The 57,671-nt window shown below is 59.9% G+C and carries 51 protein-coding genes and 2 pseudogenes (1 of these 53 running past the window's edge); 36 read left to right on the top strand and 17 right to left on the bottom strand.

Features of this window, described 5'->3' with window-relative positions:
- Positions 1-120, top strand: partial view of a hypothetical protein gene (locus GZ093_RS05095; RefSeq protein ID WP_296482964.1) — the 3' portion only. It extends 87 nt beyond the left edge of the window; the window shows 120 of its 207 coding nt (coding positions 88-207); the start codon falls outside the window, past its left edge; it ends in the stop codon at positions 118-120.
- A gap of 68 nt (positions 121-188) precedes the next feature.
- Here the strand turns inward: GZ093_RS05095 and GZ093_RS05090 are convergent, their stop codons facing one another.
- Both GZ093_RS05090 and GZ093_RS05085 read right to left on the bottom strand, forming a co-directional pair.
- Positions 189-452: a DUF504 domain-containing protein gene (locus tag GZ093_RS05090; protein ID WP_296482962.1), complete on the bottom strand. Its 264-nt coding sequence runs from the start codon at positions 450-452 to the stop codon at positions 189-191.
- 126 nt (positions 453-578) lie between these two features.
- Positions 579-1,625 (bottom strand): homocysteine S-methyltransferase family protein, encoded by a 1,047-nt coding sequence (locus GZ093_RS05085; protein ID WP_296482961.1) that lies wholly within the window; start codon positions 1,623-1,625, stop codon positions 579-581.
- 159 nt (positions 1,626-1,784) lie between these two features.
- On the opposite strand from GZ093_RS05085, the gene recQ reads away from it, so the two are divergent.
- On the top strand, positions 1,785-3,638 hold the full coding sequence (gene recQ / locus GZ093_RS05080; RefSeq protein WP_296483010.1) for a DNA helicase RecQ: 1,854 nt from the start codon (positions 1,785-1,787) through the stop codon (positions 3,636-3,638).
- Positions 3,639-3,759: 121 nt separating this feature from the next.
- Positions 3,760-7,248 (top strand): EAL domain-containing protein, encoded by a 3,489-nt coding sequence (locus GZ093_RS20820; RefSeq protein WP_363260217.1) that lies wholly within the window; start codon positions 3,760-3,762, stop codon positions 7,246-7,248.
- A 106-nt stretch (positions 7,249-7,354) separates the two neighbouring features.
- Here GZ093_RS20820 and GZ093_RS05065 read toward each other — a convergent pair whose 3' ends face one another.
- Entirely contained in the window at positions 7,355-8,308 is a 954-nt protein-coding gene (locus GZ093_RS05065) for a LysR family transcriptional regulator (protein ID WP_296482959.1), read from the bottom strand.
- Between the two features lie 163 nt (positions 8,309-8,471).
- Here GZ093_RS05065 and GZ093_RS05060 point away from each other — a divergent pair, with 163 nt between their 5' ends.
- The 14 genes from GZ093_RS05060 (at position 8,472) to otnI (ending at position 23,299) form a co-directional block, all read left to right on the top strand.
- Complete coding sequence (locus GZ093_RS05060; RefSeq protein WP_296482957.1) at positions 8,472-10,211, top strand: IlvD/Edd family dehydratase; 1,740 nt, start codon at positions 8,472-8,474, stop codon at positions 10,209-10,211.
- An 83-nt stretch (positions 10,212-10,294) separates the two neighbouring features.
- Positions 10,295-11,224 (top strand): acetaldehyde dehydrogenase (acetylating), encoded by a 930-nt coding sequence (locus GZ093_RS05055; protein ID WP_296482953.1) that lies wholly within the window; start codon positions 10,295-10,297, stop codon positions 11,222-11,224.
- Positions 11,225-11,238: 14 nt separating this feature from the next.
- Positions 11,239-12,267, top strand: coding sequence for a 4-hydroxy-2-oxovalerate aldolase (dmpG, locus tag GZ093_RS05050; RefSeq protein ID WP_296482950.1), 1,029 nt, complete (start codon positions 11,239-11,241; stop codon positions 12,265-12,267).
- A gap of 16 nt (positions 12,268-12,283) precedes the next feature.
- Positions 12,284-13,213 carry a dihydrodipicolinate synthase family protein gene (locus tag GZ093_RS05045; RefSeq protein ID WP_296482948.1) on the top strand — a complete coding sequence of 310 codons (930 nt, stop codon included), beginning with the start codon at positions 12,284-12,286 and terminating at the stop codon, positions 13,211-13,213.
- A 26-nt stretch (positions 13,214-13,239) separates the two neighbouring features.
- On the top strand, positions 13,240-14,682 hold the full coding sequence (locus GZ093_RS05040; protein ID WP_296482946.1) for an aldehyde dehydrogenase family protein: 1,443 nt from the start codon (positions 13,240-13,242) through the stop codon (positions 14,680-14,682).
- A 25-nt stretch (positions 14,683-14,707) separates the two neighbouring features.
- Positions 14,708-15,763, top strand: coding sequence for a D-erythronate dehydrogenase (gene denD, locus GZ093_RS05035; RefSeq protein ID WP_296482943.1), 1,056 nt, complete (start codon positions 14,708-14,710; stop codon positions 15,761-15,763).
- 56 nt (positions 15,764-15,819) lie between these two features.
- A complete protein-coding gene (locus GZ093_RS05030; RefSeq protein ID WP_296482941.1) occupies positions 15,820-16,791 on the top strand; it encodes a TRAP transporter substrate-binding protein in 972 nt (323 codons plus the stop codon).
- Positions 16,792-16,880: 89 nt separating this feature from the next.
- The gene (locus GZ093_RS05025; protein ID WP_296482939.1) at positions 16,881-17,375 is read left to right on the top strand and encodes a TRAP transporter small permease; all 495 of its coding nucleotides are present in this window, start codon (positions 16,881-16,883) and stop codon (positions 17,373-17,375) included.
- Complete coding sequence (locus GZ093_RS05020; RefSeq protein WP_296482936.1) at positions 17,372-18,649, top strand: TRAP transporter large permease; 1,278 nt, start codon at positions 17,372-17,374, stop codon at positions 18,647-18,649. The genes GZ093_RS05025 and GZ093_RS05020 overlap by 4 nt, the downstream gene beginning before the upstream one ends.
- A gap of 50 nt (positions 18,650-18,699) precedes the next feature.
- The gene (locus GZ093_RS05015) at positions 18,700-19,494 is read left to right on the top strand and encodes a FadR/GntR family transcriptional regulator (protein WP_296482935.1); all 795 of its coding nucleotides are present in this window, start codon (positions 18,700-18,702) and stop codon (positions 19,492-19,494) included.
- Positions 19,495-19,645: 151 nt separating this feature from the next.
- Positions 19,646-20,536, top strand: a complete 891-nt coding sequence (ltnD, locus tag GZ093_RS05010; protein ID WP_296482933.1) for an L-threonate dehydrogenase — start codon at positions 19,646-19,648, stop codon at positions 20,534-20,536.
- Positions 20,533-21,816 (top strand): 3-oxo-tetronate kinase, encoded by a 1,284-nt coding sequence (otnK, locus tag GZ093_RS05005; RefSeq protein WP_296482931.1) that lies wholly within the window; start codon positions 20,533-20,535, stop codon positions 21,814-21,816. The genes ltnD and otnK overlap by 4 nt, the downstream gene beginning before the upstream one ends.
- On the top strand, positions 21,813-22,496 hold the full coding sequence (locus tag GZ093_RS05000; protein ID WP_296482929.1) for an aldolase: 684 nt from the start codon (positions 21,813-21,815) through the stop codon (positions 22,494-22,496). Before otnK ends, GZ093_RS05000 begins: the two co-directional genes overlap by 4 nt.
- Positions 22,497-22,501: 5 nt before the next feature.
- Positions 22,502-23,299, top strand: a complete 798-nt coding sequence (otnI, locus tag GZ093_RS04995) for a 2-oxo-tetronate isomerase (protein WP_296482927.1) — start codon at positions 22,502-22,504, stop codon at positions 23,297-23,299.
- A gap of 9 nt (positions 23,300-23,308) precedes the next feature.
- Here the strand turns inward: otnI and GZ093_RS04990 are convergent, their stop codons facing one another.
- From GZ093_RS04990 to leuC, 7 genes are all read right to left on the bottom strand, one after another.
- Positions 23,309-24,163, bottom strand: coding sequence for an SDR family NAD(P)-dependent oxidoreductase (locus GZ093_RS04990; RefSeq protein WP_296482925.1), 855 nt, complete (start codon positions 24,161-24,163; stop codon positions 23,309-23,311).
- Between the two features lie 137 nt (positions 24,164-24,300).
- A complete protein-coding gene (locus GZ093_RS04985) occupies positions 24,301-24,891 on the bottom strand; it encodes a DUF4147 domain-containing protein (RefSeq protein WP_296482923.1) in 591 nt (196 codons plus the stop codon).
- Between the two features lie 11 nt (positions 24,892-24,902).
- Positions 24,903-26,912, bottom strand: a complete 2,010-nt coding sequence (locus GZ093_RS04980; RefSeq protein WP_296482921.1) for a tripartite tricarboxylate transporter permease — start codon at positions 26,910-26,912, stop codon at positions 24,903-24,905.
- Between the two features lie 18 nt (positions 26,913-26,930).
- Complete coding sequence (locus GZ093_RS04975; protein WP_296482919.1) at positions 26,931-27,911, bottom strand: tripartite tricarboxylate transporter substrate binding protein; 981 nt, start codon at positions 27,909-27,911, stop codon at positions 26,931-26,933.
- Positions 27,912-28,011: 100 nt separating this feature from the next.
- On the bottom strand, positions 28,012-29,100 hold the full coding sequence (locus tag GZ093_RS04970; RefSeq protein WP_296482917.1) for a tartrate dehydrogenase: 1,089 nt from the start codon (positions 29,098-29,100) through the stop codon (positions 28,012-28,014).
- A 50-nt stretch (positions 29,101-29,150) separates the two neighbouring features.
- Positions 29,151-29,789 carry a 3-isopropylmalate dehydratase small subunit gene (gene leuD, locus GZ093_RS04965; protein ID WP_296482916.1) on the bottom strand — a complete coding sequence of 213 codons (639 nt, stop codon included), beginning with the start codon at positions 29,787-29,789 and terminating at the stop codon, positions 29,151-29,153.
- Positions 29,786-31,201 (bottom strand): 3-isopropylmalate dehydratase large subunit, encoded by a 1,416-nt coding sequence (gene leuC / locus GZ093_RS04960; protein WP_296482913.1) that lies wholly within the window; start codon positions 31,199-31,201, stop codon positions 29,786-29,788. The genes leuD and leuC overlap by 4 nt, the downstream gene beginning before the upstream one ends.
- Before the next feature lie 124 nt (positions 31,202-31,325).
- On the opposite strand from leuC, the gene GZ093_RS04955 reads away from it, so the two are divergent.
- Complete coding sequence (locus tag GZ093_RS04955) at positions 31,326-32,216, top strand: LysR family transcriptional regulator (RefSeq protein ID WP_296482909.1); 891 nt, start codon at positions 31,326-31,328, stop codon at positions 32,214-32,216.
- Between the two features lie 177 nt (positions 32,217-32,393).
- Here the strand turns inward: GZ093_RS04955 and GZ093_RS04950 are convergent, their stop codons facing one another.
- Positions 32,394-33,290, bottom strand: a complete 897-nt coding sequence (locus GZ093_RS04950) for a LysR family transcriptional regulator (protein ID WP_296482907.1) — start codon at positions 33,288-33,290, stop codon at positions 32,394-32,396.
- A 112-nt stretch (positions 33,291-33,402) separates the two neighbouring features.
- On the opposite strand from GZ093_RS04950, the gene GZ093_RS04945 reads away from it, so the two are divergent.
- Positions 33,403-34,569, top strand: coding sequence for a mandelate racemase/muconate lactonizing enzyme family protein (locus GZ093_RS04945; protein WP_296482906.1), 1,167 nt, complete (start codon positions 33,403-33,405; stop codon positions 34,567-34,569).
- A gap of 339 nt (positions 34,570-34,908) precedes the next feature.
- Here GZ093_RS04945 and GZ093_RS04940 read toward each other — a convergent pair.
- A pseudogene (locus GZ093_RS04940) lies at positions 34,909-35,049 on the bottom strand (IS630 family transposase); the annotation flags it as partial.
- A 214-nt stretch (positions 35,050-35,263) separates the two neighbouring features.
- Here GZ093_RS04940 and GZ093_RS04935 point away from each other — a divergent pair.
- The 6 genes from GZ093_RS04935 (at position 35,264) to GZ093_RS04910 (ending at position 41,697) form a co-directional block, all read left to right on the top strand.
- The gene (locus tag GZ093_RS04935) at positions 35,264-36,232 is read left to right on the top strand and encodes an ABC transporter permease (protein WP_296482903.1); all 969 of its coding nucleotides are present in this window, start codon (positions 35,264-35,266) and stop codon (positions 36,230-36,232) included.
- Between the two features lie 91 nt (positions 36,233-36,323).
- Positions 36,324-37,271 carry a sugar-binding protein gene (locus GZ093_RS04930; protein WP_296482900.1) on the top strand — a complete coding sequence of 316 codons (948 nt, stop codon included), beginning with the start codon at positions 36,324-36,326 and terminating at the stop codon, positions 37,269-37,271.
- Positions 37,272-37,321: 50 nt separating this feature from the next.
- Complete coding sequence (locus GZ093_RS04925; RefSeq protein ID WP_296482898.1) at positions 37,322-38,827, top strand: sugar ABC transporter ATP-binding protein; 1,506 nt, start codon at positions 37,322-37,324, stop codon at positions 38,825-38,827.
- Between the two features lie 31 nt (positions 38,828-38,858).
- Entirely contained in the window at positions 38,859-39,518 is a 660-nt protein-coding gene (locus GZ093_RS04920; RefSeq protein WP_296482896.1) for an aspartate/glutamate racemase family protein, read from the top strand.
- Between the two features lie 60 nt (positions 39,519-39,578).
- Entirely contained in the window at positions 39,579-40,469 is an 891-nt protein-coding gene (locus GZ093_RS04915; protein ID WP_296482894.1) for an NAD(P)-dependent oxidoreductase, read from the top strand.
- A complete protein-coding gene (locus GZ093_RS04910; protein WP_296482892.1) occupies positions 40,405-41,697 on the top strand; it encodes an MFS transporter in 1,293 nt (430 codons plus the stop codon). Before GZ093_RS04915 ends, GZ093_RS04910 begins: the two co-directional genes overlap by 65 nt.
- A gap of 45 nt (positions 41,698-41,742) precedes the next feature.
- Here the strand turns inward: GZ093_RS04910 and GZ093_RS04905 are convergent, their stop codons facing one another.
- The 5 genes from GZ093_RS04905 to GZ093_RS04885 form a co-directional block, all read right to left on the bottom strand.
- Positions 41,743-42,507, bottom strand: a complete 765-nt coding sequence (locus GZ093_RS04905; protein WP_296482891.1) for an SDR family oxidoreductase — start codon at positions 42,505-42,507, stop codon at positions 41,743-41,745.
- A gap of 416 nt (positions 42,508-42,923) precedes the next feature.
- Positions 42,924-43,259 carry a J domain-containing protein gene (locus tag GZ093_RS04900; RefSeq protein WP_296482888.1) on the bottom strand — a complete coding sequence of 112 codons (336 nt, stop codon included), beginning with the start codon at positions 43,257-43,259 and terminating at the stop codon, positions 42,924-42,926.
- Between the two features lie 331 nt (positions 43,260-43,590).
- Positions 43,591-43,965 (bottom strand): DUF4148 domain-containing protein, encoded by a 375-nt coding sequence (locus GZ093_RS04895; protein WP_296482885.1) that lies wholly within the window; start codon positions 43,963-43,965, stop codon positions 43,591-43,593.
- Positions 43,966-44,128: 163 nt separating this feature from the next.
- A complete protein-coding gene (locus GZ093_RS04890) occupies positions 44,129-45,517 on the bottom strand; it encodes a heavy metal sensor histidine kinase (RefSeq protein WP_296482883.1) in 1,389 nt (462 codons plus the stop codon).
- Positions 45,514-46,197, bottom strand: a complete 684-nt coding sequence (locus tag GZ093_RS04885; protein WP_296482882.1) for a heavy metal response regulator transcription factor — start codon at positions 46,195-46,197, stop codon at positions 45,514-45,516. Before GZ093_RS04885 ends, GZ093_RS04890 begins: the two co-directional genes overlap by 4 nt.
- A 222-nt stretch (positions 46,198-46,419) precedes the next feature.
- Here GZ093_RS04885 and GZ093_RS04880 point away from each other — a divergent pair, with 222 nt between their 5' ends.
- The 11 genes and pseudogenes from GZ093_RS04880 (at position 46,420) to GZ093_RS04830 (ending at position 57,522) form a co-directional block, all read left to right on the top strand.
- A complete protein-coding gene (locus tag GZ093_RS04880) occupies positions 46,420-46,620 on the top strand; it encodes a hypothetical protein (protein WP_296482879.1) in 201 nt (66 codons plus the stop codon).
- A gap of 62 nt (positions 46,621-46,682) precedes the next feature.
- A complete protein-coding gene (locus tag GZ093_RS04875; RefSeq protein WP_296482875.1) occupies positions 46,683-47,120 on the top strand; it encodes a hypothetical protein in 438 nt (145 codons plus the stop codon).
- A gap of 52 nt (positions 47,121-47,172) precedes the next feature.
- Positions 47,173-47,291, top strand: a pseudogene (locus GZ093_RS04870) (isoprenylcysteine carboxylmethyltransferase family protein); the annotation flags it as partial.
- 55 nt (positions 47,292-47,346) lie between these two features.
- Positions 47,347-49,773: a heavy metal translocating P-type ATPase gene (locus GZ093_RS04865; RefSeq protein ID WP_296482873.1), complete on the top strand. Its 2,427-nt coding sequence runs from the start codon at positions 47,347-47,349 to the stop codon at positions 49,771-49,773.
- A gap of 71 nt (positions 49,774-49,844) precedes the next feature.
- Complete coding sequence (locus GZ093_RS04860) at positions 49,845-50,195, top strand: copper-binding protein (RefSeq protein WP_296482870.1); 351 nt, start codon at positions 49,845-49,847, stop codon at positions 50,193-50,195.
- 27 nt (positions 50,196-50,222) lie between these two features.
- Positions 50,223-50,642, top strand: a complete 420-nt coding sequence (locus tag GZ093_RS04855) for a disulfide bond formation protein B (RefSeq protein WP_296482869.1) — start codon at positions 50,223-50,225, stop codon at positions 50,640-50,642.
- Positions 50,639-51,295 (top strand): thioredoxin domain-containing protein, encoded by a 657-nt coding sequence (locus GZ093_RS04850; RefSeq protein ID WP_296482868.1) that lies wholly within the window; start codon positions 50,639-50,641, stop codon positions 51,293-51,295. Before GZ093_RS04855 ends, GZ093_RS04850 begins: the two co-directional genes overlap by 4 nt.
- Before the next feature lie 8 nt (positions 51,296-51,303).
- Positions 51,304-52,575 carry a TolC family protein gene (locus GZ093_RS04845; RefSeq protein WP_296482867.1) on the top strand — a complete coding sequence of 424 codons (1,272 nt, stop codon included), beginning with the start codon at positions 51,304-51,306 and terminating at the stop codon, positions 52,573-52,575.
- On the top strand, positions 52,572-52,832 hold the full coding sequence (locus GZ093_RS04840; RefSeq protein ID WP_296482865.1) for a hypothetical protein: 261 nt from the start codon (positions 52,572-52,574) through the stop codon (positions 52,830-52,832). Before GZ093_RS04845 ends, GZ093_RS04840 begins: the two co-directional genes overlap by 4 nt.
- Positions 52,829-54,385: an efflux RND transporter periplasmic adaptor subunit gene (locus tag GZ093_RS04835; protein ID WP_296482863.1), complete on the top strand. Its 1,557-nt coding sequence runs from the start codon at positions 52,829-52,831 to the stop codon at positions 54,383-54,385. The genes GZ093_RS04840 and GZ093_RS04835 overlap by 4 nt, the downstream gene beginning before the upstream one ends.
- Positions 54,386-54,387: 2 nt before the next feature.
- On the top strand, positions 54,388-57,522 hold the full coding sequence (locus tag GZ093_RS04830; RefSeq protein ID WP_296482861.1) for an efflux RND transporter permease subunit: 3,135 nt from the start codon (positions 54,388-54,390) through the stop codon (positions 57,520-57,522).
- Positions 57,523-57,671: the final 149 nt, after the last annotated feature.

Here is a 57,671-nt window from a genome sequence, read left to right as displayed (position 1 = left end):
CCCACGCAATTGAATCAGGGTCAGCGTACCCCCGACAGTCGCAGCGACCGCGAGTCGCATGTGGGCGGCAGCAATCAGTCGCAGTCGCGACGTGGACCGGTGGGCACGCCCAAGCGCTGAGTGCAGCAAAGCGGTTCGCCGGCGCCGTGTGAATTGCTGGATGTCGGCAGTCAGTCTGCCAGCGGCGTTCATGCGGGCGGCGCGTCACGGTGCCAGATGAGCTCGCCGTTGCGCCACACGTTTCTCACGCGGTGATAGGGCACGCTGTGGCGCGTGCCGTCCTCTGCCGCCCTCTCGAATGCAAAGCCTGCGCCCGGCTCGAACCAGATGCGCTCCAGCGGCACCTTGACTTGCGCCCGGGCGACGCGGTCGTAGTAGCCGATCACGAACCGCGCCGTGCCGAATTCGGGGTCCCATCGGACGCGCGCAAGCAGCTCGTGGATGGGCGTCATCGCCTGACCCCTAGCCAGGGTCGGAGCCAACGGACCGCTGACGCCGCCATGCAGATGCCGTCCGCATGCCCAAGCTGCCTTGAATTTGCCAAGTCCGGTGCTGGCCTGGCTCGCGCCAGTCGCCCCTCAAGCCGCCTCTTTGTAAAACACATTCCTCTGCAGCACGCGCCCGGGCAGCGGCGCCACTTTGTCGTGAATCGCCCCAATGTGTTCCGGCGTGGTGCCGCAGCAGCCGCCCACGATGTTGACCAGGCCCTCGGCTGCAAATTCGCCAATCAGGCGACTGGTGTCGGCGGGGGTTTCGTCGAAGCCGGTGTCGCTCATCGGGTTGGGCAGGCCGGCGTTGGGGTAGCAACTGATGAAGGTGTCGGGCGCGGCGCGCGCCAGTTCCTGGATGTAGGGGCGCATCAGCGCGGCGCCCAGGGCGCAGTTCAGGCCCACGGCCAGGGGTTGCGCGTGGCGCACGCTGTGCCAGAAGGCCGTCACAGTCTGGCCGCTCAAAATGCGGCCGGACGCATCCGTCACCGTGCCGCTGATGATGATCGGCAGCTGCTGCCCACTGGCTTCAAAGAATTCATCGATGGCAAACAGCGCCGCCTTGGCGTTGAGGGTGTCAAAGATGGTTTCGACCAGCAGCGCATCGGCGCCGCCCTGCACCAGCGCTTCGACCTGTTCGTAATAGGCGGCGCGCAGTTGCTCGAAAGTCACGTTGCGCGCGCCGGGGTCGTTCACGTCCGGGCTGATGCTGGCGGTCTTGGGCGTGGGGCCTAGGGCACCGAGCACGAAACGCGGTTTGTCGGGGGTGGAAAATTTGTCGCAGGCGGCTCTGGCCAGCTTGGCCGAGGCCAGGTTCATCTCAAACGCCAGATCCGCCATGTCGTAGTCCGCCTGCGCCACGCGCGTGGCGCCAAAGGTGTTGGTCTCGATCATGTCGGCGCCAGCGGCCAGGTAGCGCTCATGGATGTCACTGATGACGTCCGGGCGGCTCAAGCTCAGCAACTCGTTGTTGCCCTTGACGTCTTTGTGGAAGTCCTTGAAGCGTTCGCCCCGGTACTGCGTTTCACCCAGCTTGAAGCGCTGAATCATGGTACCCATGGCGCCGTCCAGCACCAGGATGCGGTGCTGCAAAATCTCGGGCAGCTGTTGGCCGCGGGTGTAGTGGAGTGCTTTCATAGCCGCGTATTGTAGAAAGCCGCGGGCCGGGCGGTGCGGGGTGGGACAATGGCCGCAACAGCGCTCGGTGATTTTCTGGTTTTGCCGGAAAATATATGCCAAACGGGCCTCTAGCCCTCGTCCAATAAGCGTAAGCAGCTATATATTTAATAGCATTCTATTTTGTCTATTCACCAAATCCTGCAAGAAGTCTTCGGTTACGGCGCGTTCCGTGGGCCCCAGCAAGCCATCATCGAGCACGTGGTGGCGGGCGGCGACGCGCTGGTGCTGATGCCCACCGGCGGCGGCAAATCGCTGTGTTACCAGATTCCAGCGATTGCGCGCGAGCAAGCCGGCCAGGGCATCACGGTCGTGATCTCGCCGCTGATCGCGCTGATGCACGACCAAGTCGGCGCCCTGCATGAGGCCGGTGTGAGCGCCGAGTTTCTCAACTCCACCTTGTCGTTTGAGGCGGCGTCGCAGGTGGAGCGGCGGCTGTTGCGCGGCGACATCACCCTGCTCTACGCGGCGCCCGAGCGGGTGACCAATCCGCGCTTTCTGGCGCAGCTCGACTCCCTGCACGAGCGCGGCAAACTGAGCCTGTTTGCCATCGACGAAGCCCATTGCGTGAGCCAGTGGGGCCACGACTTCCGGCCCGAATACCGCGCTTTGACGGTTCTGCACGAGCGCTATGGCAGCGTGCCGCGCATCGCGCTCACCGCCACCGCCGACGCGCTGACCCGCGCCGACATTGTGGAGCGGCTGCAGCTGCAGGACGCACGGCTTTTTTTAAGCAGCTTTGACCGCCCCAACATCAGTTACACCATCGTCGAAAAAACGCAGGCCACGCAGCAGTTGCTGCGCTTCATCAGCCAGGAGCACATGGGCGACGCCGGCATTGTCTATTGCCAGTCGCGCAAGCGGGTGGAAGACATTGCCAGCCTGTTGTGCGACGAGGGCATTGCCGCCCTGCCCTACCACGCGGGACTGGATGCGAAAGTGCGGCAAGCGAACCAGGACCAGTTCTTGCGCAGCGAGGGCATTGTGATGGTGGCGACCATCGCTTTCGGCATGGGCATCGACAAGCCCGATGTGCGCTTTGTGGCGCACCTGGACATGCCCAAAAACATCGAGGGCTATTACCAGGAAACGGGGCGCGCCGGGCGCGACGGCCAGAGCGCACAAGCGTGGATGTGCTACGGCCTGCAAGACGTGGTGAACCAGCGCCGCATGATCGACGAGAGCCCGGCCGGGGAGGAATTCAAGGCGGGACTGCGCGGCAAGTTGGATGCGCTGCTGGGTCTGGCCGAGGCCACCGATTGCCGCCGTGTGCGTTTGCTGCATTACTTTGGCGAAGCCAGCCAGCCCTGCGGGAATTGCGACAACTGCCTGCACCCACCGGCGGTGTGGGACGGCACCGACGCGGCCCGCAAGCTGCTCAGCACCATCTACCGCGTGCAGCAAATGGGGGGCAGCTACGGCGCGGTTCACATCATGGACATTCTTCGCGGCAAGAGCACCGACAAGGTCACGCAGCGCGGGCATGAAACCCTGAGCACCTTTGGCATTGGCTCGGCCTTTAGCGAAGTGCAGTTGCGCGGCGTGCTGCGCCAGCTGATCGCGATCGGTGCCGTGGCGGTCGATGCCCAGGCCTTCAATACCTTGCAGCTCACCGATGCCTCGCGCGCCGTGCTCAAGGGCGAGGTGACGGTGCAATTGCGGGCTTCGGTATCGAGCCCGGCCGAGCGCAAGGCCAAACGCAGCGGCGCGACCCACGCCAGCAGCATCGGCAAGGCGCCGATCGCGCTGGATGTGCCGGCGCAGACGCGCTACACCGCCCTGAAAGCCTGGCGCGGCGAAGTCGCCAAAGAGCACAACCTGCCGGCCTACGTGATTTTTCACGATGCCACGCTGGTGGCCATTGCCGAGCGCGCGCCGCTGTCGCTGGACGATTTGCAAGGCATCAGCGGCATTGGCGCGAAGAAACTCGAAGCGTATGGTGAAGAGGTGTTGCGCGTGATGGTGAGCGTGTGAACAACACATGTGACCGAACCTGACTGCGATCACCTCTACAATTTGACCGCAAGCACGGCGCCAACGTGTGCGTTATTGGCGGGCATGTGCAATGCAACCATTTCAACAGGGAAGGTGTGTGATGCCGATTCTCGCTAAGCCCATGCGCCCGGCCCTGGTTGGCATCGTCGTCTTCCTGCTCTCGGGGCTGCTTGCGGCTGTTATCGTCTATCTCTCTGAGGAGCACCGCAGGCAGATGGCACAGTCCCACGCGCTGGCCATGGCCTCCGACCATGCGCAGGCCCTGCAACAAAATCTTCATCAGGCATTGTCCGCCACGCTGGCCCTGGCGACACTGGTTCAACAAGGCCACGGCGACATTGCCAACTTTGAGGCCTTGGCCAATGACATGCTGACGCGCTATCCCGGTGTAGCGGCCATGGCGCTGGAGCCCTCCGGTGTTGTTGAGCGCATCGTGCCTCTCGACGGCAACGCGCACGCCCTTGGCCTCGATCTGCTGCGCCACCCGGCGCGCGAAAAGGAGGCCAAATTGGCGCGGGACAGCGGCCAACTGACCTTGGCCGGACCCTTCGAGCTGGTGCAGGGCGGACTTGGCGCCTTGGGGTTTTATCCAGTCTTCATTGATGACAGCCAGGGCCAGCGCAGTTTTTGGGGCTTTACCAACGTGGTGCTGCGCCTGCCGCAAGCCCTCGGCCCGGCGCAATTGGAGCAGATCGTGGCGCGTGGCTATGACTATGCGCTGTGGCGCATCGATCCGGCCAGCCAGCAGCGCCAGATCATTGCCCAGTCAGCCCAGGCACCACTTGGCGCGGTGGATTTCGACTTGACGGTTCCCAATGCCAAGTGGACCCTCAGTGTGGCCCCCACGGCGGGCTGGGCCGACCCCCAGGGCTTGAGTCTGAATATTGCGCTGGCGGTGCTGTTCAGTGTGCTGCTGGCTTACGCTGCCAAACAGGCGCAGGCCACCCGACTGCGCGCGAACGACCTTCAGGTCGACGTCAATGTGCAAGCGAATGAACTGGTGGCGCTCAACCAGCGCCTGCAGAGCACCTTGGATGCACTGCCCGATCTGCTCTTTGAAATGGACCTGGACGGTCGCTACCTGGCCTACCATTCGCCGCGCACTGACTTGCTGCCCGCCCCGCCCGCTGAACTGCTGGGCAAGACACTGCATCAGGTGTTACCGACTGCGGCAGCAGACATTTGCCTGGCGGCGGTGCACGAAGCCCATGCCAGCGGTTTTTCGCACGGCCAACAGATGGAGCTGGCGCTTGCCCGTGGCACGCATTGGTTCGAGCTTTCTGTTTCGCGCAAGCCTGGCCCGCCGGGTGCTGCGCCCACTTTCATTGTGTTGTCGCGCGACATCACCGAGCGCAAGCAGGCACAGACCAAAGTTGAACGCCTGAGCAAACTTTATGCGGCGCTGAGCCAATGCAACCAGGCGATCGTGCGCTGCCGCGCTGCCGACGAGTTGTTTCCGGTCATTTGCCGCGACGCCGTCAATTTTGGCGGCATGAAGATGGCCTGGATTGGCCTGCTCGATGAGACTGACCAGTTGGTCAAGCCGGTGGCCTCTTTTGGCAGCGGCGTCGAGTACCTCGACGGAATTGAAATATCGGTCGACCCGGGCGACAACAAAGGTCGGGGCCCCACCGGCACATCCATTCGTGAAGACCGGCCGCTTTGGTGCCAGGACTTCCAGCACGACGAGGCCACCGCAGCCTGGCATGAGCGTGGCGCCAGCTTCGGCTGGGGCGCCTCGGCGTCGCTGCCGCTGCATCTGAAAGGCCGGGTGATTGGTGCCTTCACCCTGTATGCGGGTGAGGTGGGGGCCTTTGATGAAGCCGCGCAAAACCTGTTGCTTGAAATGGCGCTGGACATCAGCTTTGCGCTGGAACGCTTTGCCGATGAACGTGCGGGCAAGCAGATGCAGGACGATTTGCGCGACACCGAAGAGCGCTATCGCAAGGCCTTTCAGACCAGTCCGGATGCCGTCAACATCACCCGGCTGGTGGATGGCCGCTACGTCGATGTCAACGAGGGTTTTGAGCGCATCACCGGCTGGCAGCACGACGAGGTGGTGGGCAAGACCGCCACCGAACTCCATCTCTGGGGCGACACCGCGGACCGCCAGCGCATGGTTGAGGCCTTGCAGCGCGACGGGCGTTGCAGCAACCTGGAGGCGAACTTCGTCAAGAAAGACGGCGAGATCTTCCCCGGCCTGATGTCAGCGGAAAAAATACGCCTCAAAGACGTTGACTGCATCCTCTCGATCACACGCGACATCACTGAACTGAAGCGGGCACAGGCGCAGATTCAGCGGTTGGCGAATTTTGATCAGCTCACCGGCCTGCCCAACCGCAGTCAGCTCCAGGATCGCTTCAACTACGCTATCACCCTGGCGCAGCGTCATGGTGGCCAGATGGCCGTCATGTTTCTCGATCTGGACCACTTCAAGAACATCAACGACACCCTGGGCCACAGCATTGGGGATCAGCTGCTGGTGGCGGTCTCGTCCCGACTCAGGGCCACCCTGAGGGAAGGAGACAGCTTGTCGCGCCTGGGCGGCGATGAGTTCATCCTGTTGCTGCCGGACACGGATGAAGCAGGCGCCAGTCGGGTCGCCGCCAAGTTGATTGCGGCCGTGGCGCAGCCGTGCCAGATTGAACACAATGAATTGACGAGCACGGTGTCGATTGGCATTGCCCTGTATCCCAATGACGGGCACGATTTTGAGACCCTGTCAAAAAATGCCGACGCCGCCATGTACCGCGTCAAGCAAACCTCGCGCAACGATTTTCGATTTTTCACGCAGGAGATGCAGACCCATTCGGCGCGCACCCTGCAACTGGTCAACGCGCTGCGCCATGCGCTCTCCCGGAACGAATTTGAGCTGCATTTTCAGCCGCAGATCGCCTTGCAGGATGGTCACATGGTGGGCGCCGAAGCGCTCTTACGCTGGCACCATCCCGAACTGGGCACGATCTCGCCGGTGGAGTTCATCCCGATTGCGGAAGACAGTGGTCAGATCCTGGCGATTGGCGAGTGGGTGTTGCGCACGGCCGTGCGGCAATTAAAGCAGTGGCTTGACGCCGGGATGCGGCCCATGGTGATGGCGGTCAATCTGTCAGCGGTGCAGTTTCGCCACCCGAACCTGATTGACATGGTGACGCGCATTCTCGACGAGGCCGCGCTCCCCCCCGAGTACCTGGAACTGGAGCTGACGGAGGCCACTGCGATGGATGATCCAGTGGGCGCCATTGCGGTCATGAACCAGCTCGATGAACGCGGCATCCGCCTGTCGATTGACGATTTTGGCACCGGCTACTCGAGCCTGAGTTACTTGAAGAAATTCAAGATCTACAAGCTCAAGATCGATCAGTCTTTTGTCCGCGACATCAGCGATGATCCGGATGACAAGGCGATCGTCACCGCGATCATCAATCTGGCCAGCAGTTTGGGCATGCACACCATTGCCGAAGGCGTGGAAACCGCCAGCCAACTGACCTTTTTGCGCTTGCAAGGCTGCGATGAGGTGCAGGGCTATTACTTCAGCCGGCCGCTACCCAAAGATCAGTTTGAAGCGTTCATGCGCAATGGCGTCAGCTGATTGATTCCGAATTTTTTCAATTTTCAAGCATGGCCGATTGACTGGCAGCGGCCGGCTGGGCAACACAGGCAAGGCATCAGCGGCATGGGCGCGAAGAAGCGGCTCCTCAATACATTCCCACCGCGATGGCGCGCACGTGCTGTAACAGCAGGTTGGCGCCGGGTGACAGCAATTGATCGCGCCGCATGATGATGCCGAAACTATCCATCTTGCAGGGCAGGTCGATGGGCAGAATGGCCAGTTCGCCGGAGCGGACGTAATAGTGGGCCACCTCCAGGGGCATCACATGCAGGAAGTCGGTTTGCTGCAGCAGGCTGGTGATCACTGAAATGGCCGTGGTCTCCACCACGTTGGCGGGCGTCTCCAGGTCAATACGGCGAAACATCATGTCAAACTGGTGGCGCAGAATGCTGCCGCGCGGCGACAGGATCCAGCTGGCGGCGGCCAGATCGTTCAGACTCAGATCGCTGTGCGCCAGCAGGGGATGTCCAACGCGCGCGACGGCGCACTCGGCTTCCTCCGACAAGTCCTCATACAACAGGTCCAAATCATCTTCCTGCTCCCGAATTCGCGCGATCAGGAAATCGAGTTGGCCGTGCTTCAGGCGTCCTACCAGCTCAGTGCTGGTACCGACCTCAACGCCGATACACAGACGCGGAGCCTCTTGCTTTGTGCGCGCAATGGCCTGCGGTACCAGCGTCGTGGCGGGCGTGATGATCACGCCGATGTCAACCTGGCCGGACAGGCCGGCTTGCAGCGTGGCAATGGCGTCCTGACCTTGTGACAGATTGGTGAGTGCCATCCGGACATGGCGGATCATGGTTTCGCCATACAGCGTGGGCCGCACGCCGCGCGGCAGCCGTTCAAAAAACGGCACACCAAAGAGTTCCTCAATGTCTTTGAGCATCTTCGACGCGGCGGGCTGGCTCATGTGGGTTTCTTTGGCCGCCTGATGAAGATTGCGTGCTTCGTCCAGCGCGAGCAACAGGAACATCTGGCGGGTTTTGAGCTTGGTCCGCGTGCGCCGCGCGGCGTCATGGTCTTGGTCATGGTCAGTCATGGGTCTGGAGGTGTCAGTGGCGGGGATAGTCAGCGTTCATCCGGTTTACTGCTTGATTGATATAAAAAATAATATCGATTTCACATATTAATTCATTTGTTTTGTATTTCAGCAAGGCCTAAGATTCCGCCGATTGCAACCCAAAAGACTGAAGGAGACTCGGATGTCCACCCCGCCCAAACGTGTATTGCGGTCTGCCGCCTGGTTCGGTAGCGCCGACAAGAACGGTTTCATGTACCGCAGCTGGATGAAAAATCAAGGCATTCCGGACCATGAATTTCAGGGCAAGCCGATCATTGGCATCTGCAACACCTGGTCGGAGCTGACACCGTGCAACGCGCACTTTCGCAAGATTGCCGAGCACGTGAAGCGCGGTATTTCCGAGGCAGGCGGCTTCCCGGTCGAGTTTCCGGTGTTTTCCAACGGTGAGTCCAACTTGCGCCCCACCGCCATGCTGACGCGCAACCTGGCGAGCATGGATGTGGAAGAGTCGATTCGCGGCAACCCGATGGACGCGGTGGTGCTGCTGGTCGGTTGCGACAAGACCACGCCGGCCTTGCTGATGGGCGCGGCCAGCTGCGACATCCCGACCATCGTGGTCACCGGTGGCCCGATGCTCAACGGCAAACACGAGGGCCGTGACATCGGCTCCGGCACGGTGGTCTGGCAGCTGCACGAAGCCGTCAAGGCGGGGCAAATCACGCTGAACCAGTTCATGTCGGCCGAAGCCGGCATGTCGCGCTCCGCCGGCACCTGCAACACCATGGGCACCGCCTCCACCATGGCCTGCATGGCCGAGGCGCTGGGCACTTCGTTGCCGCACAACGCCGCCATTCCGGCAGTCGATTCGCGCCGTTACGTGCTAGCCCACATGTCGGGCATGCGCATCGTGGACATGGTGTGGGAAGACCTGAAACTGTCCAAAATTCTGACGCGCGCAGCGTTTGAAAACGCCATTCGCGTCAATGCGGCCGTTGGCGGCTCCACCAATGCCGTGATTCACCTCAAAGCCATTGCCGCTCGCATCGGCGTGCCACTCGAATTGGACGACTGGACGCACGTAGGCAAGGGGACACCGACCCTGGTGGACCTGCAGCCGTCAGGCCGCTTCCTGATGGAGGATTTCTATTACGCGGGTGGTCTGCCCGGCGTGCTGCGCCGTATGGGCGAGGGCGGCCTGTTGCCGCACAAGGATGCGCTCACGGTCAACGGCAAGTCGATCTGGGAGAACGTGCTGGACGCCCCCATCCACAACGCCGAAGTCATCCGGCCACTGGATAAGCCCTTGGTCGCGGATGGCAGCATCTGCATCCTGCGCGGCAATCTGGCGCCGCGTGGCGCGGTGCTGAAACCATCAGCGGCAACGCCCGCGCTGATGAAACACCGGGGCAAGGCGGTGGTGTTCGAGGATTTTGACCACTACAAGGCGCGCATCGGCGACCCGGACCTGGAGGTCGATGCCGACTCGGTGATGGTGCTCAAGAACTGCGGCCCCAAGGGCTATCCCGGCATGGCGGAGGTGGGCAACATGGGCTTGCCGCCGAAATTGCTGGCGCAGGGAATCACCGACATGGTTCGCATCTCGGACGCCCGCATGAGCGGCACGGCCTACGGCACCGTGGTGCTGCACGTGGCACCCGAAGCAGCGGCCGGCGGGCCGCTGGCGATCGTGCGCGATGGCGACTGGATCGCGCTCGACAGCCATGCGGGCAAGCTGGACGTGGAGATCAGTGACTTGGAAATCGCGCAGCGCCAGGCTGAACTGCAGGCCAAGCCCGCAGCGCCGACCAAGGGCGGCTACCAGCAGTTGTACATCGACCGGGTGTTGCAGGCCGACGAAGGCTGTGACTTCGATTTTCTGGTGGGCTGTCGCGGTGCCGAGGTGCCCCGGCATTCGCACTGAGAAAAGGGCACTGCCATCAAGACATCGTTTCCGCGCAGGCGGGAATCCAGTACGTTCCAGGCGATTGATTTGAAAGACTAGTGATGAACAAGAAGATCAAATGTGCACTGATCGGTCCGGGCAACATCGGCACCGATCTGCTCTACAAACTCAGGCGCAGCGCGGTGCTGGACCCGGTCTGGATGGTGGGTGTTGACCCGAGCTCCGAGGGCCTCAAGCGCGCCCGCGAGCTGGGTTTGAAGACCACCGAACTGGGCGTTGACGGCCTGTTGCCCCATGTGCTGGCCGATGGCGTGCAGATTGCCTTTGATGCGACCTCGGCCTATGTCCATGCCGAGAACTCGCGCAAGCTGACTGAATTGGGCGTCCTGGTGATCGACCTGACACCGGCCGCCATCGGCCCGTTCTGCGTGCCGCCGGTCAACCTCCTGCCGCTCCTCGGCCAGCGCGTCATGAACGTCAACATGGTGACCTGCGGTGGCCAGGCGACGATTCCGATGATCGCCGCCATCTCCCGGGTGCAGCCGGTCCAGTACGGCGAGATCGTGGCCGCGATTTCCTCCAGGTCAGCTGGCCCCGGCACGCGCAAGAACATCGACGAATTCACCCGGACCACCTCCCGCGCTATTGAGCAGGTGGGCGGCGCAACCAGGGGCAAGGCCATCATCATCATCAACCCGGCCGAGCCGCCGCTGGTCATGCGCGACACCGTGCATTGCCTGACCGAGACGGAACCGGACCAGGCGAAGATCTCCGCCTCCATTCACGCGATGATCAAGGAAGTGCAAAAGTACGTACCCGGTTACAGACTGGTCAATGGCCCGGTGTTTGACGGCAAGCGGGTGTCGGTCTTTCTGGAAGTGGAAGGCCTGGGTGACTTCCTGCCCAAGTATTCCGGCAACCTCGACATCATGACCGCCGCCGCCGCCCGCACCGCCGAGATGTTCGCCGAGGAAATCCTTGCGGGCAAGATCGTCCTCAAGCCCGCGACCGACGCGGCGATGGCAGCATGAGCCCGGAGCACCCCATGACTGTCAAAGGTAAAAAAATCACCGTCCACGACATGACCCTGCGCGACGGCATGCACCCCAAGCGCCACCAGATGACGCTGGACCAGATGAAGGCCGTGGCAACCGGGCTCGACGCCGCCGGTGTGCCGCTGATCGAAGTCACCCACGGCGACGGTCTGGGCGGCGCCTCGGTGAACTATGGCTTCTCCGCCCACACCGACGAGGAGTACCTGAGCACCGTGATTCCCCTGCTGCAGCAGGCCAAGGTGTCGGCTCTTTTGATCCCAGGTATCGGCACGGTGGACCACCTCCGAATGGCCAAGGATCTGGGCGTGCACACCATCCGGGTCGCCACCCACTGCACCGAGGCCGACGTCTCCGAGCAGCACATCAGCCTGGCGCGTCAACTGGAGATGGACACGGTCGGTTTTTTGATGATGGCGCACAAGGCGGACTCAAGACAACTGATCAGCCAGGCCCGCCTGATGGAAAGTTATGGTGCCAATTGCATCTACATCACCGACTCGGCCGGTTACATGCTGCCCGATGAGGTCAAGGAAAAAATCAGCGCCGTGCGTGCCGTGCTCAATCCTGAAACAGAACTCGGCTTTCATGGCCACCACAACCTGGCCATGGGTGTGGCCAACTCGGTGGTCGCCGTCGAGAGCGGTGCGACGCGCATTGATGCAGCGGCGGCGGGTCTTGGCGCGGGCGCCGGCAACACGCCCATGGAAGTCTTCATTGCCGTGTGCAACCGCATGGGTATAGTGACCGGCGTGGACCTGTTCAAGATGCAGGACGTGGCCGAGGACGTCGTGGTGCCGATGATGGATCACCCGATCCGCATTGACCGCGACGCCTTGATCCTGGGTTACGCTGGCGTCTATTCCTCCTTTCTGCTGTTCGCCAAACGGGCAGAGAAAAAATACGGTGTTTCCGCCCGCGAGATTCTGATCGAACTCGGTCGCCGTGGCATGGTCGGCGGTCAGGAAGACATGATTGAAGATGCGGCAATGACCATGGCCAAAGCGCGCGGCCTTATTTAACGTCAAAGGGATTGACATGACTCAAACAAACCTGGCCCGCTTCAAGGGCGTCTTCCCGGTGGTACCGACCACGTTTTTTGAGAATGGCGAGCTCGATCTGGCCAGCCAGAGGCGTTGCGTCGATTTCATGATCGACGCAGGCTCCAATGGCCTGTGCATTCTGGCCAACTTCTCGGAGCAGTTCCTGCTCTCGGACGAAGAGCGTGACGTGCTGACCCGAACCATCCTCGAACACGTGGCGGGCCGGGTGCCGGTGATTGTGACGACCACCCACTTCAGCACCCAGGTCTGTGCCCAGCGCAGTGTGCGCGCCGAGGAGCTGGGCGCGGCCATGGTGATGGTGATGCCGCCCTACCATGGCGCCACCTTTCGCGTCTCCGAAGACAAGATTTATGAGTTCTACGCCGGCGTGTCGGACGCTCTCGATATTCCGATCATGATTCAGGACGCCCCCGCCAGCGGCACAGTTCTGTCGGCAGCCTTTCTGGCCCGCATGGCCAAGGAGATCAAGCAGGTGTCCTATTTCAAGATCGAAACCGCCGGTGCCGCCTCCAAGCTGCGCGAACTGATCCGCCTGGGCGGGGCCGCCATTGAAGGCCCGTGGGATGGCGAGGAAGCCATCACCCTGCTGCCCGATCTGGACGCCGGCGCCACCGGCGCCATGACCGGCGGCGCTTACCCCGATGGCATTCGCCTGATTGTGGACGCCTATTGCGCCGGTCGACGTGAAGAAGCCATCGCCCACTACCAGCAATGGCTGCCCCTGATCAACTATGAAAACCGCCAGGGCGGCATTCTGAGCGCCAAGGCGCTGATGAAGGAAGGCGGCGTCATTGCCTGCGAAGCACCGCGCCATCCCTGGCCTGCCATGCACCCCGCCGTCCGCGCGGGCCTGTTAGAGACCGCACAGCGCCTGGACCCGATGGTTCTGCGCTGGGGCAAGTAAATTCAAATTACCAAGGACCTATCACCATGACAACTCAAAAACACGACAACCTCATCAACGGCCAATGGATTGCGGGTGCCAAATACGCCCCCAACATCAATCCGTCCAATATTGCCGACGTCATCGGCGACTACACCCAGGCCGATGCCGCGCAGCTCGATGCAGCGGTCAAGGCGGCCCAATCCGCCTTCCCCGCCTGGTCCACCGGCAACATCCAGGCCAGAGCCGATGCGCTGGACAAGATCGGCACCGAAATCCTGGCCCGGCGTGAAGAACTCGGCACCCTGCTGGCCCGTGAAGAAGGCAAAACCAAGCCCGAAGGCATTGGCGAGGTTACGCGCGCCGGCAATATCTTCAAGTTCTTCGCCGGCGAATGCTTGCGCCTGAGCGGTGAGATCGTGCCCTCGGTACGCTCGGGCGTCAGCGTCGAGATCACCCGCGAGCCGGTGGGTGTGATCGGCCTGATCACCCCCTGGAACTTCCCCATCGCCATTCCCGCCTGGAAGACCGCCCCGGCGCTGGCCTATGGCAACTGCGTGGTGCTCAAACCGGCGGACCTGGTGCCCGGCTGTGCCTGGGCCCTGGCCGAGATCATCAGCCGTTCTGGCATCCCGGCGGGCGTGTTCAACCTGGTGATGGGCCGCGGCAGCGTCATCGGTGACCCGCTGGTCAACCACCCCGGCATCAACGCCATCAGCTTCACCGGCTCGCAAGGCGTGGGCCAACGCATTGCCCAGCAATGCGCGCTCAACCTGAAGAAGGTGCAGCTTGAGATGGGCGGCAAGAACCCGCAAGTCATCCTGGACGATGCGGACCTGGCGCAGGCGGTCGAACTCAGCGTGCAAAGCGCGTTCTTCGCGACCGGCCAGCGCTGCACGGCCGCGAGCCGGCTGATCGTCACCGACGGCATTTACCCCAAGTTCCTTGAAGCCATGAAACAACGCATGGCGGGCCTCAAGATTGGGGACGCCCTGGCGGCCGGCATCGACATCGGCCCGGTCGCCTCACAAGCCCAGTTGGAGCAGGACCTGAGCTATGTGGAGATCGGCAAGGCCGAAGGCGCCGTGCTGGTCGCCGGTGGTGAGCGCCTGCAGTGCAGCACCGAGGGTTTTTACATGGCGCCGGCGCTTTTGACCGACACCACAGCGGCGATGCGCATCAACCGGGAAGAAGTGTTCGGCCCGGTCGCCAGCATCATCCGCGTCAAGGCTTATGAAGAAGCGCTGGTGGAGGCCAACAACACGCCCTATGGGCTCTCAAGCGGCATTGCCACCACCTCGCTGAAATACGCCACGCACTTCAAGCGCCACAGCCAGGCCGGCATGGTGATGGTGAACCTGCCGACCGCCGGGGTCGACTACCACGTGCCGTTTGGTGGCAGCAAGGGATCGAGCTACGGCTCGCGTGAGCAGGGGCGCTATGCGCAGGAGTTTTTCACCACGGTGAAAACAGCCTATATTGGCAGCTGAACTATCCATTACTTAGGAAACCACCATGTTGAAGCCATCCGCTCAGGCTACTGGGCCCTGTCATATCGTGATCACCGGCGGTGCCGGATTTTTGGGCGTGCGTCTGGCGCGCACGCTGCTGGCCCAGGGGCAGTTGTCGCTCGCGGGTGCCGCGCCGACGGAGATCACTCACATCACCCTGGTTGACCGCGCCGCGCCACCCGACGATTTGCTGGCCGACGCCCGCGTTTCCTCGCTGCTCGGCGACCTGAATGAACTTCTTGAAGATAAAAGCGCTGTAGCCCCCGTCGTTGCTAAGGATACTGCTATTGTTTTTCATCTCGCGGCAGCGGTCAGCGGTGAATGCGAGGCCGATTTTGATCTCGGCATGCGCAGCAACTTTGCCGCCACGCTCGCCTTGCTGGGCGCCTGCCGCGCCTTGCAGACAAAACCCATGCTGGTGTTTGCCAGCTCACTGGCCGTGTTCGGCGACACCCCGGCGCAGCCGCTACCGAGCGCCATTGAAGACAACACCCTGCCGACACCGCAAAGCAGCTATGGCATCCAGAAATTCATCGGTGAACAACTGGTGGCCGACTACACGCGCAAAGGCTTCATCCAAGGCCGCAGCGTGCGTTTGATGACGGTCAGTGTCCGCCCCGGCAAGCCCAACGGCGCTGCATCGAGCTTTTTGAGCGGCATGATCCGTGAGCCGCTGGCCGGCGTTCAGACCTCTTGCCCGGTGACAGCCGACACGCCCGTGGCACTGTCATCCCCGGCACGCACCATCCAGGGTCTGATTCGTGCGGCCGAGGCCTCCGACCAGACCTGGGGCGCCCGAACAGCCCTGACGTTGCCAGCCCTGACCACCACCCCCGGCGAGATGGCGGCAGCGCTGGAGCGCGTGGCGGGCACGGCGGCTACCGCTTTGATCGACTGGACGCCCGACCCGGCCATCCGCAACATCGTCAAGACCTGGCCAGCCCGCATTCATGCGGAGCGGGCGCGCGGCCTAGGTCTGTTGCCCGAAGATAGCTTTGACGACATTATTCGCGAGTACATCAGGGAAAATACCTATGCCATCAAGCTGCCTATCGGATAACAATACACAAGTTGTATGATAACTTTTACCACCCGTCCAAACTGAGGATACTTTCCATGAAATTGAGAAAACTGGTTATTGGCCTGTCGTTGGCCTTGGGTTTTGTCGCCGTTGCCGCAGCCCAGACCGTTATGAAGATCAACATTGCCATCGCGCAAAATTCGCATCAGGGCATTGGTATCGACACCTTCGCCTCGGAAGTTGGAAAACGAACCAACGGTCGGTACAAAATTGAGACCTTCTACAACGCCTCATTGGGTAGCGAGCGCGAATCCATCGAGGCGGTGCAACTGGGCACCCAGGCATTGACGTTCACGTCGACAGGCCCGGTGCCCAACTTCGTGCCGGAGGCGAAGATCCTGGATATTCCGTTTTTGTTTCGGGACAAGGCCCATGCCCGTGCCGTGCTGGATGGCCCGATTGGCCAGGACATGCTGAAAAAGTTCGAGTCCAAGGGCTTCAAGGCGTTGGCCTGGGGTGAGAACGGCATGCGCAACATGACCAACAGCAAGCGCACCATCAACACCCCGGACGACCTCAAGGGACTGAAGCTTCGCACCATGGAGAACCCGGTGCACGTAGCCGCCTACAAAGGCCTGGGCATCGTAACCACACCGATGGCCATGGCCGAAGTGTTCACTGCGCTGCAGCAAGGCACGGTTGACGGTCAGGAAAACCCCTTGTCAGTCATCATGGCGGCCAAACTCGACCAGGTGCAAAAGTACGTATCACTCACCGGTCACGTCTATTCCCCCGCCATCTTTCTGATGAACAAAGAAATGTTCGATAAGCTGCCCCCCGCCGATCAGAAGGTGTTTTTGGATGCAGCCAAGGTGGCCGTGGTCGCCAATCGGGCCCGGGTAGATGCAGATGATGCCATGGGCGTGACCTACCTGCGCGGCAAGGGCGTGGAGGTGACCGAGAAAATCGACAAGGCGAAGTTCGTGGCCAAGCTTGCCCCGGTGTACGCTGATTTCGAAAAGCAGTTCGGCAAAGCCAACATGGACAAGATCCGCAACTACAAGTAATTGCTACTGTTTTTTCTTGCTGCTAACACCCGGAGTGCGCAAGCTTTCGGGTGTTTTTTTACACCTTCCCATTTCAGGCTGATATAGCAATGAGAGAAAAATTTCTTCGACTGGAGCACTTGACCAGTAGAGTCGCCTTGGTCGTCGCCTGCGCGATGATGCTGGTGGCTGCGAGTTTGGGCATGCTGCAGATCATCACGCGCTTCGTCCTTGAAATGCCCGCTGAATGGACCGAGGTGCTAACCCGTTTCAGCCTGATCTGGATGGTCTTTCTGGCTATCCCGATGGCGTTTCGCCAGGGCGCCATGGTATGTGTGGACGTGCTTTACCGTTGGAGCCCGCCGCGCATCCGCCGTTTGCTCGACTGGGTCGTCTGTCTCGCCGCTACAAGCTTGATGTGCATCATCATTTGGTGGGGCTGGGACTATGCCTTGCGTGGCAGGGTGCAAACCATGGCCGGACTGGAAAGCGTGTCGATGTTCTGGGCCTACCTGGCCATGCCGGTGGGGGGCGTGTTCAGCCTGCTGGGCATCTTTGCCAACCTGCTGGATCCCCAGCGTCTTGAATTGGAGACCGCGATATGACCGCCGTGATGTTAAGCACCATGATGCTGTGCTTCGCCCTTACTGTTTCCGTCGCCGTATCCATCGGACTGGCCGCAATTATGGGTATCCAGGTGGAGAACGCCAACATGCTGATCTCCGTGAAGGAGATGTTCAACGCCATCAACAAATTCCCGTTGGCCGCCATTCCGTTTTTTATCCTGGCCGGCAATATCATGGAATCCGGTGGCATCTCGCGCCGCCTGGTGGATTTTGCCAAGAGCTTGGTGGGCGGTGTCCAGGGCGGCCTGCCCATGACCTGCGTGCTGACTTGCATGATTTTCGCCTCGGTATCCGGCTCGTCGGTGGCGACCACGTTCGCCATTGGCACGATCCTGATTCCGGCGCTGATGAAGCACGGCTACCCCACCACCTGGGCGGCATCGCTACAGGCTACCAGTGCTGAACTGGGGGTGATCATTCCCCCGTCGATTCCGCTGATCCTCTACGGCGTGAGCGCCGAAGTTTCCATTGGCGAGCTGTTTGTTGCAGGCATTGGCCCAGGTATTTTCATCAGTGGCGCGCTGATGCTTTTTGTCTGGGTTTATTGCAAGATCAAAGGCTGGGGCAAGGCTGATGGCGACGGTCGACTGTCGGTCGGCAAGGCGACCTGGAGAGCTGGCTGGGCGCTGCTGATGCCCGTTATTATTTTGGGCGGGATTTACGGCGGCGTTTTCACCCCGACCGAGGCCGCTGCGGTGGCCGTGTTCTACGCCCTGATCGTGGGTGCGGTGATCTATCGGGAAATCAAGCTCCCAGACCTGTACCACATCTTGCGCAAATCGGTGCTGTCATCTGCCGTGATCATGTTCATCATTGCCAACGCCGGCCTGTTTGCGTTTTTGATCACGCGGGCTGGCGTTCCGGAGGCAATCGGTCTCTGGCTGCAGGACGTTCTGAAATCTCCTACCTACTTTTTGCTGGGGGTTAATGCCACCTTGTTCCTAATTGGTATGTTCATCGAAACCGGCGCCGCCATCATTGTGTTGGCGCCCATTCTTGCACCGGTGGCGCAGCACTTCGGCATCGATCCGGTGCACTTCGGCATGATCATGGTGGTGAACCTGGCGCTGGGCATGATCACGCCGCCCTTTGGTGTGAATCTGTTCGCGGCTTGCACGGTGGCTCGCATTTCGCTGGACCGCATGATCAAGGACCTGATCCCATTCGTGCTGGTGATATTGGCCTGCCTGATGGTGATCTCCTACATGCCGAGCCTCTCGCTCACCCTGCGCGATCTGCTTTACGCCACCTAGTTGGAACCCAACCCGGCAGGTGAGCACCTGCCGGGTGACAGAGTCACACGATGAATTCAAGTCCTCCCGTCACTGCACAGTTCAAGCCCATCACGCCCGGCGCCTACCTTTCCGATCAGGTGGCGAACGCGCTGGCCGCCGAGATCCGGGCCGGACGGTTGGCCGTCGGGGCCAAGTTGCCGACCGAGGCGGCGTTGGTAGAGCAATTCGCGGTCAGCCGCACGGTGGTGCGGGAAGCGGTCTCGCGGCTGAAGTCGCTGGGCCTGGTCGATTCACGGCAAGGCAGTGGTGTGTATGTCAAGGAAGTGGGCTTTTCGCCGCTCAACTTTGATGCCAAGTCGACCGTCTCCCGGCAGGCGGTGATCCAGATGGTCGAGGTGCGCCGCGCGCTGGAGGCCGAAGTAGCTGGCTTGGCGGCGCAACGGCGCACCCAAACCGATATCAAGCGCATCGCAAAATCCATTGCCCTGCTCGACAAGGCAGTGCAAGCCGGTGGCGACGGCGTGGACGAAGACGTGCAATACCACCGCGCCATTGCGGAGGCCGCGCGCAACCCCTTTTTGATTGGCACGCTGGAATACCTGGGCCAGTTCCTACGCGGGGCCACCCGCGTCACGCGCGCCAATGAAGCGCGCCGGGCCGACTTCGCGCGCCAGGTTCGTGCCGAGCATGACAAGATTTTGCGCGCCATTGAAGCCGGCGACGCCGCCGCGGCGCGCAAGGCCGCGGCGCGGCACATGGACAACGCCATCCTGCGCATTGAGCAGGCTGACCCGGCGTTTTGGCAGCAGGCGGGTGTGCAACTGGCCCGTCCGCTGGTTTCCGGACTGCCGGCGCGGAGCTGACCCGTCAGCCCGTGGGCCGGACCCGCTTCGTGTCTGTGATTCAGGGTAAACCCGGATGTTGGGTTGACTTTGAATTTGTATGATAACCATATAAAATTAAACGTCGAGCACGGTACCGCTCGACTGTTTTTTAAATGAAAGAAGCCAACAAATGACATCCAACGTAGGCGTAATTGGTCTTGGGGCCATGGGCAGTGGCATGGCGCGCTCGCTGCGCCGCCATGGCAGCCAGGTGCATGTTTTTGACGTGCGCGCTGAGGCGGCGCAAGCCTTTGCCGCTGACGGCGGCGTGGCCTGTGCGTCACCCGCCGAACTGGCGGCGCAGTGCAGCGTCATCGTGTCGGTGGTGGTCAACGCCGCCCAGACCGAAAGCGTGCTGTTTGGCGAGGGCGGCTGCGCTGCGGCCATGAAGCGGGGCAGCGTGTTTGTCATGTGCTCCACCGTGGACCCGAACTGGTCGATGGCACTGGAGGCGAGGCTGGCTGCGCTGGGCATTTTTTACATCGACGCCCCCATTTCAGGTGGCGCCGCCAAGGCGGCCAGCGGCGAGATGACCATGATGACCGCGGGCAAGCCCGAGGCCTATGCCGCGGTCGGGCCACTGCTGGACGCCATGGCGGCCAAGGTGTACCGGCTCGGCGATCAGGCCGGCGCCGGCAGCAAGGTCAAAATCATCAACCAGTTGCTGGCGGGCGTGCACATCGCCGCGGCGGCCGAGGCCATGGCGCTGGGCCTGCGCGAGGGCGTGGACGCTAAGGCGCTGTACGAGGTGATTACGCACAGCGCGGGCAACAGCTGGATGTTCGAAAACCGCATGGCCCACGTGCTCAGCGGCGACTACACGCCATTGTCGGCAGTCGATATTTTTGTCAAAGACCTGGGGCTGGTGCTGGATGTGGCGCGCGCCACCAAGTTCCCGCTGCCGCTGTCCAGCACGGCGCACCAGATGTTCATGCAAGCGTCCACGGCAGGCTTCGCCCGCGAGGACGACAGCGCAGTGATCAAGATTTTCCCCGGCATTGAGTTGCCCAAAAAGCCATGAAAAAACTAGTACTGGGCTGTATTGCCGACGACTTCACCGGTGCGACCGATCTCGCCAACAACCTGGTGCGCGCTGGCATGCGTGTGGTGCAAGCCATCGGCGTGCCGGGGCAGGCGCTGGACACCGACGCCGACGCGGTGGTGGTCGCGCTGAAGTCGCGCACCTTGCCAGTGGAGGAAGCCATTGCGCAGTCACTGGCCGCGTTGCGCTGGCTGCAGGCGCAGGGGGCGCAGCAAATCTACTTCAAGTACTGCTCCACTTTTGACAGCACGGCGCAAGGCAATATCGGCCCGGTGGCGGAGGCGCTGATGGAGGCGCTGGCGAACGTCAAAGGCGGCGATTTCACCATCGCTACGCCCGCGTTTCCGGATAACCAGCGCACCGTGTTCAAGGGTCACTTGTTCGTGGGTGACGTGCTGCTCAACGAGAGCGGCATGCAGAACCACCCGCTCACGCCCATGACGGATGCCAATCTGGTGCGCGTGCTGCAGGGGCAATGCCGCCGCAAGGTGGGTCTGATCGACTACAAGGTGGTGGCGCAGGGCGAGGCTGCGATTCGCACGCGCATCGATCAGCTGCGTACGCAAGGGGTCGGCCTGGCCATCGTGGACGCCATCTGCAACGATGACCTGCTGCGCCTGGGCGCCGCGCTCAGCGGCATGCCGCTGGTAACGGGCGGCTCGGGCGTCGCCATTGGACTACCTGCCAACTTTGGAATTGCGCCCTCCAACGCTGCCAGTGCACTCCCCGCCGCCACTGGCTTGCAGGCGGTCGTGTCGGGCAGCTGCTCGCTGGCGACCAATAGGCAGGTGCAGGCCTTTATCCAGGCGGGCCGTCCGGCGTTGGGGGTCGATGCCTTGCAGATCGCCGCCGGGGTCGATGTGACGGCGCAGGCTCTGGCTTGGGCCGCGCCACTGCTGAGCCAGGGCCCCGTGCTGATTTATTCGACCGCTGATTCCAATGCGGTCAAGTCGGTGCAGGCGCAACTCGGCGTGGAAGAAGCCGGCGCCATGGTCGAGCGCACCCTGGCCGCCATCGCACGCGGGCTGGTGGCGCTTGGCGTGCGCCAGCTGGTCGTGGCCGGTGGCGAAACCTCGGGCGCCTGCGTGCAGGCCTTGAACATCACGCAAATGAAGATCGGCCCGCAAATCGACCCCGGTGTGCCCTGGTGTCATGCCCAAACCGATGCCGCACCTGGGGCGGGCCTGCACCTGACGCTGAAGTCTGGCAACTTTGGCGCCGATGACTTCTTCAGCAAAGCCTTTGCGTTGCTGGCATGAACGAGAACCAAGCCCGCGAGGAAATTTGCCGCGTCGGGCGCAGCCTGTTCGAGCGCGGCTACGTGCACGCCACCGCCGGCAACATCAGCGTGCGGCTGGATGAGTCGCAGGGTGGGGGCTATCTGATCACGCCGACCGATGCCTGCCTGGGTTTTCTCGACCCCGCCCGGCTGGCCCGGCTGGATGCGCAGGCGCAGCAGCTGAGTGGCGATCGCGCTAGTAAAACAATAGCGCTACACACCCATATCTACAGGGCTACAAGCCAATTTCATCCAAAAACTTGCTGCGTGATCCATACCCATAGCACGCACTGTGTGGCACTGACTTTGCGGCCGCAGGTTCATGAACGCCCGGAACTGCTGCCCGCCGTGACGCCCTACTTTGTGATGAAGGTCGGCCATGTGCCGGTGATTGCCTACCACCGGCCCGGCGCGCCCGAGGCGGCGCAGCTGGTGGCGCAAACGATTGAGCGCTATGGCCAAGCCGGCACGCCGATCCGCGCCGTCATGCTGGCGCGGCTGGGCCCCAATGTCTGGCACGACTCGCCCGCCGCTGCCATGGCCACGCTCGAAGAACTTGAAGAAACCGCCCGGCTGGTAAGCCTGAGTGCATCGGCGCCCGAGCCCCTGACCGAATCCCAAATCAACGAACTGCGCCAAACCTTTGGCGCCCAATGGTGAACCTTATGCCTAAATTTGCAGCCAACCTTTCCATGCTCTACCCGGAGCTTGATTTTCTGGACCGTTTTGCCGCCGCCGCCCAAGACGGCTTCAAGGCGGTCGAATATCTGTTCCCCTATGCCTATGAGAGCCGCGAAATCGCGGCCCGCCTCAAGGCCCATGGCCTGCAGCAGGTGCTGTTCAACGCGCCGCCCGGCGATTGGGACGCTGGCGAGCGCGGTCTGGCGTGCCTGCCCGGGCGTGAAGCCGAATTCCGTGCCGGTATCGTCAAGGCCCTCGACTACGCAGCCGCACTGGACTGCCCACGCGTTCATGTCATGGCCGGGCTCCTGCCCGCGGGCACCGAGCGTGCGACGCTGCGCTCCACCTACGTCAGCCAATTGCGCTGGGCCGCGCTCGAAGCCGCCAAGCAGGGGGTGGATGTGCTGATCGAGCCGATCAACACGCGCGACATTCCCGGCTTTTACCTGAACCGCCAGGACGACGCGCATCAAGTGCTGGCCGAGGTGGGCGCGTCCAACCTCAAGGTGCAGATGGACCTGTACCACTGCCAGATTGTGGAAGGCGACCTGGCGATGAAAATGCGCCAATACCTGCCCACCGGCCATGTCGGCCATGTCCAGATTGCGGGCGTGCCGCAGCGGCACGAGCCCGATCTGGGCGAGCTGAACTACCCCTACCTGTTCTCTGTGCTGGACGAATTGGGATACACCGGTTGGGTCGGTTGTGAGTACCGGCCACAGGCCGGCATGCAAGCGGGCGGAACCTCAGCCGGGCTGGGCTGGCTCAAGCCCTACCTGTAACGCCTGAGTTCAGCTCGCTTTCTGGCTGAAGGCTTCGAACGCCTTCGCGTAATCTGGATGCCATCGCGAAAGCGGCGGCCGGTTCTCGACGACATCGCCCGCAGCCCAGAGGATGCGCCGCTCGTCGAGCGAACGGGGCACGTCGTTGTCGGGGCAGAGAATGTAGAAGTCGCCGGCCTCCAGCCGCTGCATCATGAAGTCGATGGTCTGCTCCGGCGTCCAGGCGCCGGCCGGCTTTTCCGTGCGACCGTGGGCGGTCAGCTCTGTGAACACGAAACCCGGAATCAGCAAATGGGCGCTGATCCGGCAGTTCGGCGTGTTGCGCAGCTCGTGCTGCAGCGCTTCGGTGAAAGCCTTCAGGCCGGCCTTGGACACGTTATAGGCCGGGTCGCCGGGCGGGGTGGTGATCCCTTGCTTGGACCCTGTGTTGATGACCAGACCGGGTCGTCCGCGCTCGATCATGGCGGGCGCGAAGATCTGCGTGCTGTGAATGACCCCCCACAGATTGACGTCGAGCACCCGTTCCCAGTTGCCGGCTGGCCCGAACATGGCGCTGCCGGGCTGAATGCCAGCGTTGTTCATCAGGACATCCGTGCCGCCGAAGCGATCGCGCACAGCCGCCTCCAGCTGGCGCAGGTCTTCCACACGGCTGACGTCCGTCTCCAAGATCATCACATCATCCGCTCCGCCCGCCGCCAGGATGGCGACCTCGGCGGCCGCGCGGACGAGCCGGTCCGCGCCGAGGTCGGCGATGCAGACGCGAAGTCCGAGTTGTGCCATCCGTTTGGCGGCGGCGAGGCCGATACCGGCAGCGCCGCCAGTGACGACCGCAACGGATCCGGAAGTGAGGGCAGCATGGGTCATTGTCAATTTCTCCTTATTGAGACGCAGAAAGGGGCGTAGGCTACACCGCCACCGTAATTCCGGCCGAGGCAGCAGCTTGAGCAAATCTTTCGAACGCTTGATTGGACTCCCTCTGACGGCAACAAATCGGTTTCACGTTAAGGAGGAATCTGTTGGAGTGGCAAAACCTGTCCCAGTGGGTTTGAGGCAGAAAATGCGTTTACCACGAAGTCGACAAATGCACGCACGCGCGCTGCAGTCTGGTGACGTTGCGGGTACACCGCGTGAATATCGGCTCCCGGTGTTTGCCAGTTCTCCAGCACCTGGCGCAGCCGCAGTTGGACCTGCACTTCCGGATAGCGCTTGGCAAAATCCGAAATGAGCGGGGCGATATGGCTGCGGCCAAAGCCCAACGTGGCGTTCACACGTAGCAGGCCTTTGGGCGCGGCAACCGAGTTGGACACCAGCTGCTCCATGTCCCCAATATCGGCAAGGATGCGTCGCGCGTGCTCCAGGTAGACTTCACCTTCGGGCGTGAGACCAATACGACGCGTCGTGCGATTAAGCAACTGCACGCCCAGTCGGGCCTCCACAATTTCAATGTGTTTGCAGGGTACGGCGTAACCATAGCGGGTTGCAGCCAAGCCCTCTATCGGCCCTAGCCAATGCGTTTCCGTTGCACGTGCCATTTCAGCCGAGGCTTTGCCTGCGCCAACGACGATCAGGCGACCTTTTGGCACAGTCGGCACGCGCCCGAGCCTTAGTAGAAGAGTCCCATGGGCATACGCAATCCCAAGGCCTGATCCATCAAGAGTTGGAATGCTCCAACAATTGCCACCGCAACAACAAGGTGCAAGACAATCGCCCGGGCACTGAGTCGCTCGAATGTGGCGATCATCATGAGCAAAAGGAATGCAACTAAGCTGGTGGTAAAGAATCCAATAAAAGGCAGCAACAGAGTCCACATCGCCATTGCAACGATGATCGCAATACGTCTTGGAACAGATTCTTTGACCTCTTCAGGAATGTTTGCCCTTTTAGGTGCTTTTTGGCGACCTATCTGAAACGCGATAAGTATGGCTGACAGCAAAACCAACGCCGCAGCAACGGCACTGGGAAAGACCGACCCCATGGCAGACATGTCGTTCGTCTGCACGTAGGCCATGACGCCCATGAAGATGAAGAAGACACCAAAAAGAACCGCAGAGACATCCCGGTATTTGGCCTGAACCGTCACGTCTGTTTTCACCACAGTATCGGTGGCCTCAACCACCTTTATCTTGCGACGACGGCTTCGCAGCTCGACGATCAGCGGGTAGAACAGGGTCAGGGCTGCAACTGCAACAATGGCCATGCTGATTGGACGCCCGAAGAACATCCCGACCAACGAATTCGTGGCACTGCCTATCATGTAAGTCTGTACAAAACCCTGCTCGGCAATCTGTCCCAACACTAGGCCCAACACGATCGGCGACGGCGCAAAGCCGTAGCGCTGCAAGATCCAGGCAACGACGCCCAAAGCAAACATCATCTGCATGTCATGCACATTGCTGTGAATCGCAAAGCTGCCAATGATAGTCAGGAAGGCCACCGTGGGCACCAGCATGGACTTCGGAATGCGCACGATCGTTTTGTAGGCATAGCGGCCCAAAAACAGACCTATGGGCAGCATCAGAACCGTGGCAATGAGCAAGCCGAACATGAAGGTGTAGACAATACTTCCTTGCTCATTGAATAGACTGGGGCCTATCTTGATTCCTTGTACCAGCAACGCGCCCAAAATGATGGCGTCGGGGGGGGTGCCAGGAATGCCCAGCACCAGCGTCGGAATGAAGCCACCACCGACCGTGGCGTTGTTCGATGACTCCGTGGCGAGCACGCCATTGGGTTCGCCTTTGCCGAATCGCTCGGGATGCTTCGAGGCGCGCCGTGCTTCAGAATAGGCGATCAGTCCAGCGATGGATCCCCCTGCGCCAGGAAGAATCCCGACCGCTGTGCCGATGACAGAACTTCTGATCAGGTTGAATTTGTTCGTCCAGGCTATGCGTAGCCCTTCAAGCAACCGGTAGCCCCGCGTGTCCTCCTCCAGAGAAAGGTGAGGCGCCTTGGTCGCCACCAGATCTATGACTACGGGAACGCAGTACAGGCCAATCAGGGCAGACGTCACGTCGAAGCCGCCCAGCAGTGCTTGCGTATGCAGCGTGTAGCGGACGTCGCCACCGACGACAGCCACACCCACCGTTGACATCAGCAGGCCGAGGCACGCGCCCATCAATCCCTTGACTGTGTTGCCCACCGACAGTGCCGAAATCAGCGTGAGTCCGAATATCGCCATCCAGAAATACTCGGGTGGCCCGAAGTGCAGCGCCACATTGGCCAGGGGTGGTGCCAGCACCATCAGGGTAATAGCCCCGACCAGACCTCCGAAAACGGAGGCCAGCGTCGCCAGGGTGATCGCCAATCCACCGTCACCCCGTTTCGCCATGGGATAGCCATCGAAGGTTGTGGCAATGGACGACGGGGTTCCGGGTGTATTGACAAGAATGGCTGCAAAGGCCCCACCGTAAATGGCGCCTGTGTAAATGGCACCAAGGGCAATCAGCCCTGATGCAGGCGCCATGGAAAACGTGAATGGCACCAGAATAGCCACCGCCATGGTCGCCGACAAGCCCGGCAGAGCGCCAATGATCGTTCCCAGAGTCACCCCAACCACCGCGAGCAGCAGGTTAAAAGGCGTCAGGGCGTCAACCAGGTAATGAAGAATCTCCATTGCGGTCTCTGTTGTCTATCAGCGCTTTTTGATGCCGAGCTTTTCGGCTGACGCGGCGTACTCAAGCTTCTTTTCCGCCATGAACTTCGGCATGTCCTTGTAAGTAATATCGGTCAAGACAAAGCCCGTGTCTTCCATTTTCTTTCTGAACGTCGGGTCGGCGTTGATCCCGCCAATGATGTCCGACACCTTCTGACGAATGGCCTCGGGGGTCGATTTGGGTACCGATAGACCCCGATAGGCACCGCCTACCAGGTCAAACCCGAGTTCTTTGAAAGTGGGAACATTGGGAAAAGCCGGCATGCGCTTTTCCGATGCAACCGCCAGCATATGCATTTTGTCCGCGTGGCTGATGCCGGACGGCGCATAGTTGAAACCGGCGACCGTCTGGTTGCCCAGAATGGCCGTTACAGCAGGGCCTGTACCGCTAAATGGGATGTAAGTAGTCTTGATGCCGGCCAGTTCATCAAACCGCACCTGCGCCAGATTGTTCGAGGAGTTGGAACCAGAACCGCTGAAGGTCACCATGCCCGGTGATTTTTTGGCATAGTCAATCAAATCTTTCAGTGTCTTGTACGGGCTGTCATTTCTCACAAAAATGGCATCAGGCGTGTAATGAAAGTAATACGCCGGTGTCAGGTCGTCAGTTTTGTAGCCGACATCCTTTTGCATCGGCTGCAGCACGGTATGCGGCAGGTTGATGCCCATGATGGTGTAGCCGTCCCCCGGCATGGAATTGAGTTGCGCCCACGCCTGTGCGCCTCCTGCACCATCCATGTACTGGATGACCGCGTCGACGCCCGCAATCTTCTTGAATACCGACTGCTGGAAACGTGCCGAAATATCTGACTCTCCACCCGCGTTGAAGGGAAGGATGTAGTTGATTGATTTGCTGGGGTAGGTTTGGGCCAAGGCGGTATTGACGCCTGCCAGGCCACCAACCAGGGTGCAGCCGATCACGGCAGTTGAAATCAGTCGGCGGATGTTCATAGAATGCATTTTTGTCTCCAGTCGTATTAATAGTTCAAGTCAAGAGGGAAATGTGTGCCTGGACGGCACTTGGCGAATGGTCATATGGGTTTTGTTGTTCAATCTCCTTTTAGGTTGTAAGGGACGTTGCGCGGGACACCAGCAGGTCGCATACAGCTTGAGTGACCTGCGCGGTCGTAGCCTTGCCACCAAGATCACCCGTGTGTAATGCGGTATTTGCCGTAACCTGTTCGATGGCGAGCATCAGGCGTTTGGCTGCCTCTATCTCGCCCAGGTGTTCTAGCAGCATCACGCAGCTCCAAAACGTGCCTACCGGGTTGGCCAGCCCCTTGCCCATGATGTCGAAGGCCGAGCCATGAATGGGTTCGAACATGCTGGGGTAGCGGCGCTCCGGGTCGATATTGCCGGTGGGTGCAATGCCCAGGCTGCCGGCCAGTGCGGCCGCCAAATCACTCAGGATATCGGCATGCAGGTTGGTGGCCACAATGGTGTCGAGCGTTGCCGGGCGGTTCACCATGCGCGCCGTGGCGGCATCGACCAGTTCCTTGTCCCACTTCACATCGGGGAACTCCTTGGAGATCTGCACGGCAATCTCATCCCACATCACCATGGCATGGCGCTGCGCGTTGCTCTTGGTGACGACAGTCAGGAGTTTTCGAGGGCGCGATTGGGCCAGCTTGAATGCAAAACGCATGATGCGTTCAACACCTGCACGGGTCATCATCGACACATCGGTGGCCGCCTCGATCGGCTGACCTTGGTGTACGCGTCCACCCACGCCTGAGTATTCGCCTTCGGAGTTTTCGCGCACGATGACCCAGTCCAGGTCTTCGATCTTGCACCGCTTAAGCGGCCCATCAATGCCGGGCAGGATTCGGGTAGGACGAACGTTGGCATACTGATCAAAACCTTGGCAAATTTTTAGTCGCAGGCCCCACAGCGTGATGTGGTCCGGAATATCCGGGTCGCCTGCCGATCCGAACAAAATGGCATCCTTGTTGCGCAAGGCATCGAGGCCATCGGCGGGCATCATCACGCCGTGCGCACGGTAGTAGTCGCCGCCCCAGTCAAAATTCTCAAATTCGAACTTGAAGGTGTTGCTTGAAGATGCCAATGCGGCGAGCACCTGCTGCCCTGCCGGCACCACTTCTTTGCCGATGCCGTCACCGGGGATAGTTGCAATTGAATAAGTTTTCATGGTGGTCTCAGTGGTTTGAATTCGTTGATGGAACGGACTGACTTGACCTGTCAAGCCAGTTGTTGGTGGGTCTTGGCTGCGACATCTTTCAGCCAGGGGTGCTGTTGCCAATGGTCCGCAGCAAAAGAATCAATATCGGATTGCATTGCCAAGGTCGCGCCAACCATGTCCATGCCTTCAAGAAACATGCGGCGGTGGCGTTCCGAGAGAGAAAAGCGCGCTTTACAGTTTTTGCTTCGTACAGACATCGTTTCAAGATCAATGTCTATCGCGGCAGTTTCCGGTCTGGCAGAATCCTTGAGAATCAGCTGCGTTTCGGCTTCACTGATCTGCACCAGCAATAGACCGTTATTCATCGCATTCGAGTAAAAGATCTCCCCGAAACTCGGTGCAATGACCGCCTTGATTCCATACTGCTGCAAACTCCAGACTGCATGCTCACGGCTGGAACCGCATCCAAAATTGGGACCAGCAACCAAAACACAGGCATCGGCATAGTCCGCTTGATTAAGAACAAATTCGGGGCGTATCTGACCCGTGGCATCGAAGCGCATGTCAAAAAGGAGGCCTTCGGCCAATCCCGCCTTGTCGATGCGACGCAGAAACTGCTTGGGGATGATCTGGTCGGTGTCGAGATTGGCAACGGGAATGGGTGCGGCTTTGCCTTTGATGCGGGTTTGATTGTTCATGCGTTGAGTTCCAGCTTGCGAACATCGGTAATGACGCCGGTGACAGCCGCAGCGGCAGCCATGGCCGGACTCATCAGGTGCGTGATCGCATCACGCCCCTGGCGACCTTCGAAATTGCGATTGGTGGTCGAGGCGCATCGCTCTCCGGGCGCCAGAACGTCGTCATTCATGGCCAAACACATGGAACAACCCGGCTGTCTCCATTCAAACCCAGCCGCGACAAACAATGCCGCAAGGCCTTCTTCTTCAGCGCATCTTCTGACTTCACCGGAACCTGGAACAATCATGGCGCGCAACCCGGAGGCAACGCGACGCCCTTTCACAACCGCAGCTACGGCGCGAAGATCCTCAATGCGGGCATTGGTACATGAACCGATGAATACGCGCTGTATGGGTAACCCTTCTAGGGCTTCGCCACCATTCAAACGCGTGTAAGCGAGTGCCCGCGCAGTCATGTCGCGCTGCGGGCCTGGCGCAAAGGATTCTGCGGTGGGCACGAGGTCACCAATGGAAATGCCTTGATCAGGGCTGGTTCCCCACGTGACATACGGCGCCACCTCATCAGCGTTGAATTCAAGTTCGACGTCATAGCGAGCATCGGCTTCACTACGCAGACTGGCCCAAAAAGTCAGCGCTTGATCCCAGACTTTTCCCCTGATGTCTTTACAGTGCTCCCGGATGTAATCAATCGTGGTCTGGTCTGGTGCGATGAGCGCGCCGCGTGCACCCGCCTCGACCGTCATGTTGCACAAGGTCATCCGCGCTTCCACCGACATTGTGTCGATGGCCTCTCCGCAGAATTCAACCGCATAGCCGCGTGCCCCTTGCGCACCTATTTGACGAATGATCATTAGGATCAAGTCTTTCGCAGTGGTGCCGGGGGGCAAAACGCCATCAACGCGAATTCGCATATTCTTGGCCAGCCTGTAGACCAGGGTCTGGGTGGCCAGCACATGTTCGACCTCGGAGGTTCCGATGCCAAAGCCGAGTGCGCCCAGTGCCCCGTAGGTCGTGGTATGGCTGTCGCCACAGAGGATGACCATGCCGGGGCGAACCATGCCGAGCTCCGGAGCAATCACATGCTCGATACCCTGAAACCTGTCGTTGGTATCAAACAGAGGAATTCCATGCAATTCGCAATTGCTCTTGAGGTTGCTGGCCTGCAAGGCCGAGGCCGGCTCCTCGATGATGCGGAACTTGACAGGATGGGTCGGAATGATGTGATCGACCACCGCCACGTTTTGTCCGGATTGTGCTGTCTTACGTCCAAACTTTGCCAGGCCCGCAAAAGCCTGCGGGCTGGTGTATTCATTCATGATGTGCAGATCGGCGTAGAGCAGGACGTTTTGTTCGTCGAGCCTGGCCACTGTGTGCGAATCAACCAACTTCTGATAGAGGGTGCGCGCTGCCATTCGACTCCTTTATGGATTGAACCTGAGAGCCAAGTCTTGGCTTCGGTCAATGAAGGAAGTCTAATAATTTGATTAAAATCTACAATACCTACATAGTCAATTAAGTATTGCATTCAACGCAACAATGAACTCTATTTCGGATCTGGCTTTCTTTGCACTTCTGGTTCAACAGGGAAACATGGCTACAACGGCACGGGAGATGGGTGTTACACCCTCATCCGTGACGCGCCGACTGGCCTCCATCGAACGACGCCTAGGCATTCGCCTGATCAATCGCACCACGCGGCGCATGTCTGTCACGCAGGAAGGAGAACTGTATCTGGCGGAAGGGAAACGAATTCTCGACGACATCGAGGACCTGGAGCGTTTGGTTGCAGGTGGCAGTGAAGACCCGCGCGGATTGCTTCGAGTCAATGCGACTTTCGGTTTCGGCCGCCAATACATTGGCCCGGCAATTCAAGCGTTCGTAGAACAGTACCCCGATGTGGAAGTGCAATTACACCTGAGCGACCGGCCTGTAAACTTGATCGATGATGGCTACGACGTCTGCATACGGTTTGGAGAGTTGCCGGACGCCCGCATCACGGCCAGAAAACTGGCAGACAATCAACGCTTTCTCTATGCCGCACCGTCCTACCTGAAACGTTTTGGAATCCCGAAGGCCCCGCGCGATCTGCAACTCCATCGCTGCATCGTGATCCGCCAGGACGAAGCGGCCTTCGGCACTTGGCACATGCACATGGGTTCTTCACAAGAAACGGTCAAGGTCCGTGGCATCGTGAGCACCAATGATGGTGAAGTAGCTTTTGCATGGGCGTTGGCAGGCTTGGGAATCCTTTTGCGTTCCGAGTGGCATGCTGCCCCTAGCGTTGAAAAGGGCCAATTGGTGCAGGTACTGACGGATTGGCAACTCCCACCTGCAGACATTTACGCCGTGTATCCGATCAGGAGGCACCTGTCTGCAAAAGTGAAGACTTTCGTGGACTTTCTGGCACGACGACTAGCGCAAAAATGAACCCGTCTCGCAGGCTGTACCCGCAAAAAATCCATAATTGCTCAATACGTTTGCCGATCTATTCTGAGTGATATGGTTGTTGCCGTCCGAGCCATCAACCCGTATCCATGGAACAGACCACACCGGGCACTGCGAGTGCCCGGTGTGGAACCAAAAGAGCCAAATCCAGTCGATCTTTCAATCAGTCGCCAGTTGCTTCACCAAATAATTGATGAAAGCTCTGGATCGTGCCGCCAAATTCTGTTTGCTTGGGTAATAGACGTACAGGTCGGCGCTGGGCAGCGCAAACTCACGAAGCACACGCCGTAGTCGTCCACTCTCCAGGTACTTGGCCAAATCCCATTCGGAGCGGATCACAATTCCCTGTCCATCAAGCGCCCAGCCCAACACAATGTCTCCATCGTTGCTGGACATTGCGCCATGTACCTTCACAATCTCGGTGCGCCCATCGATCAGAAAGCGCCAAACACCATAGGCATCATCGTTCTGACGATGGACAATGCACCGATGGCTGGAGAGGTCATTCAAGGTGGTTGGTACACCGTGCTTTTCGAGATATGCCGGTGACGCACACATGAACCTTCGGTTGGACATGATGCGCCTGGCATTGATCCTGTTATCCGGCAGTTCTCCAAAGCGAATGGCCAGATCAAATCCCTTGTCAATCAGATCAATCGGGCGATCTGTGACCTCCAGCTGAACTTCGACCTCGGGGTGGCGGGCTGTAAACGTAGACGCCAGAGGCGCAATGACCGTGCGACCAAATCCCAGCGACGCGTTGACGCGCAGCAGTCCACGGGGTGCCTGACCACCTCCCAAAACAATCTCATCGAGGGCCTCCAACTCGGCCACCAAACGCGTTGCATGTTGCAGGTAGGTCTCCCCCTCGCTGGTCATGCTGATCTTGCGGGTACTACGGTTCACCAGCCGCACGCCCAATCGCTTTTCCATGGCGGCGAGCCGCATGGTGGCCGCTGGCGGGCTGATGTCCAAGGCCCTTGCCGCAGCAGAAAGGCTGCCATGGCGTATCAGCAGCACAAAGAATTCGAGTTCCGAAAAGCTGGCAGTTTTCAAAATAACTTAAGAATGAAGTTAGGTGGTGCTGAAACACAAAAAGGGATGCAGAACTTATTCTCACGCTCCAGAAGCTTAATTGTCCACTTCCAACCTTACCGGAGACGCCTCAATGAAAATAGTTGAAATTCGCGAGAAGACTTTACCGATCAGTTCGCCCATCCGCAACGCCTACATCGACTTTAGCAAGATGACGCTCAGCGTCGTGGCCGTCATTACCGATGTGATCCGCGATGGTAAGCCCGTCATTGGCTATGGCTTTAATTCCAATGGCCGTTATGGTCAGGGCACCTTGATGCGCGAACGCTTTATCCCCCGTATTTTGGAAGCCAATCCAGAAAGCCTGATGAATGACTCTGGCAACAACCTCGATCCCCACAAGATATGGAACTGCATGTTCACCAACGAGAAACCCGGTGGGCACGGAGAGCGCTCGGTGGCCATTGGCACCATCGACATGGCGATCTGGGACGCTGTCGCAAAGATCGAGGGAAAGCCTCTATTCCAGTTGCTGGCAGAGCGCTACGGCAACGGCCAGGCCAACCAAAAAATCTTTGTCTACGCGGCGGGCGGTTATTACTACCCCGGCCAGGACCACAACAAGCTCAAGGACGAGATGCGCAGTTACATTGACCGCGGCTACACCGTGGTCAAGAAGAAGATTGGCGGCGCATCCCTGGACGAAGACCTGCGCCGCATCGACTCCATCCTCAGCGTGCTGCAGGATGGCCAGAAGCTGGCCGTCGATGCCAATGGCCGCTTCGATCTGGATACCGCGATCCAGTACGCCAAGGCACTGTCCCAGTACGACCTGTTCTGGTACGAAGAGCCGGGCGATCCGCTGGACTTCGAGTTGCAAGCCACACTGCGCAACTATTACAAGAATCCAATGGCCACTGGCGAAAACCTGTTTTCCATGCAGGACGCCCGCAACCTGATCCGCTACGGTGGCATGCGCCCGGACCGCGACTGGCTACAGTTTGACTGTGCCCTGAGTTACGGCCTGGTGGAATACCTTCGCACACTGGACATGCTCAAGGAGCACGGCTGGTTGGCCAGCCGCTGCATCCCGCACGGTGGGCATCAGATGTCCCTGAACATCGCTGCCGGGCTGGGACTCGGTGGCAATGAGTCGTATCCGGATTTGTTCCAACCCTACGGTGGCTTCCCGGACGGGGCCAAGGTGGAGAATGGCTATCTGACCCTGCCAGCGCTTCCAGGGATTGGATTCGAGAGCAAGTCCGATCTCATCGTGGAAATGCGCAAGATCGCAGCTTAACCACGCTGATCGCACTGATGCGAGGCAGCAGTGCGATGGCTTATGCAAGAAAATTACTAAAAGTCACTCCGGCCATACCGGGGCATTCGCGACGCGCCACGTCCAGTTGTCTAAAGCGGCCTCGCTTATTGACTCTCAAACCTATGTGCCGGATATTCACCATCGGCATGGGCTTGTCCATCCTCATTTGATCAAATCAAGCATGCAAAACGTCGGCCTCTGAGCGTTGTAGTCTGGATGGGGAACTACCGTGTTGCTACCGACCAAAAGCGGGCATTGATAACGAATTTGTCGCGCCCCAGACTCTAATGCCTAAGCTTTAAACTGGGCTCCAGTTACTCATAAGTCAGAAATATAGGAGACTGAAGGATGTCGAAAGAATGACTTCACCAATGCGCTGTCATTTGCGATATTTTGCAGTTGTTCATCGACGCCGTATTGCAGCTTCTCCCCGGCCTTCAAAGGCGAACGTGCTACCCCCGGTGTCGGGTAAATACCTATATTGAGTTCACCCATTATTTGTATGATAACCATCCTACTAAAAAACAAATCTGGCACTCAATGAATTGAGTCGATCAAGAAACGCGATGAAAAACTGTTGTTGAATTTAGGGCAGAACTCTTTTGATTTTTCGAGTGCCTTGCACAAACTATTAGGAGACAAAGTGGACGTTGGAATAACTCAGCCGAACCGAATGACGGCGCACTCGCTGGGGCGAACTTTGCTTGGCATATTCCGCGCCAAGGAGGTGAGCGTACTTCTTGCGCTTGTTCTGGTGAGTGTCGGCATCGCCCTGGTGACGCCCTACTTCCTGACAACGGACAATCTGATGGGCGTCTTCCGTTCGTTTTCACTGACGGCCATCATGTCCATCGGCATGGTGATGGTGATCATCACTGGCGGCATTGACCTCTCCGTAGGATCCGTGATGGGATTGTCCGGGCTCGTCACCGCCCTGGCCTTTCAGAACGGGTTTTCGACCGTGGTTAGTGTGTCGTGCGGCTTGGGCGTCGGCTTCCTTTTTGGCTTGACGAACGGTTTGCTTGTCACCGTAGGGCGACTACCCCCGTTCATCGCGACGCTGGGCACCTTGAGCATCGGCCGGGGGCTGATGTACATTGTGACCAAGGGCGTTCCGGCGACTCCCGAGACCCCCGAGATTTTCAGCATGATCGGCCAGGGATATATCGGCAGCGTGCCTGCGCCAGTGATCATCATGCTGGTGCTCGCGCTCATCTTTTCGGTGATCATGACGTTCACCACCTTTGGCCGCCATGTATATGCGACCGGCGGCAACGAGCAGGCCGCGTGGCTGAGCGGCGTCAACACCTCGCGCATCAAACTCACGGTTTACACGCTGTCGGGCACGATATCTGCGCTGGCCGGCATTGTGGCCTTCTCGCGCTATCTGTCGGCCGAGCCCGCATCCGGTTTTGGCGTGGAGCTCGACGTCATCGCCGCAGCAGCTATCGGCGGCGCGAGCCTGGCGGGCGGTGTGGGCAGCGTGATGGGCGCCATCCTCGGCGCCGCGCTCACCGGGATCATCGCCAACGGCGTAGTCCTGATGAACATCAATACCTATGCACAGCAGGCCATCACGGGTGCCGTCATCCTGATCGCCGTAAGTATCGACGTGTGGCGTAACGCCAGAAAGGAGCGGTAATTCGGCAAAACGACCCGAAACCTCACCCAAGCGAACGTAAATTCATGCTTCCAAAGCACCAATCTTTAACTTGCACACGAAAAGAGACATCATGAAACAATTACTACCACTGTTCCAGTTTGCGCTGTTGGCTATACCCCTGAGCTTGGCCGTTCAAATGAATGCCAGCGCGAAGGACCTCAAAGATATCAGGATCGCGGTCATCCCGAAGGTTGCGGTGCCATTCTTCGACGACTGCAACAATGGCGCCAAGGCCGCTGCCGATAAGCTCGGCGTGCAGTACCAATGGGTCGTGCCACAGAATACACAGGGTTCAACTCAGGTGCGCATCCTCGAAGACCTGATCTCCAAGAAGGTGGACGGCATCGCCATCTCGGTCAACGAACCGAAGTCGGTCGAGGCTGCGATCAAAAAGGCTGTCGCCAGCGGCATCAAAGTCGTGACGTTCGACTCGGATTCGTCCAAGAGCGGTCGTTCGATGTACATCGGCACCATCAATTCGGCCGCGGGCGAGACCATGGGCGAGTCAATGGCCAAGGCCATCGGTGGCGAAGGTGAAGTGGCCATTCTCACCGGACAGCTCGGCGCTGCGAACCTCAACGAGCGTATCACCGGCATCAAGAAGTCGCTGTCCAAGTACCCAAAGATCAAGGTCGTGGCGACCGAAGGCACGGAGGATGATCTGGCGAAGGCGGTTTCAACAACCGAGTCCCTCTTCCGCGGACATCCGGCGCTCAAGGGGATCTTCGGGGTGAGCCAGGTCGGCGGTCCGGCAGTGTCCAAGGTCATGGCTACCAAAGAGTTTGGCAGCAAGAAAGGGACTGTCAAAGTCTTCGCATTCGATGACCTGCCTGACACCATCAAGGGTGTGAAGGAGGGCTACATCCAGGGCATCATGGTCCAGCGCCCCGTCACAATGGGCAAGCTTGCCGTCGAGCACCTGGTCGATCAGATCACCGGCAAAGAGACAGCTCCGAAGGACGTCGACACGGGGGTGAACGTGGTCACCAACGACAACCTCGGCTCCTATACCAAGTAACATAATTTGAACCGGGCCCGTGATCGGGCCCGCCTCTTACGGAGCTGCGTGTGTTGCCTTATCTGCAAGTCAAGGATATTTCAAAGACCTTCGCTGGTGTGAAGGCATTGAATCGGGTAAGCCTGCACATTGCCCGCGGTGAGGTGCTTGCCATTGCAGGTGAGAATGGCGCCGGAAAAAGTACCCTCATGAAAATCATGACGGGTGTCTATCAGCCCGATGCGGGAGGAGAGATTTGGATCAACGGCGTCTTGGTGCCGCACTTGACTGGCACGGCCCATGCGCGGCAACTCGGCGTATGCATCATTTACCAGGAACTGTCGGTCGTCGATAACCTGACCATCGCCGAGAACATCTTCCTCAGCAAGGAAATATCGAACCGGCTGGGTTTCCTCGACAGGCGCGCGATGCAGGCCGCCACGCGAGTGCTGCTGGAATCGCTCGATATGCATCTCGATCCCGGCACGCTCGTCGGCGATCTCAGCATTGGTCAAAAACAGATGGTCGAGATCGCCAAAGCGATTTCGAATCACTCGAAGATCGTCATCATGGACGAGCCGACCGCGTCCCTCAGCCATCACGAGGCTACGGTGCTGAGGGAGACCATCCGCAAGCTCAGGTCCGAAGGCATCGGCATCATCTACATCACACATCGGCTTGAGGAGATCTTTGATCTCGCCGACCGTGTGACGGTCCTGCGCGATGGCGCCTGCGTCGACACCTTGCCGGTCGAGCAGCTTGACCGCGCGCGCTTGGTCAAGATGATGGTGGACCGCGAACAAAGTGATCTCTATGGCGACTATCAGTGCCACGCGACACAGAAGGTCGCGCTGGAGGCCAAGGGCCTGACACTCAAGCACAGGACGGCGCACACAGTAGCTGTGCGCGACTGCAGTTTCAGCGTTCACGAAGGTGAGATCCTCGGATTTTTCGGACTGGTCGGTGCCGGACGCACCGAACTCATGGAGATGGTTTTCGGCCTGCGGCCATACCACGGCTCCATCGAGCTTGGCGGCCAGCCGGTTGCTATCGACAGCCCGCGCGTGGCGATCGATTACGGACTCGGTTTCGTCACCGAGGACCGCAAGTCGGGTGGGCTGGTGCTGGGGATGAATATTCGTGAAAACTTCAGCCTGACGCACCTGGAGAGTTACTCTACGCTGCGCTTCATCAGCCGCTTGGCAGAGACCGTCGGATGCCAGAAGTTCGTCAAGCGGCTCGGCATCAAGACACCGTCGGTCGAAAAGACAGTTGGCAACCTCAGCGGCGGCAACCAGCAGAAAGTCGTCATTGCCAAATGGGTCGCACGCTCGCCGAAGGTACTCATTGTTGACGAGCCCACGCGCGGCATCGACATTGCGGCAAAAGCCGATGTACACCGGCTCCTGCAGGAGCTGGCATCACGCGGTATGGCCGTCATCGTGGTGTCGTCAGACTTACCGGAAATCCTCGCGATCAGCGATCGCGTGATCGTCTTGCGCGAGGGCGCCATCACTGCCAAGCTGTCGCGGCAGCAAGCCACCCAGCACGTGGTGATGGAAGCCGCGGCCGCTTGATTCTTTTTATTTCATTCACAAGGAGCTTTCAATGAGAACCGTCGTCGTCGTCCACACCGGGCCTGCCACCATACAGCCGATCAAGCAGCAGTTTCAGCAGATATTGCCCGACGTGCGCGTCATCAACATCATGGATGACAGCCTGCTCAACGATGTCATCGCGGCAGGCCATCTCACCGAGGCTGTGACAGGGCGCATCTTTTCCTATATGCAACTGGGGCAGCAGATGGGCGCCGTCGCGCTGCTCAATGCCTGCTCGTCGGTCGGCGAGGCGGCCAGCGCTGCCCGTGCGGCCATCTCGATCCCCATCATCAAAATCGACGATACCATGGCCGAGCGTGCTGTTGCGTCGGGGCCGAGGATCGGCGTGGTCGCGACAGTCAAGACAACGCTCGAACCGACGGTTCGCTTGATCAAGGCGAAGGCCGCGGCTGCCGGGAAATCCATCGAGGTGACCGAGGCATTGGCCGAAGGTGGCTTCCAGGCGCTACTGGATGGCAAGTCCGAGCTGCATGACGAGATCGTCAAGCGCACGATTGAGTCCCTGGCCGACAAAGTTGATGTCATCGTACTGGCACAGGTGTCGATGGCTCGGCTGATTCCTTCACTCACCGACTTGAAGGTACCCGTCCTGTCCTCGCCGCAAAGCGGCGTCGAGGCAGTGCGTGACGCCTTGGCCAGCCGGCACTGAGACAGCCACCGAATAATTTCAATCCAGACAAGCAACACACTCACCATTAACGGAAATGCAATGAAAAAAAATATCATCGTCACCGGCGGCAGCGGCATGGCTGGCAAATGGGTCGTCAAGGAGCTGCTCGACCACGGGCATCAGGTACTCAACCTGGACCGCACGGTCCTGCAAAACTCTACAGCCCGCACACTTATCACCGACCTGACCGATGCGGGTCAGGTCTTCAACGCGCTCTGCAGCACGACGGTGCGGCACGAGTTCAGCGAAACCATCAAACCGGCGCCCATCGATGCGATCATCCACTTCGCAGCGATTCCGCGGATCATGACCTATCCGGACAACGAGGTCTTTCGCACCAACGTCATGAGCACCTACAACGTGCTGGATGCGGCGTCGAAGTACGGGATCAAGAAGGTCATCATCGCCTCCAGCGAAACGACCTACGGCATTGTCTTCGCCGACAACTACCGCATGCCCGAGTACCTACCGCTAGATGAAGAATACCCTGTTGATCCGATGGACAGCTACGCAATGTCCAAGGTGATCAACGAGGCCACGGCCAAGGCATTCCATGCCCGAACCGGGTCGGATATCTACTGCCTGCGCATCGGCAATGTGATCGATCCCGTGGACTACGCGAAGTTTCCCGAGTATTTCAAGGACCCGGGCTTTCGCCGACGCATCACCTGGAGCTACATCGACGCCCGCGACCTGGCCACCGCAGCGCGCTTGGGTGTGGACAAGGACGGCCTGGGCTTCCAGGTGATGAACGTTGCGGCCGACGATGTCTCGTCCGACCTGCCGACAGCGGAGCTGCTCAAGCGTTTCTATCCGACGGTGCCGGTCAAAAAGACACTCGGCGAGTTCGAGACCCTGCTGAGCAATGAAAAAATCAAGCGCTTGCTGGACTTCAAGCAAGAGTACAACTGGCGCAGTCACGTCAAGTGACCGAGTGTCCCGTTCAGTCCCCCGATCAGCCCGCCAGGCAACCAATGTCCACTTTTTCCTCAATGGGCTGGCGTTTGCGACCTGGGGCGTGCACGTACCGACTTTCAAACGCCTGCATAGCCTGAGCGAGGTCGAAGTGGCGTTGGCGATGCTGGCGGCCGGGGTCGGCGCGCTCGTCGCCGTTCTTGGGGCCGGTGCGCTCATCGGCCGCTTCGGCGCCCGGGCCGTCTGTGCAGTTTCCGGTCTCATGACCGCCGCAGCGATCGGCGCCGTTTTGCAGCTGCCCAGCTACTGGGCAGGCGTTATGGGTCTGTTCGTTTTCGGTGTAGCAAACAGCCTGTTCGATGTCGCCATGAATGCGCATGCCGTAGAGGTCGAGGCCGCCTATGGACGGCCGATTATGTCGAGCTGTCATGGCTTTTTCAGTTTGGGTGGGCTCGCTGGCGCGGCGCTGGCGAGCTTGCTCGCGGTTGCAGGCGTCGCAGCGACCACGCATACGCTGTGGGTCGCCGTGGGTGCGGCCGCCCTGACCATTGCCGTCGTTCCCTCGATGCTGCCGGACCGCGCGCGCACCACCGAAGAAGCGGGCCACAGTTTCATGCGGCCCCACGGTGTCATCATCCTGCTCGGCGCCATGGCCGCCCTCGGCTTGGTGGCCGAGGGCGCCATGTACGACTGGAGTGTGCTCTACCTGCGCGAGAGCCTGGCGTCGCCGCAAGCCCTGGCGGCTCTGGCCTACGCGTCGTTCTCGGTGGCGATGGCGATCGGCCGCTTCGCGGGTGACCGTGCTCGTGCGCGATGGGGTGCCGAAACCCTGCTGAGTGTCGGTGGTACGCTGGCCGCAATCGCGATGCTGGCGGTCTTGCTGATCGGCCATCCTGCGGCGGCGCTCGCAGGTTTCGCGTTGGTGGGACTTGGCATCTCGAACGTCGTGCCGGTGCTCTTTTCATGCGCATCGCGGGTGCCCGGCATCTCGCCCGCGCATGGCATCTCCGGCGTCGCCGGTTTGGGCTATCTTGGCTTTCTATTAGGCCCACCCATGATCGGTGCAGTGGCGCAGGTCGCCACCTTACCGGTAGCGCTGTGCCTTGTCGCCTTGTTTGCGGCGGCCCTCGCCGTGCTTGCACGCCGCGTTTTGCCCATCATGGGCGCACTCGGAACCAGCACAGACGATCGGGCTACTCGCCCAGTTCGGGCGGCAAGGCAGGAACCAGGTCGGCACGGCTGAGGTGGCCGCCCGATTCAACGCAGGCGGGGACAAGGCTTCGCCCTGTCACACCCAACCGCCATCGACCACAAAATTCTGTGCCGTGCACATGGCGCTGTCGTCTGCCACCAGAAAAAGCGCCATCCGGGCAATGTGCTCTGCCAATACCGGCTGGTTGATGCACTGGCCACGCGCGATATCAGCGCGAGCTGTGTCATCGACCCAGAGACGCAGCTGCTTTTCGGTCATCACCCAACCCGGCACCAGTGTGTTGACCCGGATGTTGAAGGGGCCGAAATCGCGCGCGAGGCTGCGCGTCAGTCCCTGCACGGCAGATTTGGATGTTGTGTAAACGGGCATGCCCCCCTGTTTGAGCATCCAGCTAAGGGAGCCGAAATTCACGATGCTTCCGCCACCGGCCTTGCGCATGTCGGGCGCGACGTTGCGAGCAGCAAAGAACTGATGCTTCAGGTTCACGGCGATGCCTGCATCCCACGACTCTGAGGTGGTCTCCTCAATGGTGTGACGGCGATCGTTGGCAGCATTGTTCAGCAGTGCGTTAATGGGGCCAAAGTGCTGGCGCACCTTGTCGATGGCGCTCTCCAACGCAGCAATGTCTGTCAAGTCAGCATGTACAAACAGCGGGGCGTGCCGCGCTCCGGCCAGTGCGCTTGCCAGCGTCGATCCTGCCGCGGTGTCGATGTCGATGAAGCCGACCTTCGCGCCTTGGGCGGTGAATTGCTCGACAAGGCAGGCACCAATGCTGGTGGCGCCTCCTGTGATGAGCACCGTCCGGTCAGCCAGGCTGGGGTATTGGGCAAAAACTGTCATGGGGTATTCCTTTACTGTCGAAGGCCATCTATCGAAACGCCGGGAGTGCGGTTGGACGGCCCTGTAGATTTAGTCTAGTACGGTGACCGGCTAAATTTTAAGTGAATTCAGTCAAATATTCAAAGACAACAGCACGGACACGCAATGCATTTGTATGATGAATGTTTCACTTTTTATGCGGAGCCTCTGCAGATCCATCGCAGACTGTCCTTACCTCTCAGATGAAGTGACGGACTGCTCGACCTCGCTGCCCGACTCCACCCGGCGCATGGCCCAGGCCATTGCGGCCAAAGGTGGCAGGTTTCTTGATGCCGCCACGGCTGGGAATTTTGGCTACAGGCCCCAGTACTTGCCGCATTTGCGGAGCAGCTTCAACGAAGCCAACTGAGCCCGGATGGCAAGCGCCTACCGGCGTCCTATTTGAACGGGCGAAAGGCGAAGGCCCGCGATACCGGTGGCGCGTCATTCATGGCCTTCGAGTGTGCTGGCGCCGCCATGTCGGTGCCACGACGCTCAATGTCAGACACCTGCTGCGTGCCCATGCGCTGGTCATACCGCCGACGCTTGCGCGCATCCGACAGAACGCCATAGGCGAAGTTGATCTGCACCTGCCGCTCACTGGCGGCCTCGCTGCCACAGTTTTTGTCGGGATGGTTGCTTTGGGCCAGGCAGCGGTACGCCGCCCGGATGACCTGGGCGCTGGCGTGTGGACTGACTTCGAGTATCTCGTACAGTGTGGCTTCAGGTTTCATCGGTAGTCCTGAGCTATGCAGGCGTCAACTTGCCCCATCGTCACACCTGTTGGCTGGCGGCATTTGCGCCTTATCAAAGACGCAGTGGCTGGTGCTTGATTTTCCTCTTCGCCAGCAAAAGTCCAGGTGAATCCCGGGCAATGTTGGCAGCGTCAATTCAGGCGCCTGCATCGTTCGGCTTGACCCTGAACCCATCGACTGTTAATCTGCAGTCGCTGTCAGAGAAAAAATCCCGCCACCAGGGCGGGATTTCAGGGTAAAGGCGCCGAGGCGCCACCATTTACTGCGTGCCTTCGCTGACGGATTCCTGCGTCATCGTCGTGACACCCGATTAAAGCTTGGGTAGAGTTCCGTCGTCATCCCGGCCCATCATTCGAACACTCTGGTGCTCACCGGTACGGTGCGCGCGCATGAGTTCGGCTGTGACTTGCTTGCGCGTGACGCTCGATGGTTCTGGGCTGGACGCTTGAATCTCCCCGTCGTCATCCCGGCCCATCATTCGAACACTCTGGTGCTCACCGGTACGGTGCGCGCGCATGAGTTCGGCTGTGACTTGCTCGCGGGTGACGCTTGATCCAATTTGCTGGTTCGAAAAATTCCCAAACCCGATGTTGTCATCGGTGCGGGAGTATTCGGCCAGGGCTGGGGTACCGGCGATCAGGCCAGAGGCGAGGATCAGGGCAATGGTGGCAAATCTGTTTTTCATGATGATTCCTTTCAAAGCTTGTTAAACAATTCCGGGCAGGTCGGTCGTCATCGTGTACCGTCTTGTCCAGCTTCTATCGCGACATTGCGATATGGGTGAACTATAAAAAGTTGACACCGACCAGGAGATGACTGGCAAATTACAAAGTGGTAAGTAATTCGTATCAGGCGACACGTGGCAGGGAGATGCTGAACGTCGTAACACCGTCTGCGGAACCTGCAGCAATTGTTCCCGCGTGGGCCAGCACGATTGACTTGGTGATGGCCAAGCCCAGCCCGGTGCCTTCGCTTGAACGTTGTCGCGATGGATCAACCCGGAAGAAACGGTCAAAGACGCGATCCAAATACTCCGCTGGAATGGTGTCGCCGGTATTTTTCATCGCAATCGAGATGGCGTCCGCGCTCGACCTGATATTGACCTGGATGGTCGTATTCACGGTCGAATGGCGCACAGCGTTAGAGAGCAGGTTGCCCAGTGCCCGGCGCAACATCAGCCGGTCTGCGCTTACCGCGCCGTCGCCTTCAAGCCTGAGCTGCAGCTGCTTTTCTTCAGCCACCGCATCGTAGTAGTCAAACAATGTCTGAACCTCTGCTGCCAGATGGACGACCTGTCGGCTCGGCACCACCAGACCGTTTTCGGCTTTGGCGAGCAACAGCATGTCTGCGATCATGCGGGCCATGCGCTCGAATTCTTCAGCATTCGACTCCAGAATGCCGCGGTACTCATCAGCGCCGCGCGCGCGCGACAGGGCGACCTGCGTTTGCGTCATCAAATTGCTCACCGGCGTGCGCAACTCATGCGCGATGTCGGACGAAAATTCTGACAGGCGCCGAAACGCTTCTTCAAGCCGGGCCAGCATGTCATTCAAGGATTGCGCCAGTTCGGCCAGCTCTAGCGGCACCGACTCTACCGGCAGGCGATGGCTCAATTGCTGCGCCGTGACCACAAGCGTCTGCTCACGCATGGCACGCAGCGGCGCCAGGCCGCGCCGTGCCGCGACCCACCCGAGCACACCGGTCAGCACGGCGGCGCCTGCTACAAATACCCATAGCGTTTGCAGAAAGGAGCGCATGAATGCCTGGTGGTGGGCGATGTCCAGGGCGACCGCGACCACCACCTTGGAATGCGCGCTGATGCCGGAGGGCAGCTCGGCAGCGATGCCGCGGTAGCTTTGGCCACCCAATTCCCAGGTCATGGGGCGATACGGACTATTGGCAGCCTGGGTTGCCATCAGGTCAAACGGGAAATGCGGCTTGGGCGTGGTGAACATCAGTTCGTGATCAGTGCCGTAAATGATCAATTCAAGTCCATGGTGTCCGACCAGGGAATCGCTGATCACGCGTGAAATTCGCGCCAGATCGTCCTGCGACTTGTAGGTCTGCAAGGCATACCGGGCCAGTTCCATCTTGCCAGTCAAAACCTCCATGTCCTGCTGCTCAAAGTGCTGCTCCACCGAGGAAGCGACGACGAAGCCCAGTGCCAGCAACACGACCGATGAGGCTGTGACAAACAGCAGCGTCAAACGGCGCGTGATCGACGTCTTTCCGCTCAAGCGCAATTGGGGTTCTCCAGCACATAACCCATGCCGCGCACGGTACGAATGAGCTTGGGTTCAAACTCGTCATCCACCTTGGCGCGCAAGCGACGCATGGCGACCTCGATCACGTTGGTGTCGCTGTCAAAATTCATATCCCATACGTGGGAGGCGATCAAGGAACGCGGCAAAACCTCGCCCTGGCGGCGCAGCAGCAACTCCAACAAGGCAAATTCTTTGGCCGTGAGATCGACGCGTTTTCCAGCGCGCGTGACACGGCGGCGCATGAGGTCAATTTCCAGGTCGGCGGCGCGCAAAAATTCGGCGGTAGACGCCTTGCTGCCGCGGCGCAATAAGGTGCGCACACGCGCCAGCAACTCTGAAAAAGCAAATGGCTTGACCAGATAGTCGTCGGCGCCAAGCTCCAAACCCTTGACGCGGTCATCGACGTGGTCGCGCGCGCTCAAGAACAAAACAGGGGTGTCCTTGCCGGCTTTGCGGATGCCCGCCAAAATCGCCCAGCCGTCTAAGCCAGGCAACATCACGTCGAGAATGGCCAGGTCGTAGTCTTCTGTGAGCGCGTGATGCAGGCCGTCGGTGCCGTTGCGTATCAGATCGACAACGAAACCCGACTCGACCAAGCCCTGTTTGAGATAGTCACCGGTTTTTGGTTCGTCTTCGACGATGAGAATTTTCATGACGACATTTTGCGCTGCCTGCGCGTCAGCACACGCCAGATAACAGGAATGTAATCTGGCTGTCAGCTCGCTGATGGGAACAGATTTGCACACTGTCATGAGCAACACACGCTAGACAAGACCCCCTTCATCTGTGTTGACGCCATGTTGCGCGTGCTACCGAACAGACATCTGCAGGACGCCAACTTAGATTGAACGCTCCATGTTTTACAGGAAAGACTAATGAAAAACTTGTTTACTTCGGCAGTTGGTGCACTGGCCCTGTTCACCACCGGTGTCACGTTGGCGCAGAACGGCACCATGATGAATGGCAGCATGTGGGGCACTGGGTGGATGGGCGGCTACGGCGGCATCGGAATGCCGGTCTTGCTGCTTGTCGTTGTCGTGCTTGTGGTATGGATCATCAAGCGGGGCGGAAAGTGACGCCATTGCATCGAATTTCCCTCGCCGTTCGCGGTGTTAATCAAGCTAACCAGGAGTCTGTCATGACCCATTTTCGATTTATTCCACTGGCCGCTGTCCTCACCACCGCCGCCTTGCTGGCGGCCTGCAACACAGCGCCGACGACCCCCCTGGGCACCGCATCTGCCAGCGGCATGGCGACCCCCGACCACATGGCCAAGATGGACGCGCAGATGAAGACCATGCAGGCCATGCACGACAAAATGGTCAGCGCCAAGACGCCGCAAGAGCGCAGCAAGCTGATGGCCGAGCACATGAAAGCAATGCAGGACGGCATGGCAATGATGGGTGATATGTCCAGCGCTGGCATGGGCGACATGAAGGCCATGCCGAACATGCCGGGCATGACTGGCGACATGGGTGCGCACCACAAGATGATGGCCAAGCGCATGGAGATGATGCAGATGATGATGCAAATGATGATGGATCGGGAGTCTGCTGCCATGCCAATGGCCAAGTAGCTTGACGGGGCAGCTTGATGTGGCGTAGACGTCCATCAATCACCCGAAGCAGTCGCCACTGGATGAAAAGGGTGATACGCACTTTACCCTCTGCACATTGCCAGCTACGTCGTTCTTGGCTTCGGCTTTTATCTGCTGGCCAGCGCATGGAAGGCTCTTTACGATGCGCAGACGGTCTGAATGACAACCGCGGCGCTGAGTCATTGCTTAAAGTCTGAGAAGAAACATGAACCATCCCGATCGCCCTACCGATTCGCCCCAACATCGGCTTGCAGAATCGGGACCAGGCGCTGGTGTTACGCCGCCACTGAAAGACCCGGTTTGCGGCATGACGGTGAGCGCGCAGTCACCGCACCAGCTTGCGCACGATGGGCGTACGTTCTACTTCTGCAGCGCCAAGTGCCAGAGCAAATTCGCCGCAGATCCGAAGCCTTACCTGCCGCCAGTTCCATCCGTGGCCGCATCGCCATCGCCGGAGTCGTTGGAACCGAAGTCACATTCACCGGCCGACGCTACGGTCTACACCTGCCCGATGCATCCAGAGGTGCGCCAGGACCATCCCGGCAACTGCCCCAAGTGCGGCATGACGCTGGAGCCGGAGCTGCCCAGTCTTGAGGATGACGAGAACCCGGAGTTGCGCAACTTTCAGCACCGCTTCTGGTGGACCTTGCCGCTGACGGCTGTCGTCTTCGTGCTCGCCATGTTCGGCCATGTCCATCCACTGCAGACGATGGCCGTGCAGAGTTGGGTGGAACTGGTGCTGGCAACGCCCATCGTGCTCTGGGCTGGCTGGCCGTTCTTCACCCGCGGCTGGCAGTCGGTGATAAATCGCAGCCCCAATATGTGGACCTTGATTGGTCTGGGCACCGGCGCCGCTTTCGTCTACAGCGTGGTGGCGACTGTCGCGCCGCGGGTGTTTCCGGCCTCGTTCATCTCCATGGGTCGCGTGGCGGTGTATTTTGAGGCGGCGGCTGTGATCATCTCGCTCACCCTGCTGGGTCAGGTGCTGGAGCTCAAAGCCCGCTCGCAAACCGGCGCTGCCATCAAGTCCTTGCTCGGCCTGGCGCCCAAGACTGCCCGGCGCATCCGGCCTGATGGGAGCGAGGAGGATGTGCCACTGAGCCATGTCCATATCGATGACCAGTTGCGTATCCGGCCGGGAGAAAAAGTGCCAGTCGATGGCGTGGTGGTCGAGGGCAGCAGTTCGGTCGATGAGTCCATGCTCACGGGTGAACCCATGCCGGTGAGCAAGCGCGTGGGGGATAAAGTGATAGGCGCCACGCTCAACACCAGCGGCGCCCTGGTCATGCGTTCTGAAAAAGTGGGCTCATCCACGGTGCTCGCGCAGATCGTGCAAATGGTTGCGCAGGCACAGCGATCAAGGGCCCCTATGCAGCGCATGGCCGATCTGGTGGCGGGTTACTTTGTCATGACCGTCGTGGCCATTGCCGCGCTGACTTTTTTTGGCTGGGGATTTTTCGGGCCCGAGCCAAGCTGGGTATTCGGCCTGATCAACGCGGTGGCGGTGCTGATCATTGCCTGCCCGTGTGCCCTGGGCCTGGCCACGCCGATGTCCATCATGGTCGCCACTGGTCGCGGCGCCACCCAGGGTGTGTTGTTTCGCGATGCGGCGGCGATCGAGAACCTGCGCAAGATCGACACGCTCATCATTGACAAGACCGGCACCCTGACCGAGGGCCGCCCGACGTTTGAGCGCGCCGTCCCCGCGACCGGGTTTGAGGCTGACGACGTGCTGCGCCTGGCCGCCAGCCTGGACCAGGGCAGCGAACACCCGCTCGCCGAGACCATCGTGCGCGCCGCCCGGGAGCGCGGCATGGCGCTGGATAAGCCGGAGAACTTCGAATCGGGCTCAGGTATTGGTGTGCGCGGACAGGTCGGCGGACGCGAACTCGCGCTGGGCAATACCACGCTGATGCAGCAGCTGAAGGTCTCTGTCACGGCCTTGGTGTCTGAGGCCGAGGGCCTGCGGGCCGCAGGCGCCAGCGTGATGCACCTGGCAGTCGACGGCCAATTGGCAGGGCTGCTGGCCGTGTCGGATCCAGTCAAGGCCAGCACGCCCGAAGCGCTGGCCACGCTCAAGGCGGCGGGCCTTCGCATCATCATGGCCACGGGAGATGGTTTGACGACGGCCAAGGCTGTGGGGGCTCGCCTGGGAATCGACGAGGTGTATGGGGAGGTCAAGCCTGCGGACAAGCTGATGCTGGTGGAAAAATTGCAAAAAGAAGGCCGAATCGTTGCCATGGCAGGCGACGGCATCAACGACGCCCCCGCGCTGGCCAAGGCAGATGTCGGCATCGCCATGGGAACCGGCACGGACGTGGCCATGAACAGCGCGCAGTTGACCCTGGTCAAGGGCGACTTGCGCGGCATTGCGATTGCGCGTTCGTTGTCGCAGGACACGGTGGTCAACATGAAGCAAAACCTGATGTTCGCGTTCCTCTACAACGCACTGGGTATTCCAATTGCGGCCGGCGTTCTGTATCCGCTGACCGGCTGGCTTTTGTCGCCGCTGATCGCCGCTCTGGCCATGAGCTTCAGCTCGGTGTCCGTGATTGGCAACGCGTTGCGCCTGCTTCGCAGTCGGCTGACCGTTGGCGCAGAGCCGGTCAATCCGAACATGACAAAAATGTAATTTTCAGGTCAGCTTCTTGTCGAAGCCCGGTGGGCAAAATAGGGGCATTCCATTTACCCAAGGATCACTCAATGTCCACCCGACTCCACCTTGCATCGATCATTGCATTGGTCACTGGCACTTTAGCTACGCCGGGCATTGCCCAAACCGAGCACAACATGCATGGCAGTCCGGCAGCCACTTCTGCCCCGAAGGCAGCGGCTACCGCCATGGGTGAGGGCAACGTGAAAAAAATTGATACAGCCAAGGGAACCGTCACTCTGACGCACGGTGCGCTGCCCAACGGCATGCCGCCCATGACCATGGCCTATAAGGTCAAGGACGCTGCCTGGCTCGACACCTTGAAAGTTGGGCAGAAGATTCTTTTTGCCACCGACCCCGCAGACGGCATGACCGTGTCGCACTTTGAGCCAGCCAAGTAAGACCTTGCGTTAAGCAGACGCGTTCACATGAAAACATCTCCCTGGGCGTTTGTATTTTCTGCCTGGCTGCTCGCCGCCGCAGCCACGCTGGGCGCCTTGTTCATGAGCGAAATCATGGGTTTTGCACCCTGCGAGCTGTGCTGGTACCAGCGCATCTTCATGTTCCCGCTGGTTTTCATTCTCGCAGTCGGACTCTTTCCCTTCGACCCGAAAGTGGTGCGCTACGCCCTGCCTTTGGCCGTGGGCGGCTTGCTGGTGGCGGGCTTTCAGCTGCTGCTGACCGCAGGGTTCATCCCCGAGACGTTGACGCCGTGCCGGCAAGGCATTCCCTGCTCCACCGTGCAGGTCGAGTGGCTGGGCTTTGTCACCATTCCGCTGCTTTCCTTTCTCGCATTCCTGATGATTAACATTTTGCTGATCACCGCTTACCTCAAGACATCCAAATGAAACAAAAAAGCATCTTTATCGTCGCTGCAGTCTTGCTCGTCGTCGCCTTTGTCACTGGCGCCTATTTTTACAAGAAGCAACAGACCGAGCAGGCCGCACAGCTGGCAGCGAAAAATCAGGTCGCACTGGTACGCCCAGACGCGCCCAGCTTCGGCGACGCCAATGCCCCGGTGCATATCGTCGAGTTCTTTGACCCGGCCTGCGGCACCTGCCGCGACTTCTACCCAATGGTCAAGGCGCTGATGGCGGAGCACCCCGGCAAGATTCGCCTGACCTTGCGCTATGCCCCTTTTCATCAGGGCTCAGAAGCCGTGGTCAAGGCCCTGGAAGCCTCGCGCAAGCAAGGCAAGTTTGAGCCGGCGCTGGAGGCGCTGTTTGCCTCGCAAAATGTCTGGGTTCAAAACCACGTCGCACAAGCCGAGTTGATCGGGCCCGTTCTGGCGCCCCTGGGGCTGGACATGGCCAGGCTGCAAACCGACGCCAACGCCCCTGAAGTGGCCGCCATGATTGCGCGCGATCTGCTTGATGCCAAAACCATGAACGTCACCATGACGCCTGAATACTTCGTCAACGGCAAGCCGCTGCCCAGCTTCGGCTTTGACCAGTTGCGAAGCCTGGTCGGTGACGCGCTGCTAACCACCAACCCGAAGTAGGCCACGCCATGTCATACCCGCTACAGACCGGCGTGCTCGCCGCGCTGCTGGCTCTGGGCGCGCCCATCGCGGCCCAAACCAGCGAAGAAATGCCTGGGGCCAGCGTCGAAGGCCTGCTTTCCGTAGCCAAGGCGAACAACCCTGATTACGCCAGCATGCGTTTTGAGGCGCAGGCCGCGGCTGAACGTGTCGAGCCTGCGGGCGCCTTGATGGACCCCAAATTTCGCATCGAGTGGATGGACATCACCAAAATGGGGGAGCAAAGCCCAACGCTGTGGCCCAGTGATGTCGGCAGCACCAAATACACCCTGATGCAGGACCTTCCGTGGTTTGGCAAACGCGAGCTCAAGCGCGACATCGCGCAATTTGAAGCCCAGAGCAGCGAAGGAAAGGCGCTGGGTGCGTGGTCTGAATTGGCAGCGCGAATCAAGACAGCGCAGGCCCAGCGCTATTACCTCCATGGCAACGAAAAATTGACGCAGGAGATTCTCGATTTGATGGCGCAACTTGAGCAGGTGGCGCAAAGCCGCTATGCCGGCGGGTTGGCGGCCCAGCAAGACGTAATCCGGTCTCAGGTCGAGCAGACCAATATGCGCAATGAGTTGGTGATGATCGAAAGTGAACGCCTGCAAGTTGATGCGCGGCTCAATGCGCTTCTGGCGCGGCCTGCTCAAGCACCACTGGCGCGCCCGAACGGTCTGCGCATGACACCCGCTGCCGCCCTGCTCGACACCGCCAAGCTGGAACAGCGCGTGCGCAGCCGCAATCCGCAGCTGTTCAGCGAAGAGGCGCGCATCCAGGCAGCCGAGAAAAGCCGGGACTTGAGCTACAAAAACCGCTACCCCGATTTCACGCTAGCGATTTCCCCGACGCAAGTCGACAGTCGCATCAAGGAGTGGAGTCTGATGCTCGAAGTCAATATTCCGCTGCAGCAAAATTCCCGGCGCGCGATGGAGCGAGAAGCAGAGGCCATGGTATCGGCGGCCCATGCGCGCAAAGAGGCTGCCGCCAACCAGGTGCTGGCTGAACTCGCGCAAAACCTCGCCGGCATGGAGGCTGCGCGACGCACCGGGGCGCTGGCCACCAGCAGCCTGCTGCCGCAGGCGGACCTGAGCTTCAGTTCCGCCCTAGCCAGCTATGAGAACGGCAAGCTTGACTTTGCCGCCCTGCTCGACGCCCAGCGTCAGATTCGTCAAGCCAGACAGAGCCAGCTTAAAGCGCAGTTTGAAGCGCAAATGCGTTTGGCGGAAATTGAAAAATTATTAGGAGAAGACTTATGAGAACCAGGTTCCAAATGGCCGGTTGGTTGATCGCAGCGACCGTGTTGACCACGGGCTGCGACCGAGGACAAAGCCCCGTCGAGAATGCGGTCCAGGTCCAGGTTCAGGGCAGCATGCCGATGCCGGATGGCGACAGCGCCCAAAGAAAGCTACTTCATTACCGCAATCCGATGGGCGGCTCTGACACCTCCGCCACGCCGAAAAAAGATTCAATGGGGATGGACTACATCCCGGTCTATTCGGATGAAAAGCAATGAACAAGAGCACTGGAATGTTCGCGGGTGTGGTCGCTGTTGCCGTGCTGGCCGCAGGTGGCGGCTACTGGATGGGCCACAAAGGCTCTGTAGTGCAGCCGCAGGCCGACACCGAAGCGACGGCGGGCGCCGCCAAGAAAGTCCTTTACTACCGCAACCCCATGGGCTTGCCTGACACATCGCCCACGCCAAAAAAAGACCCGATGGGAATGGACTACATCGCGGTCTATGCGGGCGGGGCAGACGAGGAGGAGGCGCCTGCCAACCAGGTCAGGATCAGCACCGAGAAAGTGCAAAAATTGGGCGTTCGCGTGGAAGCTGCCCAGTTGCGAACCCTTGACAAATCGGTGCGCGCAGCTGGCCGTGTCGAGCCCGATGAGCGCCGCCTGTACACCATCGCGCCCAAGTTCGAGGGCTATGTCGAGCGCCTGCACGCCAATGTCACCGGCCAGCCGGTCGCCAAGGGTCAGCCTTTGTTCGAGGTCTATAGCCCGGAGCTGGTCTCTGCCCAGCGCGAATACGCTGTTGCGATGCAAGGGGTGGCCGCGCTCAAAGACGCCAGCAGCCAGGCCCAGTCCGGGATGCAACAGCTGGCCAAGTCCAGCCTGGCGCGCCTGAAGAACTGGGACATCTCGGAGCAGCAGATCAAGTCCTTGACTCAGTCCGGCACGACGCAGCGCACACTCACGTTCCGATCCCCCGTGGCGGGTATCGTGATGGAGAAAAAGGCGGTGCAAGGCATGCGCTTCATGCCCGGTGAAATGCTCTATCAAGTTGCGGACCTGTCCCATATATGGGTCGTTGCGGACGTGTTTGAACAAGACCTTGGCCTGGTCAAGACCGGCGCCCAGGCGCAAGTCCAGATCAACGCCTACCCTGGCAAAGTGTTTACGGGCAAGGTGACTTATGTTTACCCGACGCTCAAGGCCGAGACGCGAACCGTGCCGGTGCGCGTCGAGTTGGCCAACCCCGGTTTGCTGCTCAAGCCGGGCATGTTTGCCCAGATGGAAATGCAGGTCGCGGCCAAAGGCCAAGTCGTAACGGTGCCGGTGTCAGCGGTGATTGACAGCGGCACACGACAGATTGTCTTGATCGAAAAAGGGGCTGGCCGCTTCGAGCCGCGTGAAGTCAAACTCGGTGCGCGCAGTGACAACTATGTTGAGATTCTCGATGGCGTGAAAGATGGCGAGCCTGTGGTCGTTGCAGCCAACTTCCTGATTGATGCCGAGAGCAATTTAAAGGCAGCGGTGGGCGGCTTTGCCAGCGCCGCGCCTGCAGAACCCGCCAGCGCGGCAGCAACAAGCACGCCCGAGGCGCCTGCACCGAAGGCGGCAAGCCATCAGGCGGTGGGCACCGTCGACAGCGTCGACGCCAAGGCAGGCACTGTCAGTCTGAGCCATGGCCCCATTGCCAGCCTCAAATGGCCAGCCATGACGATGGAGTTCAAAGCCGCCAATGCGTCGCTGCTGAGCGAGCTTCAACCGGGCGCCAAAGTGACGGTCGAGTTTGTGGAGCGCCAGCCCGGTGAATGGGTGATCACCAGCGTCAAGAAGTAACCATGCTGTCCAAAATTATTGACTGGTCAGGCCGCAACCGTTTTCTGGTGCTGCTGGCCACGCTTTTCGTTGTCGTCGCCGGCGTGTTTGCCGTGCTGCGCACACCGATTGACGCGCTACCGGATCTGTCGGATGTGCAGGTCATCGTCTACACCGAGTACCCCGGCCAGGCGCCACAGGTGGTGGAGGACCAGGTCACCTACCCGTTGACCACGTCCATGCTGTCGGTGCCAAAATCCAAAGTGGTGCGCGGCTTCTCGTTCTTTGGCGCGTCCTTTGTTTACATCATTTTTGAGGACGGCACTGACATCTACTGGGCGCGCTCGCGCGTGCTGGAGTACCTCAACTTTGCCTCGGGGCGCATGCCCAAAGGAATTTCGCCGCAAATCGGCCCGGACGCCACGGGCGTGGGCTGGGTCTACCAGTACGCCCTGCTGGCCAAGGACAAGACCCTGGCCGAGCTGCGCAGCATTCAGGACTGGTATGTGCGCTACCAGCTGACCAAGGCACACGGCGTCGCTGAAGTGGCGTCAGTCGGCGGCTTTGTGCAAACCTACCAGGTGACCGTAGACCCGGTCAAGCTGCGCGCCTACAACATTCCGCTGATGAAGGTGGCGCAAGTGATTCGCGACTCCAACCGCGACGTCGGCGGGCGCGCGGTGGAGATGGCCGAGACCGAATACATGGTGCGCGGCAAAGGCTACTTGCGGGGCAAGGGCGACATCGAGATGCTGGTCGTCAAAAGCGACATGGGCACGCCGGTGCTCATTCGCGATATCGCCCGGGTCGAACTGACACCGGACGAGCGCCGCGGCATCACCGAACTCAATGGCGAAGGTGAAGTGGTCTCGGGCATCGCCATGGCCCGCTATGGCGAAAACGCGCTGGAAGTGATCTCTAATTTAAAAGCCAAGATCGCAGAAATTGGCCCGGGCTTGCCCGAGGGCGTGACGGTGCAGACGGTGTATGACCGCTCCGAGCTCATCAACCGCGCCATCGACACCTTGAAGAGAACGCTGATCGAGGAATCGCTCATCGTGGCGCTGGTGTGCGTCGTCTTCCTGATGCATGTGCGCAGCGCTTTGGTGGCAATTTTGATGTTGCCCGTGGGTATCTTGATGGCGTTCATTGCCATGCGGCTGCTGGGCATGAGTTCTAACCTGATGAGTCTGGGCGGCATTGCGATTGCGATTGGCGCCATGATCGATGCCGCGATTGTGATGATCGAGAACGCGCACAAGCACCTGGAGCGCCTGCCCGAAAAGCACAGTACCAGCCAGCGCTTTGAAGCCATGCTGGAGGCCTGCAAAGAGGTCGGACCGGCGCTGTTTTTCTCGCTGCTGATCATCACGGTGTCATTTTTGCCCGTATTCGCGCTCGAAGGTCAAGAGGGGCGGCTGTTCTCGCCACTGGCCTACACCAAGACCTTCTCGATGGCCAGCGCTGCATTGCTATCGATTACCCTGGTGCCGGTGCTGATGCTGCTGTTCATTCGCGGCAAGATCATGCCCGAATCCAAAAACCCGGTGAACCGCTTTCTGATCTGGGTCTATCGGCCCATCATCTCCGGCGTGATGCGCTGGAAAAAGCTAACGATTTTTCTGGCGTTGCTGGCCCTTGCTGTCTCCTACTACCCGGCTTCAAAGCTAGGCTCCGAGTTCATGCCAACGCTCAACGAAGGCTCGCTGCTCTACATGCCCGCGTCGCTGCCCGGCATGTCGATCACCAAGGCCGCCGAGCTGCTGCAAACGCAAAACAAAATCATCAAGAGCTTCCCCGAAGTGTCATCTGTTTGGGGCAAGGCCGGGCGCGCCAACACCGCGACTGACCCGGCCCCGACCGAGATGTTTGAGACCGTCATCAACCTCAAGCCCGAATCCGAATGGCGTGCGGGCTTGACTATTGACAAGCTGATTGCCGAGATGGACAAGGCGCTGCAATTCCCAGGTGTGGCCAATTCCTGGACCATGCCGATCAAGGCGCGCATCGACATGCTCTCCACCGGCATTCGCACGCCGATCGGCATCAAGGTGTTTGGCAACGACCTCGATGAAATGGAGAAGCTGGCCAAGCAGATTGAGGCCGTGGTGAAAGCCGTGCCTGGCACCACCAGCGCCTTTGCCGAACGCATTACCGGCGGTTTCTATCTCAACATCGAACCCGACCGCGAGCAGCTGGCGCGCTACGGGCTGGCGGTGGGCGACCTGCTCGATGTGGTCGGCACCGCACTCGGCGGCGAAATGGTGACCACCACCGTGGAGGGCCGCGAGCGCTTTGGCGTGACCGTGCGCTACCCGCGTGAAATGCGCGGCGACCCGCAGCAGATTGCAAACCAGGTGCTGGTGCCCACCATGGGGGGTGCGATGATTCCGCTGGGCCAGGTGGCCAAGGTGATCGTTGCCAAGGGCGCGCCCGGCATTCGCACCGAGAACGCGCTGCTGTCGGCCTATATTTACGTCGATATCCGTGACCGCGACATTGGCCGCTATGTGGCCGACGCGAAGAAGGCCGTGGCAGAGCAGGTGACGTTCCCGAGCGGCTATTACGTCACCTGGAGCGGCCAGTTTGAGTACATGGAACGCGCCATCGAGAAAATGAAGGTGGTCATCCCGGTCACGCTGCTGTCCATCTTTTTGCTCTTGTACCTGAACTTCCGGCGCATCACCGAGACGCTGATCGTGATGCTCTCAGTGCCATTCGCCCTGGTCGGCGGCATCTGGCTGATGTGGCTGCTCAATTACAACCTATCGGTAGCGGTGGCGGTCGGCTTTATTGCGCTGGCCGGCGTGGCGGCCGAGACCGGCGTCATCATGCTGATCTATCTGGATCATGCCTGGCAGGACATCAAGGATGAGTGCCGCCTGGCCAATCGTCCGCCTACGGTTGCCGACCTGTACGCAGCGGTGATGGAAGGCGCGGTCGAGCGCGTGCGGCCCAAGATGATGACGGTGGTGGCCATCATGGCCGGGCTGTTGCCGATCATGTGGGGGACAGGAACCGGCTCCGAGGTGATGAGCCGCATCGCCGCACCGATGGTCGGCGGCATGATCTCCAGCACGGTGCTGACGCTGGCCGTCATTCCGGCGATCTATGCGCTGGTCAAGCAGTGGCGGCTGAAGCGGGGGATGGAGGTTTGACACCCTTTCGCCGCCTTTGTCGATGAAAATATTGACAAAATTAGGCTGTAGCCCACTACAGGGACTTCCCACCAAATCAAGAGGTATTGGATTTATTTTTTGATAGGCGGTATTCATTGCATTGATGTAAACGAAAGCGGCGGCAAACG

Origin of the sequence: Rhodoferax sp. (genome assembly GCF_010365055.1) — a bacterium.
In the GTDB taxonomy this organism is placed as follows: domain Bacteria; phylum Pseudomonadota; class Gammaproteobacteria; order Burkholderiales; family Burkholderiaceae_C; genus Rhodoferax.
This window is presented reverse-complemented; position numbering and strand designations above follow the sequence as displayed.

Excerpts from the sequence above, each read along its gene's own strand:
- GZ093_RS05055 (WP_296482953.1), top strand. The coding sequence starts at position 10,295 with ATGAACAAGAAGATCAAATGTGCACTGATCGGTCCGGGCAACATCGGC.
- GZ093_RS05015 (WP_296482935.1), top strand. The coding sequence starts at position 18,700 with ATGAATTCAAGTCCTCCCGTCACTGCACAGTTCAAGCCCATCACGCCC.
- GZ093_RS04915 (WP_296482894.1), top strand. The coding sequence starts at position 39,579 with ATGAAAAAAAATATCATCGTCACCGGCGGCAGCGGCATGGCTGGCAAA.
- GZ093_RS04980 (WP_296482921.1), bottom strand. The coding sequence starts at position 26,912 with ATGGAGATTCTTCATTACCTGGTTGACGCCCTGACGCCTTTTAACCTG.
- GZ093_RS05060 (WP_296482957.1), top strand. The coding sequence starts at position 8,472 with ATGTCCACCCCGCCCAAACGTGTATTGCGGTCTGCCGCCTGGTTCGGT.
- GZ093_RS04945 (WP_296482906.1), top strand. The coding sequence starts at position 33,403 with ATGAAAATAGTTGAAATTCGCGAGAAGACTTTACCGATCAGTTCGCCC.
- ltnD (WP_296482933.1), top strand. The coding sequence starts at position 19,646 with ATGACATCCAACGTAGGCGTAATTGGTCTTGGGGCCATGGGCAGTGGC.
- GZ093_RS04840 (WP_296482865.1), top strand. The coding sequence starts at position 52,572 with ATGAGAACCAGGTTCCAAATGGCCGGTTGGTTGATCGCAGCGACCGTG.
- GZ093_RS04900 (WP_296482888.1), bottom strand. The coding sequence starts at position 43,259 with ATGAAACCTGAAGCCACACTGTACGAGATACTCGAAGTCAGTCCACAC.
- GZ093_RS05085 (WP_296482961.1), bottom strand. The coding sequence starts at position 1,625 with ATGAAAGCACTCCACTACACCCGCGGCCAACAGCTGCCCGAGATTTTG.
- GZ093_RS04835 (WP_296482863.1), top strand. The coding sequence starts at position 52,829 with ATGAACAAGAGCACTGGAATGTTCGCGGGTGTGGTCGCTGTTGCCGTG.
- leuC (WP_296482913.1), bottom strand. The coding sequence starts at position 31,201 with ATGGCAGCGCGCACCCTCTATCAGAAGTTGGTTGATTCGCACACAGTG.
- GZ093_RS04930 (WP_296482900.1), top strand. The coding sequence starts at position 36,324 with ATGAAACAATTACTACCACTGTTCCAGTTTGCGCTGTTGGCTATACCC.
- GZ093_RS04920 (WP_296482896.1), top strand. The coding sequence starts at position 38,859 with ATGAGAACCGTCGTCGTCGTCCACACCGGGCCTGCCACCATACAGCCG.
- GZ093_RS04975 (WP_296482919.1), bottom strand. The coding sequence starts at position 27,911 with ATGCATTCTATGAACATCCGCCGACTGATTTCAACTGCCGTGATCGGC.
- GZ093_RS05090 (WP_296482962.1), bottom strand. The coding sequence starts at position 452 with ATGACGCCCATCCACGAGCTGCTTGCGCGCGTCCGATGGGACCCCGAA.
- GZ093_RS05040 (WP_296482946.1), top strand. The coding sequence starts at position 13,240 with ATGACAACTCAAAAACACGACAACCTCATCAACGGCCAATGGATTGCG.
- GZ093_RS04910 (WP_296482892.1), top strand. The coding sequence starts at position 40,405 with ATGAAAAAATCAAGCGCTTGCTGGACTTCAAGCAAGAGTACAACTGGC.
- otnK (WP_296482931.1), top strand. The coding sequence starts at position 20,533 with ATGAAAAAACTAGTACTGGGCTGTATTGCCGACGACTTCACCGGTGCG.
- GZ093_RS04955 (WP_296482909.1), top strand. The coding sequence starts at position 31,326 with ATGAACTCTATTTCGGATCTGGCTTTCTTTGCACTTCTGGTTCAACAG.
- GZ093_RS20820 (WP_363260217.1), top strand. The coding sequence starts at position 3,760 with ATGCCGATTCTCGCTAAGCCCATGCGCCCGGCCCTGGTTGGCATCGTC.
- GZ093_RS04880 (WP_296482879.1), top strand. The coding sequence starts at position 46,420 with ATGAAAAACTTGTTTACTTCGGCAGTTGGTGCACTGGCCCTGTTCACC.
- denD (WP_296482943.1), top strand. The coding sequence starts at position 14,708 with ATGTTGAAGCCATCCGCTCAGGCTACTGGGCCCTGTCATATCGTGATC.
- GZ093_RS04845 (WP_296482867.1), top strand. The coding sequence starts at position 51,304 with ATGTCATACCCGCTACAGACCGGCGTGCTCGCCGCGCTGCTGGCTCTG.
- GZ093_RS05065 (WP_296482959.1), bottom strand. The coding sequence starts at position 8,308 with ATGACTGACCATGACCAAGACCATGACGCCGCGCGGCGCACGCGGACC.
- GZ093_RS04850 (WP_296482868.1), top strand. The coding sequence starts at position 50,639 with ATGAAACAAAAAAGCATCTTTATCGTCGCTGCAGTCTTGCTCGTCGTC.
- GZ093_RS04935 (WP_296482903.1), top strand. The coding sequence starts at position 35,264 with ATGACGGCGCACTCGCTGGGGCGAACTTTGCTTGGCATATTCCGCGCC.
- leuD (WP_296482916.1), bottom strand. The coding sequence starts at position 29,789 with ATGAACAATCAAACCCGCATCAAAGGCAAAGCCGCACCCATTCCCGTT.
- GZ093_RS04905 (WP_296482891.1), bottom strand. The coding sequence starts at position 42,507 with ATGACAGTTTTTGCCCAATACCCCAGCCTGGCTGACCGGACGGTGCTC.
- GZ093_RS04855 (WP_296482869.1), top strand. The coding sequence starts at position 50,223 with ATGAAAACATCTCCCTGGGCGTTTGTATTTTCTGCCTGGCTGCTCGCC.
- GZ093_RS04865 (WP_296482873.1), top strand. The coding sequence starts at position 47,347 with ATGAACCATCCCGATCGCCCTACCGATTCGCCCCAACATCGGCTTGCA.
- GZ093_RS04860 (WP_296482870.1), top strand. The coding sequence starts at position 49,845 with ATGTCCACCCGACTCCACCTTGCATCGATCATTGCATTGGTCACTGGC.
- otnI (WP_296482927.1), top strand. The coding sequence starts at position 22,502 with ATGCCTAAATTTGCAGCCAACCTTTCCATGCTCTACCCGGAGCTTGAT.
- GZ093_RS04895 (WP_296482885.1), bottom strand. The coding sequence starts at position 43,965 with ATGAAAAACAGATTTGCCACCATTGCCCTGATCCTCGCCTCTGGCCTG.
- dmpG (WP_296482950.1), top strand. The coding sequence starts at position 11,239 with ATGACTGTCAAAGGTAAAAAAATCACCGTCCACGACATGACCCTGCGC.
- GZ093_RS05020 (WP_296482936.1), top strand. The coding sequence starts at position 17,372 with ATGACCGCCGTGATGTTAAGCACCATGATGCTGTGCTTCGCCCTTACT.
- GZ093_RS05025 (WP_296482939.1), top strand. The coding sequence starts at position 16,881 with ATGAGAGAAAAATTTCTTCGACTGGAGCACTTGACCAGTAGAGTCGCC.
- GZ093_RS04875 (WP_296482875.1), top strand. The coding sequence starts at position 46,683 with ATGACCCATTTTCGATTTATTCCACTGGCCGCTGTCCTCACCACCGCC.
- GZ093_RS05030 (WP_296482941.1), top strand. The coding sequence starts at position 15,820 with ATGAAATTGAGAAAACTGGTTATTGGCCTGTCGTTGGCCTTGGGTTTT.
- GZ093_RS04970 (WP_296482917.1), bottom strand. The coding sequence starts at position 29,100 with ATGAAAACTTATTCAATTGCAACTATCCCCGGTGACGGCATCGGCAAA.
- GZ093_RS04830 (WP_296482861.1), top strand. The coding sequence starts at position 54,388 with ATGCTGTCCAAAATTATTGACTGGTCAGGCCGCAACCGTTTTCTGGTG.
- GZ093_RS05000 (WP_296482929.1), top strand. The coding sequence starts at position 21,813 with ATGAACGAGAACCAAGCCCGCGAGGAAATTTGCCGCGTCGGGCGCAGC.
- GZ093_RS04885 (WP_296482882.1), bottom strand. The coding sequence starts at position 46,197 with ATGAAAATTCTCATCGTCGAAGACGAACCAAAAACCGGTGACTATCTC.
- GZ093_RS04990 (WP_296482925.1), bottom strand. The coding sequence starts at position 24,163 with ATGACCCATGCTGCCCTCACTTCCGGATCCGTTGCGGTCGTCACTGGC.
- GZ093_RS05045 (WP_296482948.1), top strand. The coding sequence starts at position 12,284 with ATGACTCAAACAAACCTGGCCCGCTTCAAGGGCGTCTTCCCGGTGGTA.